The organism is Gilliamella apicola, assembly GCF_003202655.1.
GTDB lineage: Bacteria > Pseudomonadota > Gammaproteobacteria > Enterobacterales > Orbaceae > Gilliamella > Gilliamella apicola_R.
This window is the reverse complement of record NZ_QGLR01000008.1, coordinates 1-57,671: the sequence shown is the minus strand read 5'-3', so window position 1 is coordinate 57,671 and position 57,671 is coordinate 1. Positions and strand designations below refer to the sequence as shown.

Below are 57,671 nucleotides of genomic sequence, written 5' to 3'. Positions count from 1 at the left end.
CAACATAAACATTACCTTCTTGTGCCATGCCATTGACTGTTGGATAAATGATTTGTTGCATAACTTTATTGAAGACCTCATCGGTTACTACCGGTGCGGGGGAGTAAGCACCCATTCCTCCGGTATTAAGACCGGTATCGCCATCACCTACCCGCTTATGATCTTGACTAGTTGCCATTGGTTCGACATGCTTACCATCGACCATCACGATAAAGCTAGCTTCTTCGCCATCAAGAAACTCTTCTATTACTACTCTATGACCTGCATCACCAAAGGCGTTACCCGCTAACATATCGCGCACCGCCTCTTCTGCTTCTTGAAGTGTCATGGCAACAATCACGCCTTTCCCGGCAGCTAAACCATCAGCTTTAATTACAATTGGCGCCCCTTTTTGCTGAATATAAGCAATAGCTGGCTCAATTTCGGTAAAGTTTTGATATTCAGCAGTTGGAATATGGTGACGAGCTAAAAAATCTTTAGTGAAAGCCTTCGAACCTTCAAGTTGTGCTGCGGCTTTTGAGGGGCCAAAAATAGTTAATCCTGCCTTTTGGAAACTATCCACAATACCAATCACTAATGGAGCTTCTGGTCCTACAATAGTTAAGTCTATTTCTTGCGCTTGAGCAAAATTGAGTAGACCAGCAATGTCGGTTGCTTTAATGTTGATGTTTTCTAAATTAGGTTCCAGCGCGGTACCGGCATTGCCCGGCGCAACGAACACTTTAGAAACTAATGGCGATTGTGCTGCTTTCCATGCCAAAGCATGTTCACGTCCACCATTGCCGATAACTAATACTTTCATACAAGGTCCTTTCAATACTTTTAAAATTAATGCCTAAAATGCCGCATATTGGTGAAGATCATGGCAATATTATGCTCATTTGCAGCTTGTATCACTTCATCATCGCGAATTGAACCACCGGGCTGAATAACACAAGTAACTCCCACAGCAGCCGCTGCATCAACACCGTCTCTAAACGGAAAGAAGGCATCAGATGCCACAACTGAACCAGCGACTTCTAGATTTTCATCTTGCGCTTTTATTCCGGCAATTTTTGCCGAATACACCCGGCTCATTTGCCCGGCGCCAATTCCAATAGTCATGTTATCTTTAGCATAAACAATGGCATTAGATTTTACAAATTTAGCTACTTTCCAACAAAATAGTGCATCGGATAACTCTTTTTCGGTCGGTTGTCGTTTGGTAACCACAGTTAGTTGTTCTTGGGTTACCATACCTAAATCTCGGTCTTGTACAAGAAGTCCACCATTAACTCGTTTAAAGTCTAAACTGGCAACTGCGCTTCCTGACCATTGACCACACTCCAATACCCGGACATTTTTTTTAGTTTGGGTGATCGCCAATGCGTCTTGATCAACGGATGGCGCAATAATCACTTCAACGAATTGCTTATCAACGATAGTTTGGGCAGTCTTAGCATCCAAAGGGCGATTAAAAGCAATGATGCCACCAAAGGCAGAAGTTGGATCGGTTTTAAAAGCATTAAGGTAGGCATTTAAGATGTTATCACTTACCGCAACACCACAAGGATTGGCGTGTTTAACAATCACGCAAGCCGGCTCTGCAAATGATTTTACGCATTCTAATGCGGCATCGGTATCAGCAATATTGTTATAAGATAATTCTTTACCTTGTACCTGTTTAGCGGTAGCAATAGAGCCTTGCTCTAAATGTTCTTCAACATAGAAAGCCGCTTGTTGATGAGAGTTTTCACCATAGCGCATATCTTGTTTTTTAATAAATTGTAAATTTAAAGTGCGAGGAAACTCACCTGCTGGTTTATCTGTATCACCATAATATGGTGGCACAAGTTTACCAAAGTAGTTGGCAATCATACCATCATATTGAGCAGTATGTTCAAATGCCTTTATTGCTAAACTAAATCGATATTTGAACGAAAGGCAATTTTGCTGTTGATCTAGCATATCGATGATGGTGCTATAATCCCGGCAATCAACGACGATAGCAACATCTTTGTTATTTTTAGCCGCTGACCGTACCATGGTTGGTCCACCAATATCAATATTTTCTATCGCATCTTCTAGACTGCATTTTGGGTCAGCAACCGTTTTCGCAAAAGGATATAAGTTCACAACTACCATATCAATTGGTGCGATTTGATGTTGTTGCATCACCTCATCATCAATTCCTCGACGCCCCAATATGCCACCATGTATTTTAGGATGTAAAGTTTTGACTCGACCATCCATCATCTCAGGAAATCCCGTGTAATCCGCTACTTCGGTAACAGGAATATGGTTGTCAATTAGAAGTTTGGCGGTTCCGCCAGTGGAAAGAAGTTCTATATTACGAACGGATAAAGCTTTGGCAAATTCAATGATTCCGGTTTTATCAGAAACACTAAGTAAAGCACGACGGATAGGACGAAACTGCTGCATGAAAAAAGCTCCGAAATTGATTTTCTAAATCCAAGTCTGTGGCTGGCTATTATATATAAAACACGCAGCGATGTTTAGTATTAACTTTTTAAAATTAAATCGAAAAATTTTTTACCTCAATAATTTGATATTGATCACAGAATTAACATTTTCCGGTTAATCATGGTGTTTTAGGCTTTCTTTTTTAGATTTTTTGCTCTAATGTTATGCGTAACTGTTACGCATAACATTTTTAAAAAAAAGGGAGAAAGTCATGCAGTCTTTATTTGAATTGAAAGGAAAACGCGCACTCATCACCGGTTCTGCTCAAGGAATTGGTAATCTTTTAGCAAATGGTTTAGGTCAATATGGCGCTAGTATTATCATCAATGATATTACTCAAGAAAGAGCCGATAATGCTGCCAAGTTATTGCAGCAACAAGGTATTGATGCGGTTGGTGTAGGTTTTGATGTCACTAATTTAGCATCCGTAACGCAAGCAATTAATTATATTGAGAAAGAAATCGGTGCTATTGATATTTTAATTAATAATGCTGGGATTCAACGTCGTCATCCTTTTACAGAATTTCCTGAAGCAGATTGGGATGCTGTCATTAACGTTAATCAAAAAGCGGTGTTTTTAGTTTCACAACAAGTGGCTAAACATATGATTAACCGCCGTGAAGGAAAAATCATTCATATCTGTTCAATGCAAAGTGAATTAGGTCGAGACACTATCACGCCTTACGCCGCCTCGAAAGGAGCGGTAAAAATGTTAGTAAAAGGAATGTGTGTTGAACTTGCCCGCTACAACATTCAAGTCAATGGTATTGGTCCTGGTTATTTCGATACTGAGATGTGTAAAGCACTGGTGGAAAATAAAGAGTTCACCAGCTGGCTATGCCAAAGAACACCAGCAGCTCGTTGGGGAAAACCTGAAGAACTGATTGGTTCAGCGGTATTTTTATCCTCTAAAGCATCTAATTTTGTCAACGGACATATTCTTTATGTCGATGGCGGAATGCTAGCTGCGGTTTAATCACCCATCACAAATTACACAGATGTTTATGATTTAAAGCTAATGAGCGTTATTTGAGATGATTAGAACCATAAACATTTGTCGTAATTTATCTAGGATTTTATTTAGTTTATAAAGGGAATGAATATGAATATCACACAAAAATTAGCACCATCGAGATGGTGGCGATTAATGCCAATAATTTTTATCACTTACAGTCTAGCTTACTTAGATCGTGCAAATTATGGTTTTGCCGCTGCTGCCGGTATCAATGATGATTTAGGCATTACTAAAGGTACGTCATCATTAATTGGTGCATTGTTTTTTCTTGGCTACTTTTTCTTCCAAGTTCCAGGTTCTATTTACGCGGTTAGAAAAAGTGTTCGAAAACTGATTTTTGTTTGCCTTATTTTATGGGGAATGTGTGCCGCACTAACAGGAATGGTCAGTAATATACCTTCACTTATGGCGATACGCTTTGTTTTAGGTATTGTTGAAGCTGCTGTGATGCCGTCAATGTTAATTTATATTAGTACTTGGTTCACAAAAGCTGAACGCTCAAAAGCCAATACGTTTTTAATATTAGGAAATCCAGTAACAGTATTGTGGATGTCTATTGTTTCCGCTCATCTAATCGACCTTTACGGCTGGCGTGAAATGTTTGTTATTGAAGGTTTACCTGCCGTTTTATGGGCCGTAATTTGGTGGATTTTGGTCAGAGATAAACCATCAGAAGTGAAATGGTTAACCGACGCAGAAAAAGCTGAATTCCAAGCAGTAATGGATAAAGAGCAGCAAAATATCAAACCAATGCGTAATTATGGTGAAGCATTTCGTTCAGGTAATGTAATTAAACTTTGTGCAGTTCATGCTTTATGGAGCATTGGAGTATATGGTTTTATGATGTGGATGCCATCAATCATTAAAGCATCTGGTAATGTTGATATCGTTTCAGTTGGTTGGTTAGCGGCTATCCCTTACTTTGTTGCGATTGCAATGATGTTAATTGTCTCTTTTTATTCTGATAAACTTCAAAACAGAAAATTATTTGTTTGGCCATTATTGTTAATTGCGACTATTGCTTTCTTTACCGCTTATTTACTTGGTGCCGAACATTTCTGGATCTGCTTCATCTTATTATCTATCGCAGCAGGATGTATGTATGCACCATATGGACCGTTTTTTGCCTTAATTCCTGAACTATTACCTAGTAATGTTTCGGGTGTTTCGATTGGTTTAATTAATAGTTTTGGCGCGCTTGGTGCATTCATTGGCGCATGGTTAGTTGGTGTTATCAATGCTGCAACCGGTAGTGCTGGAGCATCTTATATTTTTATGGGCGCAGCTTTAGTATTATCCGTTGTTCTTATGGCTAACGTTAAAGCACCTAAAAAATAATCTCCATTTTCAATAAAAAGGTAATAGTGACTATTACCTTTTTCATTTAATTAAAGATAACTAATGTTATTTATTTTGCTATTTTACTGATAAAATAGCCGCTTTCTTTTGAATAATTCCTTTAAATAACGATTTATGAAAGATAAACGCATTAGTTTACAAGATATTGCCGATTTAACTGGTGTGACTAAAATGACAATTAGTCGCTATTTAAAAAATCCTAAGCAAATATCAGAAAAAAATAGAGAAAAAATCGCCAAGGTACTAAAAGAAATTAATTATATACCTAATCTTGCCCCACAAATCATGTTAGGTTCTCGTAGCCGTTGTATCGGTATCGCCATTCCATCATTTAAAAATCAGATATTTTTAGAAGTTCTAGCTGGTATTGAATCAGTCGCGTCAACCCATCACTATCAAACCATTATTACTAATTACAATTATGATAAGCAAATTGAGGAAGAGAAAATTATCAATTTACTATCTTATAATATTGATGCATTAGTTTTGATGGAAAAACAACATACAACAACTACGCTTGAATATTTAAAGACAGCTAAGATTCCTGTTATTGAGTTAATGGATATTACCAATACGTTTTTTGATATCCAAGTTGGATTTGATAACCAAAAAGCTGCATATGACATGACAATGAAGATGATTGCCTCTGGTAAAAAAAATATTATCTATTTTAACTCAATTGCTAGCGTGCGAGATAGTCAGCGTTATCAGGGTTATGAGCAAGCAATGCAGCAATCAGGATTGGTTCCCCATCAAATTTTACCAAATTCGATTTCATCTATCGATTTAGGCAAACATCTTTTTCATAAAGCAATACAAGAATATCCGAATATGGACGGTGTATTTTGCACTAACGATGATATGGCTATTGGTGTTTTACTTGAATGCCAAAATTATAGTATCCCTGTTCCGGAACAAATCGCTATTTCAGGATTCCATGGATTAGAAATTGGTCGAGCCAATAAACAAAATATTGCTACTGTTATTACGCCACGATTCGAAATAGGTAAAGTCGCCATTGAATTACTGTTAAAAAGGCTTGACGGAGAGATAATTCCTAATAGCGTCTGTCTGCCTTATCAAATTGAAAAAGGGCAAACCATTTAAAATAAAATCAAACTAGTAACAGGTTGAATTTAGATTGTATCATTAGTAAAACCTGAGCTAAATGGTTAGCTCAATTCATTCAACAATAGAATCACTTTGTCTATCATAAAAATAAAGCGAATTGACACTTTGAATTTTCCTTTCATTCTGTTCTTGGGTACTATTGCGATATTTTTGCGGACTCAAACCTATTCTCTTTTTGAAGATCCGCGAAAAATAGAGTTGATCATCAAAACCAATTGAACGACTAATTTCGGCAATACTCATGGTCGTGGTTTGCAATAACAGTTTCGCCCGATTTACTCGTTGCTCTTGTCGCCATTCGCCAATCGACATACCAATTTGATCTTTAAACATATGGGCGATCCTTGATGTCGACAAACACACTCTTTGTGACACAATATCCAGGGTAAAATTATTTTCATCAAGAGTATCAATTAAATAGTTACAAACTTGCAATACGCGAGTATCGATTTTAGGGGGATTAGTAGCAGAGGTCTCTTGTGCACAGCGTATTAAGAATTGCTCTAACATACTCATGGCTAAATTTTCCGAATAAATTATATTTGATTGCCCTACCTCGACAATTTTTATAAATAATTGTTCTAGCTCGTCTTTTACTTGAGTATTAGGGCGATAAAACCCGGTTTCTTTTAAGCGATTTTCCCAACTTAATAAATATTTCCATGTTGATTTAGGTCTAAAATAAACCCAAAAGTGAAACCAATTATTTTCATCTTCTTTACGACCATATAAATGGGGCTCTTTGGGAGGAAAAAGCACAAAATCACCTGGATAACAATTGAATGACTCATTATCACGATAAATAGTCCCCTGCCCTGCATAAGTTAAGTTGATAATGTAACCATTTAACCCTTTAGGGCGATCGATGAAAAAATCAAATTTGCCTTCTTTTTCGATCGGAGTTAAACCAGATACAAGATGGACATTAAATGAATAACCCGGTAGTAACGGGTCATTTTGTTGTTCATTACTCATTTAGCATCCTCAATTCTTGGCAATTTTTTTTATTTTTACATAAAAAATTTTTTTGAATAGTGATAATTGTGAGATCTCCATCACAAAACAATTTAGGTGTGCAGAATCGTCTATATTTATAGCAACAACGTACCTATTTGTTTTATCGGATATTAATTATTCTTCCCCAAAATTCCATTTAATTAGTCTTTGAGGTATTAGCGGATGAATAAAAAAATAACCATTGGATTAGATTTTGGTAGCGATTCTGTCAGAGCTTTAGCTGTCGACTGCGAGAATGGCAAAGAATTAGCTACAGAAGTAATTTATTACCCACGATGGGCAAAAGGTCAGTTTTGTGATCCCCAAAAAAATCAATTCAGACATCATCCTCTCGATTATATTGAGTCAATGACGCAATCAATACAATCAGTTGTCAAACAACTAAAATCTGATGCACAAAACATAGTTGCCATTGGCGTTGATTCAACAGGCTCTACTCCAGCACCAATTGATGAAAATGGTAAAGTATTAGCGTTAAAAACAGAGTTTAACAACAATCCTAATGCTATGTTTATTCTATGGAAAGATCATACCTCGGTAAATGAAGCTGAAGAGATTAATAGCCTGTGCAAAACCGAACCTTATTGCCAATATTTGCAATATTGTGGTGGAGTTTATTCTTCCGAATGGTTTTGGGCGAAGATTATGCACATTTTTCGTCAAGACAGTGCGGTAAAAAATGCTTCAGCCTCTTGGATTGAACTGTGTGATTGGGTACCCGCTTTACTTTCTGGAACTACTGCACCAAATAAGATAAAACGTGGTCGCTGTGCTGCCGGTCACAAATGTTTTTGGAGTGAAGAGTGGCATGGTTTACCACCTTATGAGTTTTTTGAAAAACTCGATCCAGCTTTAGTAACTGCCTTACCTTATCCTTTATTTGAAGAGACTTATACGGCTAACCATAAAGTTGGCACAATTACTCAAGAGTGGGCTGAAAAATTAGGCTTGCCATCTTCGGTCATCATTTCTGGTGGTGCCTTTGATTGCCACATGGGAGCGGTAGGTGCTGGCGCCAAACCTTATACGTTAATAAAAGTAATTGGCACCTCTACTTGCGATATTTTATTAGCAGAACAGGCTGTCATTGATAATCGACCAATTAAAGGCATCTGTGGTCAAGTAGATGGCAGTGTGATGCCAAACTATATTGGTCTTGAGGCCGGTCAATCTGCCTTTGGTGATATTTATGCCTGGTACAAAAAACTTTTGTGTTGGCCACTGGAAAGGTTAATGGCAACTTCACCTGAATTGCAATCAACAATAAAGGATTTAAAACATAAATTATTAAGTGATATTGCCCAAGCTTGGGCAGAAAATCCAAATCTAGACACAATTCCTGTAACCCTTGATTGGTTTAATGGTCGTCGCACCCCTTACGCCAATCAACGAATAAAAGGCGTTATTAGTAATTTAACAATTGCAACTGATGCAGCAACCTTGTTCGGTAGTTTGGTTTTATCAACAGCCTTTGGTGCTAGGGCAATTATGGAGTGTTTTATTAATCAACATGTACCAGTTAAAGAGATTGTTGCATTAGGCGGAATTGCTAAAAAATCGCCAGTTATCATGCAGGCTTGTGCCGACGTAATGAATAGACCACTCACCGTGGTAAGTTCAGAACAATGTTGTGCGTTAGGTGCGGCAATATTTGCCGCTGTAGCCGCCAATGTTTATGCCGATATTCCCACCGCTCAAAATAGCATGTCCAGCAGACTCGAAACCACTTTTATCCCTAATAAAGATAAAGTCCATCAATATCAAGAATTATATAAAAAGTATTTAGTTTGGTCAGCATCTAGTGAGCCGAACTATAACGTTTAATTTTATTTGCAAAATATGAATAAATTCTAAAGGAGTCCATTATGTTTGTTTATAAAGAAGCTGAAATTTGGTTTGTCGCCGGTAGTCAACATTTATATGGTTCAGAAGCACTTGAACAAATTAAGAAAAATATTCAACAAGTCACCGATTATTTTAATCATGAAGCCAATTTACCGGTTAAAATTGTTCTTAAACCACTTGCAACCAAGCCTGACGATATATTTAACCTTTGTCAGGAGGTGAATTATTCTGCCAAATGCGTAGGCTTAATTACATGGCTACATACCTTTTCGCCAGCTAAGATGTGGATTAATGGATTAAGTCATCTACAAAAACCGCTACTACAACTTCATACCCAATTTAATGAAGTCGTTCCTTGGGATTCAATGGATATGGATTTTATGAATCTCAATCAAACTGCCCATGGTGGCCGTGAATTTGGTTTTATCGGTTCACGTATGCGTCAACCACATTCACTGGTAACCGGTTATTGGAAAGATAAAGAGGTCCATGAACAGATTGCAAAATGGATGCGAGTTTGTGTAGCAATTAATGCAGAAAAAACCATGAAAATCGTTAGGTTTGGGGACAACATGCGAGAGGTTGCGGTAACTGAAGGGAATAAAGTTTCAGCACAAATTAAATTTGGCTATTCAGTCAATACTCATGCCGTTGGTGATTTGGTGTCGGTAATTAATGCTATTACTGAGGGGGATATTGCGCAGTTGATTGATGAATATGAATCACTTTATCACCTCACTCCTGTTGCGCAAATTAATGGTGAGAAAAGACCAAACTTAATCGATGCTGCAAGAATCGAATTAGGTATTGAGCAATTCCTTAAGCAGGGTAATTATTGCGGGTTTACCACCACATTTGAAGATTTATACGGTATGACACAACTACCGGGGCTTGCCGTTCAGCGATTAATGGCCAAAGGCTATGGCTTTGCTGGTGAAGGTGATTGGAAAACTGCTGCGTTACTTAGCACTATGAAATTAATGGCCAAAGGACTTTCTGGCGGTACGGCTTTTATGGAGGATTATACCTATGATTTTACCAAAGGGAATGAATTAGTTGTTGGTTCGCATATGTTAGAAGTTTGTCCCTCTATTATAGATGATGGAATCAAACCTTTACTTGATATCCAACATCTGGGAATTGGCGGTAAAGCTGATCCTGCTCGACTTATTTTTCCATCAAAACCCGGGGCGGCAATTAATGTCAGTCTGATCGATATTGGTAATCGCTTCCGATTAGTGGCTAATGAACTCGAAACAATCAAACAACCTTACGCACTACCTAAACTACCGGTAGCATGCGCGGTTTGGAAACCAAAACCATCATTGAAGGTATCAGCTGAAGCTTGGATTCTTGCTGGGGCTGCACATCACTCGGTTTATAGCCAAGCACTTTCTATGGATTATTTGCGGCTTTATGCACAACTGCATAATATCGAGCTATTAGTTATTGATGAAGATACCCGAATTAACGATTTTAGAAATGCGTTACGTTGGAATGAGATTGCGTATTGTAATCCTTATGCTGGATAAATTTTATTTAGTTTAATAATTGGAAATATTCTTTCCAATTATTCTCAGAATTAAAGAATAGAAGGAATAATAAGATGGATATGAATACGCCTTTAACGACGAATAAAATGGCAAAAGATTCTGCCAAAAGAATGACTTTTCTAATCGGTTTCTCAGCTGCAATGGCCGGATTATTATTTGGTTTGGATATCGGTGTTATTGCAGGAGCTTTACCGTTTATCACCATTGAGTTTGAACTCACGACTCAATTGCAAGAATGGGTAGTGAGTTCCATGATGCTTGGGGCTGCTTTCGGGGCCTTATCCAATGGTTGGTTATCTTTTTATTTAGGAAGAAAATATAGTTTATTAGCCGGTGCCCTATTTTTTATTATAAGTTGCTTTGGATCAGCTTTGGCAGCTAACGTAGAAATTCTTCTAGTTTGGCGAGTTATTTTGGGCTTTGCCGTAGGTATCGCATCGTATACCGCACCACTCTATCTTTCTGAAATGGCTCCAGAAAATATTCGCGGTAAGATGATTGCCGCTTACCAACTTTTAGTCACCATTGGTATTTTAGTAGCATTTCTCTCTGATACCTACTTTAGTTATACCGGCGATTGGCGGATGATGTTGGGGATAATCTCTGTTCCGGCAATCATTTTATTTATAGTTGTCATCTTCCTTCCAAATAGTCCTAGGTGGTTAGCCTCAAAAGGACGACTAAATGAAACACAGAAAGTTTTAGCGTCAATCCGTAGCGATCCGCAAAAAATTCAACAAGAATTTAATGATATCAAGGATAGTTTGCAAGAAAAACAACAGGGATGGACACTATTTAAAGCAAACAAAAATGTCCGCCGAACGGTTTACCTAGGTATGGCATTACAAGCCATGCAACAATTTACCGGTATGAACATTATTATGTATTACGCACCGAAAATCTTTAGTCTTGCCGGATTTGAGAGTACCCAACAACAAATGGTTGCAACCATAATTGTTGGTCTTACCTTTGTATTAGCGACATTTATTGCAATTTTTACGGTTGATAAATTAGGTCGCAAACCGATTCTCAAAGTCGGCTTCGGTATTATGGCATTAGGTACATTGATATTGGGTGTTTGTTTACAACTAATTGAAAATGGCAATCCATCGTCAATCACATCGTATGCTGCAGTGGGTATGGCTATTATGTGTATTGGTGGTTATGCAATGAGTGCCGCACCGGTAGTGTGGATTTTATGTTCTGAAATTCAACCACTCAAAAGTCGTGATTTTGGTGTGACTTGTTCAACTGCGACTAACTGGATATCAAATATGATCATTGGTGCTACATTCCTCACATTATTGAGTCATATAGGTGTTGCTCAAACATTTTGGTTATATACCGGCATGAATGTTCTGTTTATTTTCATTGTGATTTTCTTTGTACCGGAAACAAAAAATATTTCATTGGAGCGTATTGAAAAAAATCTGATGCTAGGCAAAAAGCTTCGTCATATCGGCGATGTTGACTAACGGTGAAGTTTAAGTATAGGACGATATCCGTTGATATGGTCCTCTGCTTATTACTGATATTTGATTTATTATAAAACAGGATTTTTGGTATGTTTACTGAATTAAAAGAACGCGTTTTAGCTGCAAATTTGTTATTGCCTTATTATCAACTAGTAACATTTACTTGGGGAAATGTATCTGAAATTGACAGAAATAATGGTGTTATCGCTATCAAACCTTCAGGTGTGGCTTACGATAAGTTACAACTGGACGATATGGTTATTGTTGATCTTGAAGGAAAAAAAATTGAAGGGAAACTTAATCCTTCAAGCGATACCCAAACGCATATTGAACTTTATAAGGCTTTTGCTCAAATTGGCGGTGTTATACACACTCATTCAAGAAATGCGACAATTTGGTCGCAAGCAGGATTAGATATTCCAGCTTTAGGCACTACTCATGCAGATTATTTTTATGGTGATATTCCCTGCACTCGCAGACTAACCACTAATGAAATAGCCAACGATTATGAACGCAATACTGGTAAAGTTATTATTGAAGAGTTCATTAAACGTTCCATTGATATATTAGCAATACCTAGTGTGCTAGTATCCGGGCATGGTCCTTTTGGTTGGGGAAAAAATGCTAATGATGCCGTACATAATGCAGTGGTACTAGAAGAGATTGCCGCTATGGCATTAGCAACTCGCAATCTGAATGTTGGCATAAAAATCCAACAAGAGTTATTGGATAAACACTATTTTCGTAAGCATGGTAAAAATGCTTATTACGGGCAATTATAGATGCTAACTATTTTTTAATATTCGAAATTTAATTTAACTAGCTTTCCAAAGTAGGATGTTGGCTTTAATAACTAAAATTTTTAAAGGAAGCAATATTGGACTATTTAAAAGTCATAATCGTGACTTTTAACTGGAGATGATAAAAAATCAGGCAAACTTTTTGCCTGATTTTTTAGAGGTACAGATTAATCGTCACTATAACCTAAGCTACGCAGCGCTCTTTCATCATCAGCCCAACCCGCTTTGACTTTTACCCATAATTCGAGATGGACTTTGTTATCAAAAAAGAGTTGCATATCTTTGCGAGCTTCAATGCCGATTTTTTTGATTTTTTCACCTTTGTTACCAATAACCATTTTCTTTTGCCCATCGCGTTCAACTAGGATTAAACCGTTGATGCGATACATGCCGGTACGTTCGTCAACTTTGAATTGCTCAATTTCAACCGTGACAGAGTAAGGTAATTCATCGCCTAAAAAGCGCATTAATTTTTCACGGATGATCTCTGATGCCATAAAGCGTTGTGAGCGATCAGTAATATAATCTTCTGGAAAATGGTGTTGACCAACCGGTAAATGTTTTTTAACAATATCTTTGATAATGTCAACGCCTTCCCCTTTTTCGGCACTAATTGGCACCACATCTAGGAAATTAATTTTTTGACTAATTTCTTGGATGTGAGGTAGTAGTTGGGTTTTATCAGTTACATTGTCAATTTTGTTGATCACTAATAATATAGGTGCTTTACAATCCTTAAGTTTACCTGCAACCATCTCATCATCTTCATTCCAGTGCGTACCTTCGACAACAAAGATAACCAATTCAACATCACCAATTGAACTGCTAGCAGCACGGTTCATTAAGCGATTGATAGCTCTTTTTTCTTCAATATGTAAGCCTGGTGTATCAATGTAGATAATTTGATCGTCACCTTGGGTATCAATCCCGACAATACGATGACGAGTGGTTTGTGCCTTACGTGAAGTGATAGATACTTTTTGCCCAAGTAATTGGTTTAATAATGTTGATTTGCCGACATTTGGTCTGCCAACTATCGCAACAAATCCACAATGTTGTTTTGATTCTGTCATTTTATACCTAATTGGTTTAATGCTTCTTGAGCTGCGGCTTGTTCAGCCTTACGACGGCTTAAACCTCGCCCTAAATATTGGTGATCGTCGTTTTCAATTTTACATTGAATCAAAAACTCTTGTTCATGATTATCACCCGTTACTTCAAGGATTAAATAACAAGGTCTTTCATGTCGTATACCTTGTAAATATTCTTGTAACCGCGTTTTGGCATCTTTTTGCTTAATACCTGGTTGAATTTGCTTTAGGCGAGTTTGATACCAAGATAAGATTAAGCGACGAATGTTTTCAATATTACTGTCCAGATAAATAGCGCCAATGATGGCTTCTACCGCATCGGAGATAATTGACTCCCGACGAAAACCACCACTTTTCAATTCACCTTGACCTAATATTAAATAATCTCCGAGTTTGAATTCTTTACCCATTTCGGCAAGGGTCTGACCACAAACTAGACTGGCTCGCATTTGGCTAAGGTCACCTTCATCTTGCTTGAGGAATCGATGATAAAGTTCATCAGCAATAACAAAACTTAAAATCGAGTCCCCTAAAAATTCAAGACGTTCATTATGCATCTTATTAGCACTGCGATGTGTCAGAGCTAATTGAAGTAAAGTTATATCTTTAAATTGATAACCAATAGCTTTTTGTAGTTGATTCAAATTTTTCATAGTCATCGCAGTTAGTGGATTCCACCTATTCGGCTAAATCGAACCCCTGTTGGCCATTCATCAGGTTGTTTTTCAAAGCTAACCCAAATAGCTGTTGCTCGACCAACAAAGTTTTCTTCAGGTACAAAACCAAAATATCGACTATCACCACTATTATCACGATTATCACCCATCATAAAGTAGTTACCTTCTGGTACTACCCAAGTTGCTACTGGTTGACCCTTTTGATGATAAAAGTAAGTTGGATCTTCGGTTATACCTTGCGTTGTTAAGATGTCGTGCGGTTTATCACCAAGTGTCTCTTGTTGGATTTTTATATCTAACGTAATTCTATTTTGCGAATCTACAATACCTTTATCTTTATATTGTTCAAGCGTATAGAAAATCGGCGCAGATTTATCTTTTTCGTGTACTTGTTTCCAATTGCTTGGCTGCGGTTGTGTGTAGTGCAAATCTAATTGTTCAGTTCGTTGACCAACACAATTACTATCAGTTGTTTTACACGCAGGATAAATAACTATTTTCTTTTCATTAACCAAATAAACAATCTTATCACCAGGCAAACCAACCACACGTTTAATTAAATCCATTTGCGGTATGTTAGGGTGTTTAAAAACAGCAACATCACCTCTCTTTGGTGTACCGGTTGCAATTAATACTTTATTATTAATAGGGTTTCTTAAGCCATAAGCAAATTTTTCCACAGCAATAAAATCACCAATTAATAAGGTTTGCATCATTGACCCTGATGGAATTTGAAATGGTTCATAAATAAATGAACGAATAACAAATACCACAAATAAAACAGGAAAGAATGATGATATGCTCTCTACCCAACCTTTTGGTTTTCCAACCTCAGCAAGTATTCGACCATCTACCTCACCATTATGGGCTTTACGCACTTCTTCAACTTTACGTTGTCTAGCTGGTTTCCAGCGGAATTTTTCCAGAAACCAGAAGATAGCCGTAATAAATGTTGCAAATGTTAATATGATGGCAAACATTCCAGCCATTTTTTTTCCTCTTTAACGAATTAATCTTTACCTACATGCAAAATAGCTAAAAACGCTTCTTGAGGTAATTCAACATTACCTACTTGCTTCATACGTTTTTTACCCTCTTTTTGCTTCTGTAAAAGTTTCTTTTTACGACTAACATCACCGCCATAACATTTGGCTAAGACGTTTTTACGCAGTTGTTTTACGGTTGAACGCGCTATAATATGATTGCCAATTGCGGCTTGAATAGCGATATCAAACTGCTGACGCGGAATAAGATCTTTCATCTTATCAACCAGCTCTCGACCACGATAAGGTGCATTATCTCTATGGGTGATAAGCGCTAACGCATCAACCCGCTCACCGTTAATTAATACATCCAATCTGACCATGTCAGCAACTTGGAAACGTTTAAAACTGTAATCTAGTGAAGCATATCCGCGCGAAGTTGATTTTAGTTTATCGAAGAAGTCCAAAACAACTTCAGTCATTGGAATCTCATAAGTTAATGCTACTTGATTGCCATGATAAACCATATTAATTTGCACACCGCGTTTTTCAGCACATAAAGTAATTACATTACCTAAATAGGTTTGTGGGACCAATATGTTACATTCAGCAATTGGTTCACGCAGTTCTTGAATGTTATTGACTGCCGGTAATTTTGCTGGGCTATCAACATAGATAATTTCATTTTGTGTAGTTAAAACTTCATAAACTACCGTTGGTGCAGTAGTAATTAGATCAAGATCATACTCTCTTTCTAATCGCTCTTGGATGATTTCCATATGCAATAAGCCAAGAAAACCACAACGGAAACCAAATCCTAATGCACCAGAATTCTCAGGCTCATAAAAGAGAGAAGCGTCATTAAGGCTTAATTTACCTAATGCATCACGAAATGCTTCATAATCATCAGAACTAGTTGGAAATAATCCAGCATAGACTTGTGGTTTCACTTTTTTAAAGCCAGGTAAGGCTTTATCTGCAGGCGTTCTAGCTGATGTTAATGTATCACCTACAGGTGCACCTAAAATATCTTTAATTGCACAAACCACCCAACCTACTTCACCACAATGTAAACAATCTTTATCAACTTGCTTTGGCGTAAAGATGCCTAAACGATCAACATTATAAGTCATGCCGGTACTCATAACTTTGATTTTGTCACCTTTATTTAACTCACCATTTTTGATACGAATTAGTGATACCACGCCTAAATAGTTATCAAACCATGAATCAATAATTAGTGCTTGCAGTGGTGCATTAGAATCCCCTTCTGGTGCAGGGATATCATGAACCAGTTGTTCAAGTACATCAACCACGCCAACCCCAGTTTTAGCCGAGCATCTTACTGCATTGCTAGCATCTATCCCAACAATGTCTTCAATCTCTTCGGCCACTCTTTCCGGTTCAGCTGCCGGTAAGTCTATTTTATTAAGTACCGGTACGACTTCAAGATCCATATCAAGTGCGGTATAACAGTTAGCAAGGGTTTGTGCTTCAACACCTTGTCCGGCATCAACCACCAGTAACGCACCTTCACATGCGGCAAGTGAGCGAGATACTTCATAGGAAAAGTCAACATGCCCAGGTGTATCAATGAAATTAAGCTGATATGTTTGGCCATCTTTAGCATGATAATCTAAAGTAACACTTTGTGCTTTAATTGTAATACCACGTTCACGTTCTAGATCCATTGAGTCTAGAACTTGTGCTTCCATTTCGCGATCAGAAAGTCCACCACAGATTTGGATAATACGATCAGAAAGCGTTGATTTACCATGGTCAATATGGGCAATAATTGAAAAATTGCGAATATTTTTATTCATATCAATAAGTTATATTTTAGTTATGTACTGTTAATTATCGTTAATGTTATTGGCTATAAATAACAAGTCAAATAATCACGAAAATAGAAGCAAACATTCTACACATTAATAGTCAGTAAGCATAGTGTTATCGAGAGGTTTCCGGTGATTTCTCAACAATATTTTGCGCAATTCTTTCAATCGTGGCTTCGGGTAAATTACCAATAATGATAATGTTTTTGTTACCCAGATTAGTCGAAAATATTGTGCGTCCACCTTGCTGAATAAGTTGATTTGATTGGCTTGCCTGCTCTAAAGAGACATTTACCGTAAAAGAAAATACACCATCAGAAAACAGTTTGGTCGCTATATCAGAACTATAAAAATTGACATTATAGGCGGCAATCTCTTTAAATCCTTTTGGCAACCATGCTAAACGCCAAGCATCAAGTAAATTATTCTGTTTCTCGATTGATAATAGAATTGGATAGGTTCGATTATCAATATAATTTTTAAATTTTTTGGCATCAAAACTAGCATCAATATCTAACACTTTTAATTGATTAACAATATCATTATCATCATCAACTAAATCTATTCGCAATGGTAGGAAATTTTCATCGTCGATCCAGATAACATAACTATAACGATCTCTATCTTTAGCTAGTACTTTAACTAATTGGACACTACGATTGGCTGTCCTAGTTTTACCTAATAAAATAAAGTCATAAATACTTGCTAACGAGTTAAAATCATTATAGACAACGTCAGGAAAAGCCTCAGTTATACGAGAACTCGCAATTGAAAATGAAGGGCTATCCGGTTGAAAATAACTGGTAGTATTGTTATGTAATATGATCTCTTTTGCCGGTCCTTCAAGATAAAGCAGTTGTGCATTAATATTTTCTTTTTTGGCGGCGCCTAGGTGATTATATTCGAAAGTTGTAGCAAATTGGTCTCTATCTTGAGATAGAAAGTGAATTTGATAATCACTGGTTTGCACTGCTTTACCCATTTTATTTAATAAATTTAATGCTTCATTTGTTTCAGCCGCTATCGCTGATGTAGAAAACAATATAGAAAACAATATAAAAAACAGAGTAATAATAAAATTGTTACTCTGTTTTGACTTATAATTTATTAAAGAAAATAAAAAATTCATATTTATTTAACGGGCATTCAACCTTTTTTGTAATTCATAATCTTGAACCAGCAATCGAATTTTATCATATTGTCTTTTTTCAAGTAATTGCTGATCGTTATGTTGTTGTATTCCACCAACAGGGGCAACATTAACCCCCATAGGTACAGTATTAAGTGTTGGAACCCCACTAGCATCATCAGATTGACCTTGATGATATTGAACCCCAGCAATAATGGCTAAAGTGACACAAGCAGCAAGTCCAACTTGGCTAACTTTAGCCATAACGTCTTTAGCTCGCAGCCAAAACAGATTTTCAGCTTTGGGAATTGAAATCTCTTCTTGTGATGGTTGCTCGGTTAGTTGTGGATACAAATCATCATCCGCGATTGCCATAGCAACTTGATTACTAATATCTAATGTTAATGAACTAGCGTGCAATTCTCCCCGCATTGCTTCTCTCACGATGTGATATCGATGCCAGCAGGATTGCAAACTTTCATCATGGCTAACCATATCAATGAAGTGATCATTAGTAGACTCACCATCCATTAATAATGAAAGTTGCTGTTTCTGTTCTATTTGCATAGTAGATACCTTAATTTTTTGCTACTTATTTTAATTTATTCAGAGCGTTAATTGATTAATGGTTTTATTTTTTCATCAATAGCATCACGGGCTCTAAAAATCCGTGATCTCACTGTTCCAACTGGTGTACCCATAATTTCGGCTATTTCCTCATAACTTAGGCCATCAATTTCGCGTAAGGTGATGGCCGTTCTTAAATCATCAGGTAATGCTTCAATTGCGTCAAATACCACTTTTTCAACTTCTTTAGAAAGTACTAAACTTTCTGGATTATCAACATCTCTTAATGAGTCAGCACCTTCGTAACCTTCAGCCTCACTGGCATCTATATCTGAAGAAGGTGGTCGTCTACCTTGCGAAGTTAAATAATTCTTTGCTGTATTAACCGCTATTCGATACAACCAAGTATAAAAAATACTTTCACCTTTGAAAGAGCTTAATGAGCGATAAGCTTTTATAAAGGTTTCTTGCACAACATCTGGGATTTCAGAAGGTAAAACATAACGTGATACCAAATGAGCGAGCTTATTTTGATAACGAACCACTAATAAATTAAACGCATTTTTATCTCCGTTTAAAACGCGTTCAACTAAAACTTGGTCTGTTATTTGCTCCCCCATTAAAGGCCATTCCTCATTATGTTAACACTATTAGTGTGGCCCAAAATTGTGCACTCTAATAGTTAGATTCATAAATTTAAAAAAAGTTCCCATTATTTTAATAGAAAATTTATTTTTTAAGCTAATTATTTAATTTTTTATTACGTTATATACTAAAAAGCTCGTTTCTCAATTTTTTAATAAGCCTGTTAATTAACCTAATTGAGTAAAAATATTTCGCGTTTACCCGAATCATTATAAGTGATTTGATAGAATTGTGGTAAATTAAAATTAACAGAACTACTGGTAGTAAAGGTAAAGCGGTCATCAGATAATACATAGAAGTCATTAATATCTTTGACCATGTTTTCTTTGGTGCCGTTACAATTACGGTAAATTTCGATCTGATTATGCTCGTTTAAAATATATAAATCAAATCCATTTACCGTGTCTTCAAAAAAGAATTGAATAATACCTTCATAAGCGACACTATCTATTTCTTTAGGTAATTCATTACTTTCATCTAAAATATTAAGAGGTCTACCTTGAACTTTATTATTGGATACTGCACCATAAAAATCAATGGCACTCTCAAACTGATGGTATGAAACGCCAAATCGCTCAAAAAATAGATACCATGACGCCCCATCAATTCTTAATGGTTTAACTTGGGTAAAATTATTTTTTGTCGTAGATAAGCGTAAATCTACACAATCATACATCAGCTTCTTCATCTGGCTTTTAATTTCATTGCTGAGCTGATTACTATAACAAAAAATCTCAACCGAATTGGGTAAATCAGCATCTTTATGCATGCGATTAAGTAAAGCTTTTATGGCTTCGAGTACACATAGGCTACCACTAAAATGTAACACTCGAATTTCATTCCATGAATTACGGTAAAGCAAATCAATTGAACTAACTAAGCTTAATTCTTGTTTACCATAATTTAAGACATTGGTGCTGATCTCATCTTCTAATTCTAAATTGATTGTTGGATCATTTTCTAAATTCAATATGATAGCTAAATGACGTATTTCACATGGCCCATATAACTGCTCTTCAGTAGCTGAAGGAACTTCAATTGGAAAATAATCTTTAAGATCTTTAATCAATTTAGTGATTTTTTGATTATCTCGGTCATCACCATCATAATAATGAAATTGGGTTGAATCGGAAATCAACCCATTAAAGTAACACCATCCAACTAATTTGACTAAATATTTACTGTATTCTAAATATTGATGCCCAACGATCGAATTTAATGTAGGACTCTGGTTATAAACATACCAACCAGCTCGATTAATTCGATCTTCTTTAACATGAATAAAGGTCAAGACATCTTCTTGTAAATTATCGGAAATACTCAATTTTAATGTGGAGATTTTACCCGGTAAAACTTCAAAAGATGCATATAATTTGCGAGTTAATATCGCTAAATCTTGCGGACTAATGAGGGAATCTAGATTGTTGCGCCGTCCAAAATTAAGTAGATTACGATAGCCTGTCATCATGGTATGAAGCAATATTTCGTGTATTTCACGAACTTGCTCTATTTTCCAAGTTTTACTAGCATCTAATTTTGCTAATAATGATTCATGCCATCCCCATTGTTGCACAAATTCATTTAACACTGCACGTCGCCATGATGGTGAATCACAGTTGTGAGATAATTTTTCATTCACTTTTAAGTAAAAGCAATGTCTGACCAATTCGAGGCGCTGAAAATCTCTAATCTCTATCAAATAATTCGAAATTCGATCTAATAACATCGAGTAAGAATCGAGATAATTATGCGCATGTATTTCACCTTTTTGAATACATTCTCGCATCTCAAATGCAATAGGCCTATTCTTTGGATAGATCGAAGAATAAGCTTCAAGTAATAGTGTTTTTAATACAGCTTTGAATGGTGAATCAATACTTTTATAGAGTTGCCACAGACTTGCGCCAAAATACTCTTCGGCAGATAAGCCGGTTAACGGTCCAAAATCGATCCATTCTTCACGTTTGATGATATTAGATACCACTAATGCTTGGACACATTTTTCATAGGTTGGATAAGTGACATTATTGACCGTAAAATCAGAGGGAACAGCAAACCATAATAATCGTTTACCAGCTAAAAGATTGGCTGAACGATAAAATTCTTCAAGCAGTAATATGTGTTGAGCAGAGCCACAGTTTTCACCCATTAAACATTCATGGTGTTGATTGATGAATCGGTCGACATCAACAACAAATAACGTCAGTTTTACCCCTAATTCTTCAGCCCAAACTTCAATCAATCGGCACTTTTTGATTAATGCTTGTTTTTGAGTTGTAGATAAATTATTTTCAATACAGATCCATATATCAAGATCCGATGTGGTAGATTGCCCAATCGAACAAGTACTCCCCATAGAATATAAAGCAGAAATATCCGCGTAATTTATGTTATTTGAGTGATTAAAATCAAAGTCTTTTTTTAATTGATCAATAATTTCTTTGGGTGGTTGATAATATGCAATACCTAATGGCGTATCTTCACTAACATAACCTGGTAGAGCAGGATGATGAAAATGAAATAAAACTGGCAATAATGAAAAAACACGATGAAATGCCGAAGACATACCACTTTGAGCTCGATCGTGTTTTAATACTGCAAGATCATCAAGTTCTTTTTTTATGTTATTAATATCGTATTGCATAGCATAATTCAGGTGAAAAAGGTGTACTATTGACGAACAATTTCTCCAATAATTTTTTATTATAACGTAAAAAGAATGTAAATTTAAAAATAAAACGAAATAAATATTATGATCACTGTAGAAAAAATATCACAATCTTTGAAAAATACCAAAAACCAATTTCAATTGATAAATAAAGCTGCTGTTTTAATACCTATTATCGAGGTTGAAAAACAATTACACCTGCTTTTTCAAATACGTTCGAAAAAACTTAAATGGCAACCAGGTGATATATGTTTTCCTGGAGGACGAGTTGAACCATCTGATATCAGTCCCGAATATACCGCTAAACGTGAAACTTTCGAAGAATTAGGAATCGCGATTGATCAAATAACCATTTTAGGACAATTACCTAAATTTATTGCGTCATTTGCTATGAAAATTTATCCTTTTGTAGCAAAAATTGATCAATTAGATAAATTGGATAATTTGCTAATCAACCATGACGAAGTTGAATCGGTATTTACCGTACCGATTGCCTGGTTTATTAAGCATCCACCCAAACAAGCAACTATGTTTGTTGGGTTTAAACCTGATAATGATTTTCCCTTTGATCTAGTGCCAAATCGAACAGCAAATTGGCAAAAAAGATCGGAACATAAGATCCATTTTTATCACTATAATGATTTTGTTATTTGGGGATTAACTGCGCAAATTATTAACAACTTTATCAGCACAATTAATGATGATATTTAGCGTTAATGCATGAATTTATTGAAAAAAACTTTGATAATTTTGAAAGATTTTTTAGCATAAAATGCTTAAATATATTTTTTTAACAAAAAAGCAGATCGATATCTACACAAATATTTTGATTAATATATACTATTAAACAGTTATTTTTCATTTCCACCTTTTCCACACTGTTTTATTTAGCTGTTTGAAAAAATTAGTAACAGATTGATATCGAGAGCGTTTTTCGTTTTCTCTACTCTCATGCAAACCCTCACAGTATAAGCATTACAAACTTAGTTTAAGCGTTACAAATTGTTTTTTAATTTTTATAACATAAATACAAAGGACATTATTATGAAACGTTTTAATAAATCATCTATTGCATTAGCTTTACTATTATCTTTACCTGTTGCCAATATTTATGCAGCACTACCTTTAACCGCTGACGAAAGTCAATACTTAATCCCTTTTAAAGAAATTTCTGTAACTGGTAGCTACTTGCAAGCACAAAATGCAGAAGATGATATATCTAAAGCTGCCGATGAAGCTGGAGCTAAATATTATCATATAACTGGTATTCAACAGCCAGCTACAGGTACGACAACTGATCGGGCCGTTGTTTATGCTGATATCTATAAATCAAATGCACCTATTGCTGTAAGCAAAAAAGAAGTGACCCATAACGGTATTGTGCTTTATCCGCGTTCTAAAGCGCTTTATTATTTACCATTTGCGGTCGTTAAATTCCGAGGTGATTACAATAACACTTCTGAAATTATGGATGCAGCGAGCAAAATCGCTACCGAAAAAAATGCCTATGCATTTTATGTTTATTCAATTATGCCTAATGATGTAAAAAATCGTGAGCAAGATATTGACGTTGCTTTATACCAAAAAGATGCACCGGTTCGTGATGTTATTATTTCCAAAGCAATAGCCGGCCAAGATGCTTATGAAATCACCGACGATGCTTTCAAAATAATGCAACCTTATGAAACTATCGTGTTCCATGGCACATTTAACAACACTAGCGAAATTAGCGCTGCTGCACAAAAATATGCTATCGCTAACGATGCCCATTTCTACTATGTAAAAGAAGTATCAGCTAATCCTGCCGATACTATTCAAACCGTTTATGTAAATTTATATAAATAACGCTCCATTACATAATTATCCATGTGTTAAATATCATATTTTTACACATGGATTTTTACGAAAATAAACTTTTAGTTTCAAGATCTACCTAACAATGCAATTCATAAAAAAGATTTTTATCCCCAAATTAGGCATTTCACGATTTAAGTTTGTAGTAATAAGTATCAGCATAATTTAAACACAATAAATGTATCTTTTTTATTTAAATTTAAGAATTAAAAGGTAAGGTAAGATGATGTTATTGAAAGGATTTAAATTTATACTGTTTTTTCAATTTCCATGGTTAACACGATTAATCATGTTTTTTTTAATTTCAGTGTTTTTAATGAACAATATAGCTTTGGCTTTGGATGCCAAAACAGTAGAAGTTATTCATGGTTCCGCCCCCTATTTTATTAATCCAGATGCGATAGGCATAAATGGATCTCGAGAATATAATCAACAAAACTTTCACTATTTTGGAGTAAAATTACAAACTACAATAAACTCTGAATTAAATAGTTTAAACGACACAATAAAGTCGATAAATTTTCCTCAGGTTGATCCTAATACAACCACACCAAATCAATTGTTAACTATGTTAAAGTCTGATTATGGTTTTGAACCTATAATAATGCCATTTTCACCTACTAATCCAATTGATAGCCAGAACGTCTCTGATGATGATGGCGATGATATAGCTAAAATAAACCCACCTGATGGCGGTTTTAAAATAGATTGGTTCTATCGAGCAGCCAATATATCCTATTTATTATTGGAATCAGATAGAGATAGAACCTTTTGTGAGCTAGCACGGTTGGGGTGGAATCCATATATCAGAATTTCAGGCACTATCGCTTTAGTTTCTGAATATGGCATACCAAATTATACAATTTATCCTACGCCTAAAAGTGACTTTTTGATTTACAATGCGATCAAACCTACCGTTTGTGCCAATCGACCATCAATTGTAAATTCATTCTCTTTCGAAAATCGAGATTACACTGGTGACTGGGCACATTTAACTTGGGGCGATAACAATCAATACATAGTTGATTCTGGCTTCGTCAATAAAGTCAGTACTGGTGGTTTTCCTACTACTGGATTTGATCAGGCACGATTTCTCATGTTTATAGCCGGCGCACCGTTTGATTTATCGACAATAGCATCATCCAACAGTTCAAAAGGAGTAAATGTAGAGATAAAAAAAATTAGTGACACTGATGTAGATAGCCATCTAGCTAACACGGCTGTTCAAGTCAAATTGCTAGGAGAAGCCACTGAAGCAAATCCTACATTTTCTATAAAATCCAATGGTGAAGATATTTATTCTTTTACTATTAAGAAATGGTTCTCGGCACCCAGCCAAGATTTTTATCCTTATAATCAACATACAAGTATTTGTCAGGGGAACTATGTCGTTCCATCTATTGAAGATTTAACCAACAGTGACCAAAGTCTTATAACTAGCGGTGGTGCTTGCCAATCTGATAATAGGTCAGATAACTGTCTAGCCATTACAACTAATCACTATTATCGTCGGGTTGGAAGCAATCTTTTAGCTGAATGGGGTGATGTAACTAACGAAGAGAATTATTATCATCACGCGTATCCAGGTAACCATTTCCCTAAAGGGCGTTTATATTGGACTTCGGACGAAAGAGATAGTAACAACCAATACGCAGTAGGTTCATCAAAAGGCGCTATTGAATGGCAGTTGAAAGATAATGAATTATATTTTGTTTGTGTGCTGAAATAGAAAATATATTCATAAATTGCGTTATAAGAGGATATAGCGCAATTTTTATTCTTATTGGTTAAAAAATTTTAATTTAGCTTTTAAAAAGTAATTAATTAACTTCAGTATTTGCTATTAGAAGCAAATTATCATTTATATACTAAATAAACTAAATAAACTAAATAAACTAAATAAACTAAATAAACTAAATAAACTTAATCAAAAAAATAAATAGTGACTAATTTTACAAAGACTATTATCAATTAAAATTAATCAAATCACTCAACAAAATAATGCATAGATAATGTCTGAAAATTGAATGGCTGGGGTACAAGGATTCGAACCTTGGAGTGGCGGAATCAGAATCCGCTGCCTTACCGCTTGGCTATACCCCAATATGTATTGAAATGAGAGATTTGGTACGGGTAGTGAGATTTGAACTCGCACACCTTTCGGAACTAGAACCTGAATCTAGCGCGTCTACCAATTCCGCCATACCCGTATAGATATGATTATAAAGGTAAAATGAAAAAATAAAAATAGTTTAAGTAAGCAGATATCAAAAAATAAATATCCTGAAATAGCAAGGTAACAAAAATTAAAACCTGAGGCTCGCGAGATCAAAACCCGCAGTCTTACCGCTTGACTATACCCCAATATGTGTTGAAATGAGAGATTTGGTACGGGTAGTGAGATTTGAACTCGCACACCTTTCGGAACTAGAACCTGAATCTAGCGTGTCTACCAATTCCGCTATACCCATATAGATGTGATTATAAAGGTAAAATGAAAAATGATAATAGACTTAATAATCAGATATCAAAAATAAACACCTTGAAATGGCTGGGGTACCAGGATTCGAACCTGGGCGTGGCGGGATCAAAACCCGCTGCCTTACCGCTTGGCTATACCCCAATATAGGCTGAGATGATATATCTGATACGGGTTGTGAGATTCAAACTCGCACACCTTTCAAAACTAGAATCTGAGTCTAGCGTGTCTACCAATTCCGCTATACCCATATAGATGTGATTATAAAGGTAAAATGAAAAATGATAATAGACTTAATAATCAGATATCAAAAATAAACACCTTGAAATGGCTGGGGTACCAGGATTCGAACCTGGGCGTGGCGGGATCAAAACCCGCTGCCTTACCGCTTGGCTATACCCCAATAAAGGATAGATATTAAAATTAAATGGTGCGGGTGAAGGGACTTGAACCCCCACGCCTTGCGGCGCCAGAACCTAAATCTGGTGCGTCTACCAATTTCGCCACACCCGCATTATATACTCTCGGTAAAAGTACAACTTAATCTTAATGGTGGCTACGACGGGATTCGAACCTGTGACCCCATCATTATGAGTGATGTGCTCTAACCAGCTGAGCTACGTAGCCATTTCATTCGCAACGTCGTAAGCAACACTGCGACGCGCATTATGCTTGTGTTACAGCAAATCGTCAACCCTTTTTTTTAGATATTTTGAAAAAAAGTGATGATTGATTAAGATACAATCAATTACCGTTTAATAACGCTTCAATTCGCCTTTTTTGTAACTCTTCATGAATTAACTTTCCGCTATAACCGTCGGCAATAATATTTTGCACATTGACACCAAGTGCTAATTTATATGCCTTTTCAAGGTATCGTGCTTGAAGAAAAGGTTCGGTTTTAGCATAAGAGTGGCTAGCAATGATTAATTGCTCAAGATGACAAGGATTACGCCAAACATCTATTCGATTGAATAACCCAATAAGTTGTGCGGCGGTTAATTGTGTCACTTTTTCAACATCATGATGGTATTGCTGCACCATAATCGCCAATTTTGAATACTCATTTGGCGCTTTAATGCGTAAACATAGTTTTTCAAGCTCTGCTTTTGATGGAAATTCACCGCATAATACCGCAAAACGAATTGTTACATCATCAGTTAACAAAGTTGATTTCTTTAATGCATCTATAATAGTGTTAGAAAGTAAAAGAGATGGAAATAATAGCGATAAAGCGCCACATTGTTCCAGCACTTGAAAATAAACTTGCGGATCTGCGCTTGCTAATGCTTTTTCGGTCTCTTTCCATACGCGTTCTGCAGTAAGCGTATTTATTTCACCAGCTGAAACCATCTCTTTCATCAACTTCTTAGTTTCCGATGCAATAGTAAAGCCTAAATGATGATAACGCGCAGCAAAACGAGCAACGCGTAAAACCCGTAAGGGATCTTCTCTAAAAGCAGGTGAAACGTGGCGTAATAATTTTAGTTTGAGGTCTTCAATGCCATGATAAGGATCAACAATATTACCATCTTCATCCATGGCAATAGCATTAATAGTGAGATCTCGACGGATTAGATCTTGTTCTAAGGTAATATCCTGACTAAAGTCACAAATAAACCCTCGATAGCCTTGCCCCGATTTTCGTTCGGTTCGAGCCAATGCATACTCTTCTTTAGTTGTGGGGTGTAAAAAAACAGGAAAGTCTTTACCAACCTGTTGAAAGCCTAAAGCCAAAAGCTCATCAGGTGTCGCACCAACCACCACCCAATCACGATCAATAATAGGGAGATGCAATAATCTATCTCGAACTGATCCACCAACAAGATAGATTTTGCTCATTTAATTCATCCAACGATCTTTTTTACGACGACCAGGCATAATAGCCGGCAAAATAAGACCTAAAAGAAAACCGCCACCAGCAACTAATCCGCCATAAGTAAACCAAGTTACAATAAGATCTCGGCGTTTATCATCCATTTGATTTAACATTGATTCAAGCTTAATTCCTTGCGTGCTGTTAAGTTGTTCTAATTCATTATTCTTATTTTGCAAGCTTTCAATGGTTTGTTCTGCATTTTGTAATTTCTCTACATACTCTTTGACTGCTTGATCTTTATACTTTTCGGCGTTTTCAACTTTATCTTTGTATTCTTCAAGTTTTGCTTCTAATGTCGGTAACAGTGCTCTGAGACTAAGCTGATCTTTCAATTTTGTTGATTCAATCCAAGCGGAACGTCCATTAGCGAGTTTTATTAAGCTATATTTACCGTCAGCACTTTTTTCGAGTTCGGTGACCTTATCACCTGCTTTAACCGAAGTTGAATAAGCATATTGTGTTCCTGGACCACGACGCAGATAAATATCATCCTCTTCTGTCACATATTTATCTGTAGCATTGACATAAAAAACCAATGTAATAAAAGAAAGTAAAGTAATAATAATCTGTTTTTTCATGATATTTTATATTTTTCATCCATAATAAAAACATAATAACACAAAAAATTAGCTTTTCGCACAACCATTTACAATTAAATTTAATTAATTCCTTAACTCAAAAAGCACAAAATGAAAGCGATTACATTTATTGAGATCTTAATCACAAAATTAAAGATTAATGATATAAATTAATATAAATTCTGATTATTCTACTACCGCAAATGATTAATATTTGGAGAGAATATGAACTGCCATCTTACAAACCATGATATAGACATTATCTTACGCACTCAACCCTATGCTGAACTCTGTTATTTTGGTAAGCGATTACAAAAAATAACTACTGATGCTATCGATATGCTCATACCGGCAGTACCTAATGCACGTATAGATATTGATGTACCTTTCACCCTTTGCCCAGAAGAAGGCGTAGGAAATTTTAGCACCCCAGGGCTTGAAGGTCACCGAAATGGTAAAGATTGGTCACCGGTATTTGTTACCCAAAAAGTAACCAAGAAAAAAAATGATATAACCATAATCAGTGAAGATAACATTGCGCAACTTCGTTTGACCAGTAAACTTATTTTAGATGAAACGGGAGTTTTACAATGCCAAAATAGCCTGACTAATTTAGGTGATGAACCATATCAAGTTAACCGTTTATCCGTTACATTACCCATTCCTGAACGAGCGTTAGAATTAATGGCGTTCAGTGGTCGTTGGATTAAAGAGTTCTTCCCTCACAGAACAAAAATACAACATTGTGGATACCTACAAGAAAATCGTCGCGGTCGTACTTCCCACGAATACTTTCCCGGTATGGTAGTTGGTACCGAGGGATTTAAAGAACAAACAGGCGAAGTGTGGGGCGTTCACTTAGGATGGAGTGGTAATCACCGTTTTCAAGTTGCAGTAAAAAGTAATGGTAAACGCTTTATCCAAGCCGAAGCCCTTTATCTTGCCGGTGAAGTATCATTAGCTAAAGGTGAAACATTAAGTACACCTTGGTTATATGCAACTTACAGTGATGAAGGTTTAAATAAAATGAGTCAACATTTTCATCAATTTTTACGCAAAAATATTATTCATTTTGCGAGTGATAAACCTCGTCCAGTTCATCTAAATACTTGGGAAGGTATCTTTTTCGATCACAATCCTGATTACATCATGAAAATGGCGACGAAAGCAGCGCAAATGGGTGTTGAACGTTTTATTATTGATGATGGTTGGTTTGGTAAACGTGATGATGATTATCAAGCATTAGGAGACTGGTATTTAGATAAACGCAAATATCCAAACGGTCTTGAACCGGTTATTGAACATGTCAAAAAACAAGGGATGGAATTTGGTATTTGGGTTGAACCTGAGATGATCAGTAAAAATTCGGATCTCTATCGAGCTCATCCAGACTGGTTACTTGAATTACCTGGCTATAATCAACCCGAAGGCCGCCATCAATACCTACTTGATTTACAAAATCCAGCAGTCTTTAACTATCTTCTCGAAAGATTAACATGGTTACTTAGCAGTTATGATATTGACTATATCAAATGGGACATGAATAGAGAGATTGTTCAAGCAGGCCATGAAGGTCAACCAGCGGTAGTTGGACAAACTAACGCGGTATATCGTTTGATGGATATTCTGCAACAAAAATACCCTAACGTTGAAATAGAATCATGTTCCTCTGGTGGTGGTCGTATTGATTTTGAAGTTTTAAAACGTACTCAACGTTTTTGGGCATCCGATTCGAATGATGCATTAGATAGACAAATCATACAACGCGGCATGAGCTACTTCTTCCCTCCTGAGGTAATGGGTGCACATATCGGTGGCAAAACCTGTCATACCACCTACCGTGAATTAGATATGAATCTACGCGGATTAACCGCATTATTTGGACATATGGGCGTCGAGCTTGATCCAGTAAAAGAGTCCACGGAAGAGCAAAAAGGCTTTACACACTATATTCGTTTACATAAACAACTACGTTCATTATTACATAGTGGTAACAGTGTTCGTTTAGATGTTGATGATAGCGCCGCTATGCAAAGTTATGGTGTAGTAAGTCAAGATAAAAAAGAGGCGGTATTCGTCATAGCACAATTAGCATTACCAACTTATGCATTAAGTGGTAATTTACGCTTAACTGGATTATTGGCTGATAAAGAGTATAGCATCGAAATTCTCGATCTACCTAATCACATCGATCCACAAGTAAATGGTCACGCCATGAAGTCATTTCCAAAATGGATGACAACTGATACCACTCTTTCAGGCGATTGGTTAATGAATATTGGCTTACCATTACCGGTACTTGATCCAGCTACAGCAATGTTGATAAAAATAACAGCTAACTAACGGTATCTGTTTAAATTTTAGTTAAATTGAGGGGAATTTAAGCTATTAATCATTCCCCTAATTAATAAATCTAAACTGAAACGATTCAGGTACTAATGGTTTGTTGGCAAAGCCATATTTTTGCATTATTATCTTTTGCTAAGTTATAAACTTAACAGGTTACGTATCTGTTTAAATTATTTAAGATAAATAAAGATGTTTTAAGTTACGCTTCTCGCTCTCACTACAAACCCTTTATTGACTTAATAGTTAATAGTTGTGAATAACTTTATATCAAAAAATAATTGAGTATAAAGTTTACAAAAGTTTCATTGGTAGTAATAATTTTAAAGGTTTTTTATGGCGACAATAAAAGATGTTGCAAATTTAGCTAAAGTTTCCGTTGCAACAGTATCACGGGTGATCAATAACGCTGAAAATGTGAGTGATAAAACTCGTGAAACAGTAAAAAAGGCCATGGAAAAGTTAAATTACTACCCTGATGCAAATGCTCGTGCTTTATCGCAACAAAACTCTAAAACGATTGGGATTGTTGTCGCTGATGTATCCGATCCTTTTTTTGGCGCAATGGTCAGCACAGTCGAAAAAGTTGCCTCTAAAACTGGACATTTTTTGTTAATTGGTAATGGTTACCATAACGAACAACAAGAATATAATGCGATTACTCACTTAATAGAACATCGCTGTTCATCTCTGGTTGTTCATGCAAAAATGTTACCGGATAACAAACTGGTGAGACTTATGGAGCAAGTACCGGGCATGGTATTAATCAATCGTTCACTTAAAAATTTTGAAAAACGTTGTATTTCACTTGATGATCGTTATGGCTCATACCTAGCAGTTAAACATTTAATTCAGCATGGACATACTAAGATTGGATACTTATGCTCCAATCATGAAATCTCAGATTCATCCGATCGACTACAAGGTTATAAAGATGCATTAAAGGAATATAACCTTGAAATTAATAGTAATTATATTGCCTTTTCCTCACCAAATGAACAAGGTGGAGAACAAGCAATGATGGCATTACTTGAACGTAACCGAGAAATCACCGCAATTGCTTGTTATAATGATTCAATGGCCGCGGGTGCAATGTCAGTTTTATATGATAATGACATAAAAATTCCTACAGATGTCTCTATTATTGGATTTGATGACCTGTTAATTGCTCGATATTTACATCCGAAATTAACCACCATTCGTTACCCACTACATACCATGGCGGAACAAGCTGCGGAACTTGCATTGCGACTGGCAAAAGGTGAAGAACCGCCATCAAACTTAATCAATATTTTTACTCCAACATTAACAAAACGATATTCTGTTAACAAAATAGGATAATCAATATTAAATTGGAAAATAGTAATAGAAAAATGTCAAAAAATTAATATTAATGGTTTTCGACATTTTTCTATTTTATGCCCATAAAATTATTTAAAACCAAACTTCGGTTTGCACACCAAAACTAATTTGATTGTCCTTACCATTAAAATCAAATTTACTGATATCATTTTGCAAAGACTCTATATATGAAATATAGAAACGGATATCAGGTCTTGAAGTCAAAATACTCTCACCCACTTTAAATGAATGGAAAAGCGTAGTTTTAAAACCTTCTTCATGATAACTTTTACCCTTAACTTTATTTTTTTGGCTAAAATAACCGACTTCTATACCACTTTGATTATAAATGTCCCATATATAAGCTGGTCTTATAGCTGATTTGAAACTGGAAAAATCAGTATGGGCTAAATTGAGATCATATGAGTAAACATCCGTCCCAGTGGTAAGTGCAAGTGCATGAGCCACTATCACATTATCGGCTAAATAAGCTTCACCTTCCGAAACCAGACGATAGGCTTTTCCTCCAGTATGAGTACCAATATAGTCATTATCAGAATTAGCTGCAAATTCAGGGTTATTTGTATTAATGTTAGCCAACTGTGAGGCAACTGAATTGGTTGCAGTTTGTAAGGTTAATTGATTAAATCCACCAAAGAAATTATTTTGTCTAAGAACAAAGCTCCCTAGCCAAGCATTTTTTACACTAACACTATCTTGAATTTTTGACTTATTAGGTGCCGAATAACGGCCATTAATTGCCAGTGTAGCGTCTTGCCATAACGGTATATCTCGATAACGAAACTCTAATTCATTTAGATCAACTTCTTCACGCTTAGTGACCTCTTTTGTTTCAGTTTGACCGTTCTCAACGACCTCGACTTTTTTAGTTGGTTTGACATTAACATCGGCTCTGACTAAGGCTAAATCAAGTTTACCTGCACCAATATCTAAACCTTCAAGACCTATTCCACCACCCGCTGGCGTTTTTTGTGTTTTCCAATCCAACATTTGAATTTCATTATATGGTAGTGAATGTTTACCTACCCATAAATTTGCATCAGGAAATGCAGGAATAAATCCTTTTGTCGATAAATAAATATCCGAAAATTGCATAATATTATCATCTTGGGTATTAAACAAACCAGCAGCCTTATTAGTAGCCACATTACCATCAATCATAACAATGGCATCCACCCTATGACCATCTTCATCATACACCTTCTGTTTGAATACCAGATCATACCAACCACCATACTCATTACCAAATCGACCTAAGGCTCCTTCTGCATAATTTTTAGGTTTACCATTTTTTGAAGTAGACCAACCACCACGGAAATAACCATTGAATGCAAAACCTATTTCATCTTTGATGTAATCTTTAAATTCTGAAAGAGTAAATGAATTCTTAAGTAGATTTGTTTGCAATGTTGGATCAGTATTATCACTTGGTTTAGTATCGTTAACTATAACGATCTGATTGACGACTGCCGGTTGCTGTTGAATCACAGAATTAGATTGAATATGGGTTGAGGTATGGATCGGTTTTGATGCTGGAGGTTGAGTTGAAGTTTGCGCGATAGCAATATTTTGATTTTTCAATGCTTGCTGTTGATGATTAATAACAATTTGTTGTTGTTGAATGTTTTTATTTAATTGTGCAATTTGTTCATTTGATTCAATCACTTGTTTTTTCAAATCTATAGATTCTTGAGTAAGTGCTAATAATTTTTGTTCTAACATTGATAATCTTGCTTCTAATTCATCTTGCGTTGCCGCAAATGAGGTTGGAACATAACACAAGCCAAGTAACGTGATTAAAACAATGCGTTTAGGTTTTACTTTTAATACTGCCTTAGTTAAATATTTCATTTTTCTCTACTCTTTTTATAGAAATTAAAGAAGTCTCTTAAATTTGAGACAAAAAAAAACCTAAAAAATAGCTATGGCTATTCTTTAGGTTTTGCCCATACAACTTCGGTAGCAATCCACTGCTTAATAAATAAGCTTTTTTAATATAACTAATTTAATTTATGATTTAAAAATTAAATCCCGGTAATGTGACACATGTCACATTAAAATTTAATTACTACTGACATTTGCTATTTTTCCAGCAAATTTTAACCATTTAAATGTAAACGATTACATAAATGTTAACTCGATCACTGTTTTTACAAATTGATTCTTTATAATAAAAAAATAACTAACAAAATTCAGTTATCAATTATCCAATTGAGATACAACTATTTGAACCAATGGAGAAACATATGAATCCGTCTTTCGATGAAATTATTAGCAGACAAGATTGGAATAATCTATCTGTATTAAGTCTGAATAAACTTGATACCCACCCTAAATTTCATAGTTGGCGGGACAAGCTCAGTGCGAAAAGCAATCTTGATTCCAGCGCTATGGTTTCACTTAATGGCGACTGGTTTTTTAGTTATTACCAAAATCCTCAACAAGTACCGGCATCATGGTTAAAAAAAGAGCCCTCTCAAAACACTATTCCTGTACCATCAAATTGGCAATTTCATGGTTATGATGCGCCAGTTTATACCAATATCCGTTATCCATTCCCTTATAATCCACCCTTTGTGCCCGAAAATAACCCAACAGGTTGTTATTCACGCTATTTTGACATTGATAAAACTTGGATAAATAAAGGAGACACCAGAATTATATTCGATGGCGTTAGCTCTGCATTCCATCTTTGGTGTAATGGAAACTGGGTTGGTTATTCACAAGACAGTCGCATTGCAGCTGAATTTGATTTAACACCTTTTTTAAAAGAAGGTGAAAACCGAATTGCGGTATTAGTCTTAAAGTGGTGTGATGGTAGTTATTTAGAAGATCAAGATATGTGGCGATTAAGCGGCATATTCCGAAGTGTATGGTTACTTAATAAACCAAAATCATATTTAAGTGATATTCATATTCAAACGGTGCTTGATGCTTGTTATCAAAATGCCACATTAATATTAGAAGTTGACGTAAAACATCAAGGCGAGCTCGATACACTAAATGTCGGTATTGAATTATGGCACAAAGATAAGCTTGTTCTTGAACAAACACAACCAATCGGCACACCTTTTGTTGATGAAAAAGGCGGCTATAATGATCGAATGACATGCTATATTCCTGTCACTAAACCACAATTATGGAGTGCCGAAACGCCAAATCTATACCGTCTTGTTATCAGTTTAAATCATAATAAAACGGGGTTAATTGAATCCGAAGCTTATAATATCGGCTTTCGCACTATTGAAATCAAGCATGGTCAGCTCTGTTTAAATGGTCAACCTCTTCTCATTAAAGGAACTAACCGTCACGAATTCTATCCTGATATGGGCTATGCCGTTACCGAACAAGCCATGCTGCATGATATTAAACTTATCAAACAACACAACTTCAATGCCGTGCGTTGCAGCCATTATCCAAATGATCCGCGTTGGTATGAACTGTGTGATGAATATGGTCTATATTTAGTTGATGAAGCAAATATTGAATCACACGGCATGTTCCCAATGTCGCGCTTGTCTGACGATCCTCGCTGGTTAGCGGCTTACAGTGAACGAGTTACCCGCATGGTGCAACGCGATCGTAACCATCCATCGATTATTATTTGGTCATTAGGAAATGAATCAGGACATGGGGCAAATCACGACGCACTTTATGCTTGGATAAAAAGCAATGATCCAACTCGACCGGTACAATATGAAGGTGGTGGAGCGAACAGTAAAGCGACTGATATTATTTGTCCTATGTATGCCCGTGTTGAACAAGACCAGTTCCACCCTAATGTACCTAAATGGGCGATAAAAAAATGGATATCCATGCCGGATGAAAACCGACCACTTATTTTATGTGAATATGCTCATGCAATGGGAAATAGCTTAGGTGCATTCTATAAATATTGGCAAGCCTTTAGGCAATATCCTCGATTGCAAGGCGGATTTATTTGGGAATGGGCCGATCATGGCATTCGCTGCCAAACGAAATCTGGTGAAAGTTATTGGGCTTATGGTGGTGATTTTGGCGAAGCGTTTCACGACAGACAATTTTGTTTAGATGGATTAGTCTTTCCTGACCGCCAACCACATCCAAGTTTAATTGAAGCCAAAAAAGTACAACAACCGTTTCAATTCAAACTTATTAGCCAAAAACCATTGGTTATCGAAGTAAAAAGTGAATATTTGTTCCACACTACCCTCAATGAAACGTTAGAATGGCAATTACAACTTGATGGCAAAAAACGACTAGGCGGTAAAGTTAAACTCACTCTTGCACCTAACAGCACCATCGAACTCAAATTAATGGACGATATTGCTAATCAACTTGATGGTGAAGAGTTACACTTATCACTCGAAGTTATACAAAATAGAGCTACGCCATGGTCACCAGCCAAACATGTTGTGGCTTGGGAACAATTTAAATTAACCAACAGTTTTATTCCACAATTAGCTTTCAATAATAACAGAAAATTACTCAAATTAACGGAAAACAACCGCGAATTTATTGTCAATTGGCAAAACCAATGTTGGCAAATCAACAAAAAAACGGGGCAACTAAGTCAATGGAGTAAAGATAAAAAACCGCTGTTAGCTAGTGCGATTACTGATCAGTTTATACGAGCACCTATCGATAATGATATCGGTATTAGCGGCGATTTTGACAGTAATAACAACCCATACGCATGGATAGAACAGTGGAAAGCAGCAGGTTACTTTGATTTGAGCCATCAATGTTTAGCAATTAAAGCATCACAAACCGATGATTATATAATTATTGAAGCTTTACATAGCTATTGGGTAAAAAAACGCAAAGTCATCCAAAGTAAATGGTTACATCAGTTTGATCAAGAAGGTAACTTAACTCTCTGCGTCGAAGTAGATATTGCTAATGACATGCCAGCCCCTGCGCGTATTGGTTTGACGTATCAACTTAAAGAGATACCCAAACAGGTTAAATGGCTAGGCTTAGGACCACATGAAAACTATCCAGATCGAAAAACTTCAGCCATGTTTGCTCAGTGGTCATTGCCATTTGCTGACCTTTATACACCTTATATCTATCCCTGTGAAAACGGCTTACGTTGCGATGTTAAACAATTAACCCTTAATGACATGACCATTACCGGTCATCAATTTCAATTTAACATCAACCAATATGGTACTAAACAGTTGATGGAAAAAACACATCGACACTTATTAGAACCAATGCCAGAAGCGTATGTCAGCATTGATGCTTATCATATGGGAATTGGCGGTGATGACTCTTGGACCCCAAATGTTCATAGTGAATATTTACTGACCGATAAACATTATTGCTATCAACTGAAATTCAAGTGCTAAATTAAATATTATCTTTAATAAATTAAAGGCACAAATAATTGTGCCTTTTTATTTAAGTTAACTCATCACCATCAAACAGCTTATCAAGTTTTTCAATAAATTCTGGTTTCGGTAGATGATAAAAAATCCCTTGTTCAGGAAGCCCCCGTAAAAACAGATAATAAACCCCACCAAAATGTGTCTCATATTGATAATTGGTTAAACGGCTTCGCAAAAATCGGTGCAGAGCTAAACAATAAAGTTGATACTGCAACTCATAACGATGCTCACACATTACTTGGTTTAAAGCTTGCTCGGTATAGGCTGCAACCCCATCACCTAACCAATTTGACTTATAATCAACAATATAATATTTACCCTGATACTCAAATACTAAATCGATAAATCCTTTTAGCATGCCTTGCACCGTTTCAAAGTCTAATGGCGGACATTGCTTGGATAACACATCATACTGCTTACATAAACCATCTAATTGCGAACTGGTCACCGCATGGCGAATAGGAAAATAAAACTGCAATTCATTAATACATTGGCTAGTTAAAATATCTGCTAACAGTGGACCATGTTGATGGTCGTTTGGATTTAGTCTAGTTGCTAAAACTTGTTGAAGCCAATCACTTAGCACCGTTAACCAAGGTTGCTCTAAACTCAATTTTTTAATGGTGTTAGCACATAACTCATTGGCATTATTTGGCGTTAAATTTTCCATGATCGAATGAAGCAATGTACCAACATAAGCGCCTTTAGGAAAATGATGGATATCATATTGCGCCTCAAGTGATAAAGAATCTTCAGACGGTGCACTATTCTCATGCCAATCACTAATCATAGCGGAATTAATACCCACTACACCGTGGTGTTTTTGTAATTCGGTATAACTAGTCACTCGCCAACTATTAGATAATTTACGTTTAAACACATTAGCGGTAAGTGAAAGATTGGCAGCTACTGCCGCATTATACTGATCACCTAAAATCGGTAATTGCAGTTCAACCAAATCAGCAAATTTAGCGATCGAACGTAATTCGCCTTTTAATAGATAATTAATCGCTGATTGGCTTTTTTTTAAGGATGCTAAACCAACACTGCAATGATAAATTGAACGGGTCATGGCGACATAAAGTAAACGCAAATCTTCTGCTAAACGTTCATCTTCAATCTGTTGTTTGATTTCATCGGTTAATAGCCAAGCATAGGTAGGTTGATAATCATTATTTTTATCATGATAAAACTGACTATCAGCATTACGAAATTGCGCAGCAAAAGGTAACCAAACAATAGGAAACTCTAAACCTTTCGATTTATGAATCGTAATAATTTTTACTAAATTTTCATCACTTTCTAAGCGTTGCTCATGATTTTCTAAATTAGAGTCAGGACTGACAATTTGTCTTGATAACCAACGAACTAAAGCATGTGGACTATCTAGCTCATCCGCCGCTTCTTGCAGTAGTTCGCCTAAATGCATCAAATTGGTTAACGTCCGCTCACCATTTGGGCTTGCTAAGATATTTTCTGCCAACTTGCGTTTTTTCATCATCCGTCGCAACATGACTAACACACCGTAATATTGCCAGATAATCTGATACTGTTTGAACTCTTCTATCAAACCTTCCCATTTATCCTGATCATCAGTAATTTGTTCTAACTCGCTCATGGTTTGCCCTAGTAGGCTCGTCATCAACGCTAAACGCAAAGCTGATTCATTTTCAGGCATAAGTACAGCTTGTAATAAACAGAGCACCTCTTGTGCTTCTTTAGCTAAAAATACACTATTACGATTAGATAAATAGACGCTTTTAACGCCAACCGCGGCCAATTTTTGTTGGATAATTTCAGCTTCATGCCCGGTACGAACCAAAATCGCAATATCAGCAGTAGTAATTGGTCGCTGACCATCTTTATCTTGGATTAAAATTGTCGGATCGGTCAACCAAGTCACAATCTGCTTAGCACAACAGTTAGCGATATGCTCTTGATAATCTGTTTTTGTGCTAACCTCATCAGGCAATAAATAGGCTGCTAACGCATTGACTTCTTGCTGATTGACCACCATCCCTTTGTGCTGATTACGCTCTGCACTTTCCATTGGTAAAAAAGGAATATTTTCAAAAATAAAAGGATTTTCATGGTGATTAAATAATGCATTAACCGCATTGACCATTGACGCCGAGGAGCGATGGTTAACCTGCATAGTAAAGTTATTTTCACCGGTTGATAACTTCGCCTTTAGATAAGTAAAAATATCTGCACCACGGAAACTATAGATCGCTTGCTTAGGATCACCTATAAACAGTAATCCGGTCTCTTTGGGATAACGGCGATAAATACGATCGAAGATCTTATATTGCACTGGGTCGGTATCTTGAAACTCATCGATTAATGCCACGCAATATTTTTGTGCAATATTTTGCGCTAATCTTTTACCATTCGTAGCACGTAAAGCACGATTTAACTGGCTTAACAAATCATCAAAACTCATTTCGCCACGTTTAATCTTCTGCACATAAATCCGTTTTTGAATGATACTAACCACATCCATTAAAATTTCGCTACGCAAATCTATAGCGCTATTGCATAACGTATCGATCTGCTGAAAAACAGCATGAACAGGCGGCTTTTTATCTTGCTTGGTTTTTTCGTTTAAAATCGATTGACTAAATTTAGTTAACTCACTCGGTAATTTAAACGATCGCGTTGGCAACTGAGCCCAAGCGGTAACTTTAGCCAACCAATTCGGTAAATACCGGCTACTATAAGATTGTTTATTAATACCTGATTGTGCAATGATCTCTGGAAGATCGCTAGCAGCATCTAACCACTGTTTTTTAACCTGAGCGATCTGCTCAACATGTTTTTGATGGAATTGCCGGATTTTTTCGGTGATATCAACACGCTCTTCTGGTTTCTCATCAAATTCGAAATTTAAATAAGGTTTGATATCGGCTAATAATGTTTCTGGATCTTGCCAATAATCGAGAATCAAATAGACTAGCGCTTTATCAAGCGGAACAAAATAATGACGCCAAAAATCTTGGACAACCTGTAATTTAAGCTCTTGCTCATCGGTAATTAACGTTTGCTCAAACAGCACACCAGATTCAAAAGCATGACTCGTTAAAATACGCTGACAAAAGCCATGAATTGTATAAATCGCCGCATCATCCATTGATTGTTGCGCTTGGGTTAATCTTTGGATGGCATCATTGCTATCCTCAACTAAGTCGATTAGCTGTTGATAAATTGGATCATCATGGTGACCTTGCAACAATCCTAAACGCAGCTCTTGAATATTTTGTCTTATCCGCGATCGCAATTCTTGGGTTGCGGCTTTGGTGAAAGTCACAACTAAAATTTGATTAACATCAAGAGGTTTAGGGTAGTTATTTTCACCAATTCCAAGTAACAACCGCAGATAAATAAAGGCGAGCGAATAGGTTTTACCAGTCCCAGCTGACGCTTCAATAAGCGTTCGACCTGTTAATGGTAAATCAAAAAGATTAAGTTTTTTTATTCCACTACATGAAACCATTCTAGCTTTCCTGCCGCATTGGGTGGTAACTCAACACAAGCAATAGCAGCTGTAGGGAACATTGGTGGTGAAACCTCTGGGCACAACTCATTAACTAAATAACCCACTAAAGGAAGATGTGAAACAATAATCACATTTTCAATACCGCGAGCGGGAAGTGTCATTAATAAATCGGCAATATGGGAAGGACTGCCACCTGGCACCAAAAAATTATCAGTTTCAACTTTAGGCACAGGGCAGTATGCAGATAATTCAGAGAAAGTCTGCTGTGCCCTTAAATAAGGACTTACTAACCCTAAATCAAATTTATAATCTTGCTGATTGAGCCATAAACCAGCTTGACTTGCTTGTTTTCTGCCAAAATCAGTCAATGATCGACTAGCATCTGATGAAGCAGAAAAACCTGCCTCACCATGTCTCATAATACAAACTTTCATAAAATAACGGTTAACGTAATTTCAATTGGAAAATCATGCATTCAGCACCGCAACAAAAAGTGAATTTAGCCATTAATTTAAAACCATTTTCAACTTTATCGATGCTACTACTGATTTCGCAAGGTTCCGTTTCAACATCTTTTGCTGCTTGAGTCAATGATGCTAATTTAGATTTTGCTTCTGATTCAGTTGCAAAAACATTTTCATATTCTGCACTACAATCTTCATTGTCAATAATAGTACCAACATCCACACAACAACAAGCTGGGGTTTCGTTAGCTTTACATTTGTTTAAAGAATCTGTCATCCTGTACCTCTGTTTTACCGATTAAATTGTTATTAGTATACTCTCAATCACCACTAAGGGCAAAATGTTAAAAAGCTTTACCATAACGCAAATTTTTGGCGTATATTAAAAACTTTAATTTAAGATTTATATATTAATTAGACAATATCATGCAACAATATAATCACGTTCGAAAAATGGCGATTTTAGTTGCCGCAACGTTCTTTATGGAGAACTTGGACGCGACGGTGATCACCACCGCCATTCCGGCAATGGCAAAATCATTTCTTACAAGCCCTCAAGATTTATCTGTCGGAATTAGTGCTTATATGTTAGCACTCACCATTGGTTTACCCGCAAGTGGCTGGATCGCCAATCGTTTCACCGCTTATCGGGTCTTCTCAATTTCAATTATATTATTTATGTTAGCGTCGGTATTGTGTGCCTTATCGACCAATTTAACCATGTTTACTATCGCAAGATTAATTCAAGGTTTAGGCGGATCATTGATGGTACCGGTAGGCAGAACGGTGGTTTTAAGTCGAACAGAAAAACAGCATCTGGTTAGTACAATTTCAATTCTAGTGTGGCCGGGTTTAATTGCGCCATTAATGGGGCCACTTATTGGTGGATTCTGCGCACAATATCTCAGTTGGCATTGGATATTTATTCTCAATATTCCGCTAGGTTTTATTGCCCTATTTTTTGCTCATCGACTGTTGCCCAAAGAGCTACCAGAAAAGCGCTCATTTGATATTATCGGATTTATTGCCTGCGGTTTAGGATTATTAATGTTCGTTTATGGGCTAGAAATGGTCTCGCACTCAAATCACAGCCTATGGTTAGGTCTGGCAGTTTCTTTTGCTGGAAGCCTCGTATTAACTTTTGCTTATTATCATCTTACCCATACTAAGCATCCACTAATAAGCTTATACGCGTTTTCTAAACGTACTTTTAGAATGAGCTTCTTGGGCGGTTCATTAATACGAATTGGTTTAAATAGTGCACCATTTATCTTACCACTTATGTTTCAAGTCGGTTTTGGTTGGTCCCCTATAACTGCGGGTTCGTTACTGCTTTCACTATTCGCCGGCAATATCCTACTCAAAACGGTTAATACGTCATTAATTCACAAGTTTGGCTTTCGCAATATACTGATTGTCAATGGTCTATTGTTATCATTCAGTTTCGTCTTATGTGCGCTCTTCACGCCAGACACATCAATCATCTGGATTATAGTAGTGCTATTTTTTGCCGGTGGCGCGCGTTCAATTCAATTTACCACTATTACCACCCTCAGTTTTGCAGAAATAGATAAAACGGAAATACAAAGCGCCAATATTTTATCAACCATTTTTCAACAACTAAATAACGTGCTAGGTATTGTATTAAGTGCCTTATTCTTATTTATTGCCTCCAGTTATCATGGCCATAAGCAATTAATGGTTGCAGACTTTCGCTTGGCACTATTTATGGTGGCTGGAATGACTTTATTGGCGATGATTGACTTTATCACCTTGCCGAAAAATGCGGGAAACAATCTAAATAAAAAATAATAAAAAAACCTCTGTTTTATAACAGAGGTTTGAAAAGTCAAAACTTAAAAGTATTAAAACTTAGGTGCGGTTGGGCGACCACGTTTTTTCGCAAAACCTTTATCATCAGATTCAGGCTGATTACTTTTACGTCCGCGCTTACCTTCAGATGATTTACCTGCGACTAGGCTCATTTTCATTGGTTGATTAAGCACTCTAACACGCTCAAAATGCTTAAGGATATCTTTAGGCATCCCTTTTGGTAATTCTACGGTTGAATAAGTCTCATAAAGTTTGATATTACCAATATAACGACTACTAATATCAGCTTCATTGGCAATTGCACCGACAATATGGCGTACTTCAACGCCGTTTTCTTTACCAATTTCGATACGATACATATCCATCTCACCAACATCACGACGTTCGCGACGTTTTGGTGATTCACGATTATCACCACGTAAGCGACGCTCACCATTACGACCATCACGATCACGATATTCTCTTGCCGGTTTAAAGACCGGATCAGGCGGAAGAATTAACGGACGATCACGCTGTGCTAAACGTAGCAACGCTGTGGCAATCGTTTCAAGATCTGTGCCACTCTCAGCCTGAATTTGTTCGAGTAATGTTTGATATTGTTCTAAATCGGCACTCTCAAGTTGTTGCTGAACTTGCTGAGTAAATTTAGCTAAACGACGTTTTTCAAGCAACTCTTTAGAAGGTAATGCCACTTCTGGAATTGGTTTCTTGATAGTTTGCTCAATATTTTTAAGCAAACGACGTTCACGGCTATCAACAAATAAAATAGCACGTCCTGCTCGACCAGCACGACCAGTTCGCCCAATACGGTGAACATAAGATTCTGAATCTAGCGTAATATCATAATTAATCACTAAACTGATACGTTCAACATCTAAACCGCGCGCTGCCACATCTGTCGCAATCAAAATATCTAAGCGACCATTACGTAAACGATCAAGTGTTTGCTCACGAAGCTGTTGCGTCATATCACCATTTAAGGCTGCGCAACTATAACCATGTTTTTCTAATACTTCAGCGACTTCTAAGGTAGCGGTTTTGGTGCGCACAAAAATAATTGCCGCATCAAAGTCTTCTGCTTCAAGGAAACGTACAATCGCTTCATTCTTACGCATGCCGCGCACTAACCAATAACTCTGATCGATATCTGGTGCAGTTTGCTTAGTCCCTTTGATTTGCACTTCTTTTGGATTATGCATAAAACGTTTAGTAATTCGACGAATTGGCGCCGGCATCGTCGCTGAAAATAGCGCAGTTTGATGCTCTTCAGGAATTGTCGCCATAATGCTTTCAACATCATCAATAAAGCCCATTCGTAGCATCTCATCGGCTTCATCTAAAACTAACCCTTTGAGATTAGAAAGATCTAACGTTTTACGATTTAAATGATCTAATAAACGACCTGGCGTTCCTACCACGATTTGTGGACCTTGTTTTAATGCGCGCAATTGCACATCATAACGTTGACCACCATAAAGCGCTAATACTTTTACCCCTTTCACATATTTAGAATACTCAGCACACGCATCAGCAACTTGAATAGCTAGTTCACGTGTTGGCGCTAATACTAATAATTGTGGTGCTTTTAGATTAACGTCAATATTCATTAAAAAAGGGATTGAGAAAGCGGCAGTTTTACCACTACCGGTTTGCGCCATACCCAGCACATCATTACCTTCTAAGAGTAAAGGAATACATTCGGCTTGGATGGGTGATGGTTTAGTAAAACCAAGATCATTTAATGCGTTAAGGATTTCCTCAGATAAACCAAGGTCAATAAAAGATATTTCTTTTGTCATGTAAACTCGCTTGTAAATTTGACTATATATGCTCAATATTTGGATAGCCACCTAAGTTGATCGCTATTAAGTAAAATAATTCATGAGGATTACTGCAGGTATCACAAATTATTACGGTACCAAAATAAAACAGCCTATATGCATTTATGCCAGCTCACTAAATTGAAAATTTACAACTCACCCCAATAACTAACTGCCAATACTTACTCAATTAGATTACTTTAATGCAATTAATATTTAAACAATACAATTGATAAAAAGTATGTAAAGAATCGAGAATATTTTACGGGCAAATCAGAACTACGCTATAACAATATTTTCACTTTTAAACTGGCATGACCCTCGTTACTTTTCGTCAAGTAACTTAATTTCGTAGAGTGCCTGTTGATGTTCAACAAAGTTATAAATATTATTAGCTAAAGCATATTTAAATAACATTTTGGCACGCTCATTATTACCTTTACTTTGGTAATATTTACCTAAATAAAAGTAAGCTTCACAAAGGCGCTCAGCTAATTGCCGATCATTTTCAACACCTTGTTGAAGGTTTTGCATTAACTTGGATTCATTCATTTTACCCAAATAAAATGCAATAATATCACTGCTATAACTCGATTTATCGCTAAGTAGATCATAACGTTTTTTTAGTTGAGTTAAGGCAGTTTTTGTATCTAATTCTTTTTCGATCAAATAGAGCCATAAAATACGAATCGGCTCATTAACATCATATTGATAGAATTTTTCTGCATCAAGTTGTGCTACTTGATAATGTCCAGTACGATACAGGGTTATCGCACGATTAAAGTAGGCAAATGCGTAATTAGGATCCAGCTCTAATGTAGTATTAAACGCCATTATCGCATTATCAAAATCACCATCTCTTAACGCATAATTACCTAGAAGATTATAAATATCTGGAATTTCTGGATTAAAACTTAAAAGATGGTTGAAATCACTCTGTGCAAATGCTTTAAAACCTAGCGAATCGTATACCATTCCCCGTTCGAAAATAAGCTGCATCTTAGAGGCAGCATCAAGATCACGTCTTGATAACTGCTGACTAATCTGCGCTATTTTTAATTCATCATCATACGAAACTTGTAAAGGAACAACAGGTAACGGTTGAGAGAGACGAGAGCAACCTGACAAAATAAGGGCTGCAAGCATACAGCTCAACATGTTCAGGTTGAATAATCTCATTTGTATCTCCTAGCGAATAATAGTTTATTCAGCTACTGGCTCGACATTAGAGTTTTGCTCAGCAGCATCTTTCATACTTAAACGAATGCGACCTTGACGATCAATTTCAAGCACTTTAACATTCACTTCTTGTCCTACTTTTAAGTAGTCTGCAACTTTTTCTACTCGGTGATCAGCGATTTGTGAAACATGTACTAGTCCCTCTTTACCACCGATAATTGAAACAAATGCACCGAAATCCACAATACGAGTAACTTTGCCTGAATAGATTTTTCCAATTTCAACATCAGCCACTAAATTGTTAATCCGCGCAATTGCATCTTTTGCTTTATTACCGTCGGTCGCTGCGATCTTAACTACACCATCATCAGTGATCTCAATGGTAGTACCTGTCTCTTCGGTTAATGCACGAATGGTTGCACCACCTTTACCGATAATATCGCGGATCTTATCTGGATTAACATTCATTGTATAGATACGTGGAGCAAATTCGGAAATCTCTTGACGAGGTTTATTAATGGCTTGTTCCATCACACCTAAAATGTGTAAACGAGCACCTTTAGCTTGGTTTAAGGCAACTTGCATAATTTCTTTAGTGATACCTTCAATCTTGATATCCATTTGCAATGCACTTACACCTTCACGGGTACCGGCTACTTTAAAGTCCATATCACCAAGATGGTCTTCGTCACCTAAAATATCAGACAATACCACAAAGTTATCGCCTTCTTTAACCAGACCCATGGCGATCCCCGCAACCGAAGACTTAATTGGAACACCAGCATCCATTAATGCTAATGACGCACCACAAACTGAAGCCATTGAAGAAGAACCATTAGATTCAGTAATTTCAGAAACTACACGTACAGTATATGGAAACTCTTCTTTGCTTGGCATTACGGCAGCAACACCACGTTTGGCTAAACGACCATGACCAATTTCACGACGTTTTGGTGAACCAACCATACCTGTTTCACCCACTGAATATGGAGGGAAGTTATAATGTAAAAGAAAACGTTCGGTATATTCACCAGTTAACTCATCAATGATCTGCGCATCACGTTCAGTACCTAAAGTTGCGGTAACTAGTGCTTGCGTTTCACCACGAGTGAATAATGCGCTACCATGAGTTCTTGGTAATACATTGGTACGAATATCCAGAGCACGAATCATATCTTTCTCGCGACCATCGATACGTGGCTCACCAGCGATAACACGTTGACGAACGATTTGGCTTTCTAAATCAACAATCATGTTGATAACTTCATTTTCGTCAAGTTCTTCATTTTTTTCTTTAAGTGCTGCTAAGACTTCTTCTTTAATTAAATCGATTTGCGCATAACGAGCTTGTTTTTCAGTAATACGATAAGCTTCACCTAAACGATCTTTAGCTAACTGAGAAACCGCATTAAATAGCTCTTCATTTTTAGCTGGCGCAACCCAATCCCATTTTTCATAGTTCGCTTTAGCCACAAACTCATTGATATTATCAATAACAACTTGTTGTTGATCGTGACCAAAAACCACGGCGGCTAACATTTGATCTTCAGTTAACAAATCAGCTTCTGATTCAACCATTAACACCGCACTTTTTGTACCGGCAACAACTAAATCTAAACGGCTTGATGCTAACTCTTTAACTGATGGATTTAACACAAACTCATCGTTAATAAAACCAACTCGTGCAGCACCAATTGGCCCATGGAAAGGCACGCCAGACAAACAAAGTGCGGCTGAAGCACCAATCATCGCAACCAAATCAGGGCTAACATCAGGGTTAACCGACACCACTGTTGCAATGATCTGAATCTCATTAACAAAACCTTCTGGGAATAATGGACGAAGTGGACGGTCAATTAAACGAGCAATTAATGTTTCGCCTTCGCTAGGACGACCTTCACGTTTAAAAAAGCCACCAGGGATACGACCAGCTGCATAAGTACGTTCTTGATAATTAACTGTTAAAGGGAAGAAGTCTTGCCCTTCTTTCACTTTTTTATCGGCAACTACAGTAACAAAAACCGCGGTATCGTCCATATTAACCATCACCGCAGCCGTTGCTTGGCGCGCCATAATACCGGTTTCTAAAGTAACTGTATGGCGACCATATTGAAATTTTTGATATATCGGATTGAACAAAATAAAGTCCTCTTGTTATAAATCATGTTGAAGTTTGATATTTCGACAGGATGCAGCATACGCTGGAACATATTGATACACACTTCAACCATGTGGGGGATACTAAACAAAAGATTATTTCACTGTCACGACTAATGACAAATCTATAAATTATAGAACTCTCATTAGTCGCGCGAAACATGAGATATAATCTTCCATTCAATTAATTTCTTTTTTACAGAGCATTTAATTATGCTTTTTGAGCTCAGCATTATATCAAAGCCCTGAATTTATACAACGAAAAAGAGGCCTAAGCCTCTTTTCAAGTAGATAATAATTAGCGACGTAAACCTAGTCTTTGAATCAATTGGTTATAACGATCAAAGTCTGTACGACGTAAATAATCTAATAATTTACGACGGCTAGATACCATACGTAATAAACCACGACGACTGTGGTGATCTTTTTTATGCTCAGAAAAATGACCTTGTAAATCATTAATACGTGCAGTTAAAAGAGCAACTTGAACTTCAGTTGAACCAGTGTCGTTAGCTCCACGGCCATATTCAGCAACGATTTTCGCTTTTGCTTCTACAGTTAGAGACATAATAAACCTCTTAAAATAAATAAAAAAATGGAATGACCGATCTCTAATTCAGACATCCCTCGGCATTCATATAATAAATATACGAATAGTCCGCAATTATACTGATATTTATTAAAATAGCAATTTCATTTAGTAATTCTATACACTTATTTAAGCTTAAAACCATACTCTTCTTGGATAAGTTTTTTTAATGCTTCAATATAATTCTGCGCAGATACACTTAATTGTGCTTTTTGCGAGGTAATCCAACCGATTAAAATCTTCTCATTTACCGCTAAAGGAATCGACAAAATATCCGAACCGTTCAAATCAGTACTGAGTACGCCGGTACTAATTGTATAACCATTTAAACCATGCAACAAATTAAACAACGTCGCTCTATCACTCACATGAATACTTTTCTTATGGTAGACAGTACTTAAAATCTCTTCGGAAAAATAAAAAGAGTTATATTCACCCTGCTCAAAAGAGAGATAAGGAAAATCCTCTAAATCCTCGAGCGTTAACGACTTCATCGCAGCTAGAGGATGATGAGTACTGATAAATACATGCGGATCGGCTTCAAATAAAGGATTAAACGTGAGACGATGCTCTTTAAGCAAACGTAAAATCACCTTTTGATTAAAATCGGTGAGATATAAAATGCCCACTTCACTACGCAAATTGGCCACATCAGTTATTATGTCGTAAGTTCGAGTTTCGCGAAGGGTAAACTCATATTCATCAGTGTGATTCTTCTTGATTAAATTAACAAAGGCGTTGACCGCAAACGCATAGTGTTGCGTTGAAATACTACATAACTGCTTAGATGGTTCTTTTTTGGAAAAATGTTGCTCCAACAATTGAGCTTGATCTAGAACCTGCTTAGCATAACCCAAAAATTCCACACCATCAGCCGAAAGCGAAACACCTTTCGATGTTCGTACAAAAATCTCAATCCCAAATTCTGCTTCAAGATCCTTAACCGCCGTTGAAAGGCTAGGTTGGGTAATATAGAGATTCTTTGCGGCCTCATTAATCGAACCTGAACGGGCAATTTCTAAAATATAACGTAGTTGTTGAAGCTTCATAATAATTTAAGTGATTAAAATCATGTTAATGCAGAATATAAGTCACTATAAACATTGTATCGTGGATTGTACAGAAAAAGGCAAATACGATTTCTTGGTGAAGGTTGTCGATTACTAACTTAACTACTCTCTAACATCGATAAATGGTGTTTTTTTTTCTAAAAAAATTGAAGCATCTATACCATTTACTGATAGTTTTTAAGATGAATGAAAATTAGTATAGTTTGACTGGAAATCGAAACAAAATTCACCGATGATCTTTTAATGAATACGCTTGACATAAATAACAACACCTTGCATTTGTTTGCTGTGTCTGATTTTCACTTTATGTTTTTTTGTGTTATTAGTTAATTTATCCGTTAAAAAATTACTCAAATAGTCGAGTTTTTTATTGATTGGAAAAGGGTTTACGCTAAAAGTTGGCTTATCAAAAAACAGGGAACTTCAATCATTTGGATTGTGACGTGTTAATAATATTTTTTTTAAGCTCTGGATAAATTTTGTATCAATCTCGCTTGGGTAATAACCTTGTTGCCAATTTGAAAGATAATTGACTTGTTTTTGATTTAATTTTAGAAAGACACCATCTGAGCACTTTATCGCTCGGCAACTATTAACCGATTTTTCTGATAGATGCTGTTCATCCACTTCTAGTGATACTGGCGTTGCGTGGTTTTCATTATGACAATATTGCGCAAACCATCGGCTATAATCTTTAATATCATAAGCATAATTATAACGACTACCAAATTCTGTCAACTCAGCATTCGGTAGTCGTACATTTAATTTATTTAATGGAAAAGCACACGTCACCACCCAACGATAATTATATTTTTTTAATTGCATTGCGTTAACTTTAAAATTATAACCGAGAAGTTCAGTTAAAATATAAACGCCTTCATTATAGGCGCGTAAAAATACGCCATCGTTGAATAATAATACACCTTTAAATTTTGATTGGGCGGCTAATTTTTCACTAAAATTCATTTGGATATCTTGTTATTAATCATACGTACTATTCAATGCATACCGCTGGCAATTTTGATCCAGTTATCCATGGTCCAATTTGCCCTATCCAAGAGTCAACGGAAAATCTATTTTCATAACCAGCAGCTATACCAACAGGATCTGAAAATACATCTCTGGAGTAAAACCAAAGCAAATTATTAGACCAATTAGAATCGGGATAAGTTAACTTGGAGGTCATACCCCATTCACTCAAAAGTCCGTTACCTATATCGCGAGTAAAAGCATCCCATGAGTAAGGTATTGCTGTCCATGATAACGGGGCATTGGGTGAATTTGACATTTCTGCACGAGAAGGTACTTTCGATTCGCCGCCACACAGATTAGTAACTTGTTGATAGCTGTATAATTGGTTTCCTCGTGGATTAGCCCAAATACCAGTTAAACTAAAAGTATAAAGTTTTTCTGCAATTTGATTATCATGTTTGAAAGTTGCTTTGATCGTTACTGGGCCTGTCGGTTTATTAACCAATGTGACAAAACCTTGGTTATCAATAGTTACACTATTATTGGGATTTTGAGTTAAACCGTAATTAAAATCGTTCTGATTACCTGTCATTACTAATTGAAATTTAGCACCAGAAAATCCTGTGGTTGGAAAATGCGGCACCGCAGAAGCCTTAAATCCATTTATTGGATCAAAAACCTGAGCATTATAACCACCACCACAAATACTATTTCTATTTCTAGAATTATCGAAATTCCATCCATTGACTAAATGCATACGATAATCGTCGAGTGATTCAATTAATTGATCATCTCTATAGCCTGATAAAATACATTCTTGACGACCTTGATATAGGATTGCTCTTACACTCCCCCAAACATAATTAGGAAACAATGTCATTTGATAAGGTTTGGCATAACAAATTTCTGGTTCAGCCATAATTTTATATTTTTGGGTAATATCAGCATATTCACTTTCATTGGGAATACCATATTCGGAATAGGTCTTTACTTTAGTGGAAATAGTTAAATAGAGCGGCATTGAGAAACCACTACTACAACCAATTATTCGCGCTCGGTCGTTACCCTCAATTGTTACACCATTATTATCAACCCAGCTATAAGTCGTTGGTTCTACAGAAAAGGGGGTACGATAGCTGATGCCATCTTCATCGCTATCATCATAATTAGTGGTCATATCTAAATCATTTATAGTATAGTTTTTAATGATAAAATCATTAATTTTCAAATTACCATCAAATTGGTTGATTTGGATATCGTTTAGATTATTGGTGTTGGCACTATAAAAAACACCATTTATAGTAAAACCCTGTTTTTTCGCAGCGGCTTCTATATTGACAACCTTCGGCTGATTACCATGAATAATATTTACCGTATGTGTTATTAACGCCAGACTTTTTGAACTAATACTTAAAGAGCATAAACTTAATAAAATCAGTATGATTGAATTGATTTGTATTGTACTAATCGAAAACAATAAAGCATTTTTTAATCTTTTCATAAATTTTATTTTTTAATGGTTCTTATTTTATACCGTCGCGCATTTTTTAATCAATAACTCCGACGTCCGCCACTCGCCGTTTGCAACGTCTCACTGCGGACTATAGCCATTGCGTTCGTTTCTCTCACTTCATGGCAACTTCGCCTAAGTTACTTACACTGACTACATAGATTAAAATAGCGACTATCAGGTTATTCACTAACATCACGACTTACATTCGAATCAACAAACTCATTTTGTTACAACCGTGATCCAATACTCGATATTTTTCTTTTATATAATAGGTCCACACATTAATCAGAATTTTTGCTCTGAAATTTTTTGTGCACTTAAATTCAGCATATGTTCATATTTCCTCCTTTGTTATCAACCTAAAGCTATCTATGTCACACAACAAACTGTTGTTGAATTATGTCCGATAACAACTGTTGTTATTTGCAGAGTTATTAACTCAATAAAGTGCTGCATGGCTAAAAAAGCTTGCAACGCAATAATTGCACCGCCAGCATTAAGCCATTTATACCTTTCTGGACTATTACAAGAAGTAACATCAAAACGGGATAATTTAGGGATATACATTAATGAGGGTAAAACACCATTAGCTAGATTAATATTATGAGCATGATCTGCGATTATTCTTTTTATAATAATTCTGAGAGAAATTAATGCATTGCCATGATTTATAATAAGAAAACTACAGAAATAAATGACAACTAATTGAATAAGTCGAACTGAACAGCATGTTATTGCTTCTATTTGTTGGCTAATTTTAGTGGTGTTAACAATCGTTATGAGTTTTACGCGGTGATTTGTCGTGGTACAGAACGATAATATTGTTCGAAAATTTAATTGACAGAATTTATTGGCAAATAAAACTAATAGTCTATTAAAACTAGATAAGTCTAAACTATATATGAGCTGGCTGGCTGGCTGGCTGGCTGGCTGGCTGGCTGGCTGGCTGGCTGGCTGGCTGGCTGGCTGGCTGGCTGGCTGGCTGGCTGGCTGGCTGGCTGGCTGGCTGGCTGGCTGGCTGGCTGGCTGGCTGGCCACTAAACAACTGTATTTTAACATTTTTTCAGCTTTTTGTCTTGTATATTCTTGTTTTATATTAAAGATTTCAAAAAATTTGCGGTTTGATTATAAGGAAATTAGATAATCCTGGCAAACGTTGCATAAAATAAAGTTGTTAAGATATGTAAACTTTCAAGTAAAAGTAATAGCGGTTTATTGGTGAAGGTTGTCGATTACTAAATTAACTACTCTCTAATATCGATTAATGGCGGTTTTTTCTAAAAATAATTGAACCGTCTATACCATCTAACGAAGATTTTAAAGATGAAAGAAAAATTACAACAGTTATACTGATAACCGAAACAAAATTCACCGATGACCTTTTAATGAATACGCTTGATATAAATAGCAATACCTTGCACTTGTTATCCCTATCTGATTTTCACTCTATTATTTTTTTGATATTAATTAATTTATCCGTTAAAAAATGGCTCAAATAGACGAGCTTTTTTATTGATTAGAAAAAGGAATTTACGTTTAAAATTGGGCATCAAAAAACAGGGAACTTCAATCGGTTGGATTGTGATGTGTTAATAATATTTTTTTTAAGCTCTGGATAAATTTTGTATCAATCTCGCTTGGATAATAACCTTGTTGCCAATTTGAAAGATAATTGACTTGTTTTTGATTTAATTTTAGAAAGACACCATCTGAGCACTTTATCGCTCGGCAACTATTAACCGATTTTTCTGATAGATGCTGTTCATCCACTTCTAGTGATACTGGCGTTGCGTGGTTTTCATTATGACAATATTGCGCAAACCATCGGCTATAATCTTTAATATCATAAGCATAATTATAACGACTACCAAATTCTGTCAACTCAGCATTCGGTAGTCGTACATTTAATTTATTTAATGGAAAAGCACACGTCACCACCCAACGATAATTATATTTTTTTAATTGCATTGCGTTAACTTTAAAATCATAACCGAGAAGTTCAGTTAAAATATAAACGCCTTCATTATAAGCGCGTAAAAATACACCATCGTTGAATAATAATATACCTTTAAATTTTGATTGGGCGGCTAATTTTTCACTAAAATTCATTTGGATATCTTGTTATTAATCATACGTACTATTGTAAGCATACCGCTCGTAAATTGGCTTCTTTTGCCCACACTGCTATTTGCCCTATCCAAGCATCAATAGCGAACCTATCGGATAAATGGTTATTGATTCCATAAGGACCAAGAAACTTATCTCTGGAATAAAACCAATAATATTCTTTAAACCAATTCGATTCTGGATAATTCTCTTTCATTGTCATGCCCCACTCACTTAAAAGTCCACTACCAATATCACGAGTGAAAGCATCCCAAGTATAAGGCATTGCGGTCCATGATAACGGGGCATTGGGTGAATTTGACATTTCTGCACGAGAAGGTATTTTCGATTCACCACCACACAGATTCGTGATTTGCTGATAAGTGTAGAATCCGTCTCCTTGTGGATTAGCCCAAATACCGGTTAAATTAAAGGAATACAGTTTCTCTGCAATTTGATTATCATGTTTAAAGGTTGCTTTGATCGTTACCGGCCCAGTCGGTTTATTAACTAATGTGACATAACCTTGATTATCAATAGTTACGCTATTATTGGGATTTTGAGTTAATTCATAATTAAAATCGTTCTGATTACCTGTCATTATTAATTGAAATTTGGCACCAGAAAATCCTGTGGTTGGAAAATGCGGCACCGCAGAAGCCTTAAATCCATTTATTGGATCAAAAACCTGAGCATTATAACCACCACCACAGGAAGGATCTCTTATTCTGCCATTATTGTTGTTCCACCCTGTAATTGAACCAGAACCACCATCAGCTTCCATTAAACTACAGTCTATGGCGCCATTATCACTTTTTTGTTTAACACTACCCCAAACCATTTTCGGAGAAACCTCCATTTGATAAGGTTTGGCATAACAGATTTCTGGTTTAGCCATAATTTTATATTTTTGGGTAATATCAGCATATTCACTTTCATTGGGAATACCATATCCTGAATAGGTTTTTACTTTAGTGGAAATAGTTAAATAGAGCGGCATTGAGAAACCACTACTACAACCAATTATCCGCGCTCGGTCGTTACCCTCAATTGTTACACCATTATTATCAACCCAGCTATAAGTCGTTGGTTCTACAGAAAAGGGGGCTCGATAGTTGATGCCATCTTCATCGCTATCATCATAATTAGTGGTCATATCTAAATCATTTATAGTATAGTTTTTAATGATAAAATCATTAATTTTCAAATTACCATCAAATTGGTTGATTTGGATATCGTTTAGATTATTGGTGTTGGCACTATAAAAAACACCATTTATAGTAAAACCCTGTTTTTTCGCAGCGGCTTCTATATTGACAACCTTCGGCTGATTACCATGAATAATATTTACCGTATGTGTTATTAACGCCAGACTTTTTGAACTAATACTTAAAGAGCATAAACTTAATAAAATCAGTATGATTGAATTGATTTGTATTGTACTAACCGAAAACAATAAAGCATTTTTTAATCTTTTCATAAATTTTATTTTTTAATGGTTCTTATTTTATACCGTCGCGCATTTTTTAATCAATAACTCCGACGTCCGCCACTCGCCGTTTGCAACGTCTCACTGCGGACTATAGCCTTGCATTTGCTTATTTCATTTCATGACAACTTTACTTAAGTCGTTAACACTGGCTAGTTTGATTAAAATAGTGACAATCAGGTTATTTACTAACATCACGACTTACATCCGAATCAACAAACTCATTTTGTTACAACCGTGATCCAATACTCGATATTTTTCTTTTACATAATAGGTTCACACATTAATCAAGTTGTTATCCCTGAAATTTTTTGTGCACTTAAATTTACCGTATATCCATACATCCTCCTTTGTTATCAACCTAAAGCTATCTATGTCACACAACAAACTATTATTGAATTATGTCCGATAACAACTGTTGTTATTTGCAAAGTTATTAACTCAATAAAGTGTTGCATGGCTAAAAAAGCTAGCAACGCAATAATTACACCACCAGTATTAAGCCACTTATACTTTTCTGGACTATTACGAGAAGTAACATCAAAACTGATTAATTTAGGGATATACATTAATGAGGGTAAAACATCATTAGCTAGATTAATATTATGAGCATGATCTGCGATTATTCTTTTTATAATAATTCTGAGAGAAATTAACACATTGCCATGATTTATAATAAGAAAACCACAGAAATAAATGACAACTAATTGAATAAGTCGAACTGAACAGCATATTATTGCTTCTATTTGTTGGCTAATTTTAGTGGTGTTAACAATCGTTATGAGTTTTACGCGGTGATTTGTCGTGGTACAGAACGATAATATTGTTCGAAAATTTAATTGACAGAATTTATTGGCAAA

General features: G+C 36.1%; 42 protein-coding genes and 7 tRNA genes (1 of these 49 running past the window's edge). 14 read left to right on the top strand and 35 right to left on the bottom strand.

The window, feature by feature from the left end:
* On the bottom strand, positions 1–802 hold the 5' portion of the coding sequence (purD, locus tag DKK70_RS04275) for a phosphoribosylamine--glycine ligase (RefSeq protein ID WP_110432877.1). It extends 491 nt beyond the left edge of the window; only the first 802 of its 1,293 coding nucleotides appear in the window; it begins with the start codon at positions 800–802; its stop codon lies beyond the left edge, outside the window.
* A 26-nt stretch (positions 803–828) separates the two neighbouring features.
* Positions 829–2,421, bottom strand: a complete 1,593-nt coding sequence (purH, locus tag DKK70_RS04270) for a bifunctional phosphoribosylaminoimidazolecarboxamide formyltransferase/IMP cyclohydrolase (RefSeq protein ID WP_110432876.1) — start codon at positions 2,419–2,421, stop codon at positions 829–831.
* A 253-nt stretch (positions 2,422–2,674) separates the two neighbouring features.
* On the opposite strand from purH, the gene idnO reads away from it, so the two are divergent.
* The 3 genes from idnO to idnR all read left to right on the top strand — a co-directional run bounded on the left by idnO (position 2,675) and on the right by idnR (position 5,944).
* Positions 2,675–3,439 (top strand): gluconate 5-dehydrogenase, encoded by a 765-nt coding sequence (gene idnO / locus DKK70_RS04265; protein WP_086359370.1) that lies wholly within the window; start codon positions 2,675–2,677, stop codon positions 3,437–3,439.
* A gap of 126 nt (positions 3,440–3,565) precedes the next feature.
* Positions 3,566–4,816, top strand: coding sequence for an MFS transporter (locus DKK70_RS04260; RefSeq protein WP_110432875.1), 1,251 nt, complete (start codon positions 3,566–3,568; stop codon positions 4,814–4,816).
* Positions 4,817–4,951: 135 nt separating this feature from the next.
* Positions 4,952–5,944: a DNA-binding transcriptional regulator IdnR gene (idnR, locus tag DKK70_RS04255; protein ID WP_110432874.1), complete on the top strand. Its 993-nt coding sequence runs from the start codon at positions 4,952–4,954 to the stop codon at positions 5,942–5,944.
* Between the two features lie 75 nt (positions 5,945–6,019).
* On the opposite strand, the gene araC is transcribed toward idnR, so the two are convergent.
* Positions 6,020–6,943, bottom strand: coding sequence for an arabinose operon transcriptional regulator AraC (araC, locus tag DKK70_RS04250; protein ID WP_110432873.1), 924 nt, complete (start codon positions 6,941–6,943; stop codon positions 6,020–6,022).
* A gap of 204 nt (positions 6,944–7,147) precedes the next feature.
* On the opposite strand from araC, the gene DKK70_RS04245 reads away from it, so the two are divergent.
* The 4 genes from DKK70_RS04245 (at position 7,148) to DKK70_RS04230 (ending at position 12,640) form a co-directional block, all read left to right on the top strand.
* Positions 7,148–8,809 carry a ribulokinase gene (locus tag DKK70_RS04245; RefSeq protein WP_110432872.1) on the top strand — a complete coding sequence of 554 codons (1,662 nt, stop codon included), beginning with the start codon at positions 7,148–7,150 and terminating at the stop codon, positions 8,807–8,809.
* A 41-nt stretch (positions 8,810–8,850) separates the two neighbouring features.
* The gene (araA, locus tag DKK70_RS04240; RefSeq protein WP_110432871.1) at positions 8,851–10,362 is read left to right on the top strand and encodes an L-arabinose isomerase; all 1,512 of its coding nucleotides are present in this window, start codon (positions 8,851–8,853) and stop codon (positions 10,360–10,362) included.
* A 74-nt stretch (positions 10,363–10,436) separates the two neighbouring features.
* Positions 10,437–11,858 (top strand): sugar porter family MFS transporter, encoded by a 1,422-nt coding sequence (locus DKK70_RS04235; RefSeq protein WP_110432870.1) that lies wholly within the window; start codon positions 10,437–10,439, stop codon positions 11,856–11,858.
* Positions 11,859–11,947: 89 nt separating this feature from the next.
* Positions 11,948–12,640, top strand: coding sequence for an L-ribulose-5-phosphate 4-epimerase (locus DKK70_RS04230; protein ID WP_110432869.1), 693 nt, complete (start codon positions 11,948–11,950; stop codon positions 12,638–12,640).
* Between the two features lie 185 nt (positions 12,641–12,825).
* On the opposite strand, the gene era is transcribed toward DKK70_RS04230, so the two are convergent.
* From era to DKK70_RS04190, 8 genes are all read right to left on the bottom strand, one after another.
* Positions 12,826–13,731: a GTPase Era gene (gene era / locus DKK70_RS04225; protein WP_110432868.1), complete on the bottom strand. Its 906-nt coding sequence runs from the start codon at positions 13,729–13,731 to the stop codon at positions 12,826–12,828.
* Positions 13,728–14,402: a ribonuclease III gene (gene rnc / locus DKK70_RS04220; protein WP_110432867.1), complete on the bottom strand. Its 675-nt coding sequence runs from the start codon at positions 14,400–14,402 to the stop codon at positions 13,728–13,730. The genes era and rnc overlap by 4 nt, the downstream gene beginning before the upstream one ends.
* A gap of 11 nt (positions 14,403–14,413) precedes the next feature.
* A complete protein-coding gene (gene lepB / locus DKK70_RS04215; protein WP_110432866.1) occupies positions 14,414–15,415 on the bottom strand; it encodes a signal peptidase I in 1,002 nt (333 codons plus the stop codon).
* A 20-nt stretch (positions 15,416–15,435) separates the two neighbouring features.
* Entirely contained in the window at positions 15,436–17,232 is a 1,797-nt protein-coding gene (lepA, locus tag DKK70_RS04210; RefSeq protein WP_110432865.1) for a translation elongation factor 4, read from the bottom strand.
* 127 nt (positions 17,233–17,359) lie between these two features.
* Positions 17,360–18,298, bottom strand: coding sequence for a MucB/RseB C-terminal domain-containing protein (locus DKK70_RS04205; RefSeq protein ID WP_181415905.1), 939 nt, complete (start codon positions 18,296–18,298; stop codon positions 17,360–17,362).
* Positions 18,299–18,379: 81 nt separating this feature from the next.
* Positions 18,380–18,940 carry an RseA family anti-sigma factor gene (locus DKK70_RS04200; protein WP_110432863.1) on the bottom strand — a complete coding sequence of 187 codons (561 nt, stop codon included), beginning with the start codon at positions 18,938–18,940 and terminating at the stop codon, positions 18,380–18,382.
* A gap of 47 nt (positions 18,941–18,987) precedes the next feature.
* Positions 18,988–19,560 carry an RNA polymerase sigma factor RpoE gene (rpoE, locus tag DKK70_RS04195; protein WP_110432862.1) on the bottom strand — a complete coding sequence of 191 codons (573 nt, stop codon included), beginning with the start codon at positions 19,558–19,560 and terminating at the stop codon, positions 18,988–18,990.
* A 197-nt stretch (positions 19,561–19,757) separates the two neighbouring features.
* Positions 19,758–22,229, bottom strand: a complete 2,472-nt coding sequence (locus DKK70_RS04190) for a class I adenylate cyclase (RefSeq protein ID WP_110432861.1) — start codon at positions 22,227–22,229, stop codon at positions 19,758–19,760.
* Positions 22,230–22,337: 108 nt separating this feature from the next.
* Between DKK70_RS04190 and DKK70_RS04185 the strand changes: the two genes are divergently transcribed.
* The 3 genes from DKK70_RS04185 (at position 22,338) to DKK70_RS04175 (ending at position 25,836) form a co-directional block, all read left to right on the top strand.
* Positions 22,338–22,964, top strand: a complete 627-nt coding sequence (locus DKK70_RS04185) for an NUDIX hydrolase (protein ID WP_110432860.1) — start codon at positions 22,338–22,340, stop codon at positions 22,962–22,964.
* Between the two features lie 333 nt (positions 22,965–23,297).
* Positions 23,298–24,098, top strand: coding sequence for a YdgH/BhsA/McbA-like domain containing protein (locus DKK70_RS04180; protein WP_110432859.1), 801 nt, complete (start codon positions 23,298–23,300; stop codon positions 24,096–24,098).
* A gap of 232 nt (positions 24,099–24,330) precedes the next feature.
* Positions 24,331–25,836, top strand: a complete 1,506-nt coding sequence (locus tag DKK70_RS04175; protein WP_110432858.1) for a hypothetical protein — start codon at positions 24,331–24,333, stop codon at positions 25,834–25,836.
* A gap of 299 nt (positions 25,837–26,135) precedes the next feature.
* Here DKK70_RS04175 and DKK70_RS04170 read toward each other — a convergent pair.
* From DKK70_RS04170 to DKK70_RS04125, 9 genes are all read right to left on the bottom strand, one after another.
* Positions 26,136–26,210 (bottom strand) — tRNA-Gln (locus tag DKK70_RS04170).
* A gap of 22 nt (positions 26,211–26,232) precedes the next feature.
* A tRNA-Leu gene (locus DKK70_RS04165) sits at positions 26,233–26,317 on the bottom strand.
* A 176-nt stretch (positions 26,318–26,493) separates the two neighbouring features.
* Positions 26,494–26,578, bottom strand: a tRNA-Leu gene (locus DKK70_RS04160).
* A 77-nt stretch (positions 26,579–26,655) separates the two neighbouring features.
* Positions 26,656–26,730: transfer RNA gene (locus DKK70_RS04155), tRNA-Gln, on the bottom strand.
* A gap of 184 nt (positions 26,731–26,914) precedes the next feature.
* Positions 26,915–26,989: transfer RNA gene (locus tag DKK70_RS04145), tRNA-Gln, on the bottom strand.
* Between the two features lie 25 nt (positions 26,990–27,014).
* Positions 27,015–27,099, bottom strand: a tRNA-Leu gene (locus DKK70_RS04140).
* Positions 27,100–27,136: 37 nt separating this feature from the next.
* A tRNA-Met gene (locus tag DKK70_RS04135) sits at positions 27,137–27,213 on the bottom strand.
* Between the two features lie 117 nt (positions 27,214–27,330).
* On the bottom strand, positions 27,331–28,428 hold the full coding sequence (locus tag DKK70_RS04130) for a multifunctional CCA tRNA nucleotidyl transferase/2'3'-cyclic phosphodiesterase/2'nucleotidase/phosphatase (protein ID WP_110432857.1): 1,098 nt from the start codon (positions 28,426–28,428) through the stop codon (positions 27,331–27,333).
* Positions 28,429–29,043 carry a TIGR04211 family SH3 domain-containing protein gene (locus DKK70_RS04125; protein ID WP_110432856.1) on the bottom strand — a complete coding sequence of 205 codons (615 nt, stop codon included), beginning with the start codon at positions 29,041–29,043 and terminating at the stop codon, positions 28,429–28,431.
* Between the two features lie 225 nt (positions 29,044–29,268).
* Here DKK70_RS04125 and DKK70_RS04120 point away from each other — a divergent pair, with 225 nt between their 5' ends.
* On the top strand, positions 29,269–31,386 hold the full coding sequence (locus tag DKK70_RS04120) for an alpha-galactosidase (RefSeq protein WP_110432855.1): 2,118 nt from the start codon (positions 29,269–29,271) through the stop codon (positions 31,384–31,386).
* A gap of 339 nt (positions 31,387–31,725) precedes the next feature.
* A complete protein-coding gene (locus DKK70_RS04115) occupies positions 31,726–32,730 on the top strand; it encodes a substrate-binding domain-containing protein (protein WP_110432854.1) in 1,005 nt (334 codons plus the stop codon).
* 93 nt (positions 32,731–32,823) lie between these two features.
* Here the strand turns inward: DKK70_RS04115 and DKK70_RS04110 are convergent, their stop codons facing one another.
* Entirely contained in the window at positions 32,824–34,602 is a 1,779-nt protein-coding gene (locus DKK70_RS04110; protein WP_110432853.1) for a carbohydrate porin, read from the bottom strand.
* A 395-nt stretch (positions 34,603–34,997) separates the two neighbouring features.
* Here DKK70_RS04110 and DKK70_RS04105 point away from each other — a divergent pair, with 395 nt between their 5' ends.
* Complete coding sequence (locus DKK70_RS04105; RefSeq protein WP_110432852.1) at positions 34,998–38,084, top strand: beta-galactosidase; 3,087 nt, start codon at positions 34,998–35,000, stop codon at positions 38,082–38,084.
* A 52-nt stretch (positions 38,085–38,136) separates the two neighbouring features.
* On the opposite strand, the gene recB is transcribed toward DKK70_RS04105, so the two are convergent.
* The 3 genes from recB to DKK70_RS04090 are packed head-to-tail and all read right to left on the bottom strand — an operon-like array spanning position 38,137 to position 42,360.
* Complete coding sequence (gene recB, locus DKK70_RS04100) at positions 38,137–41,616, bottom strand: exodeoxyribonuclease V subunit beta (protein ID WP_110432851.1); 3,480 nt, start codon at positions 41,614–41,616, stop codon at positions 38,137–38,139.
* Positions 41,595–42,053, bottom strand: coding sequence for a phosphohistidine phosphatase SixA (gene sixA, locus DKK70_RS04095; RefSeq protein ID WP_110432850.1), 459 nt, complete (start codon positions 42,051–42,053; stop codon positions 41,595–41,597). The genes recB and sixA overlap by 22 nt, the downstream gene beginning before the upstream one ends.
* Before the next feature lie 10 nt (positions 42,054–42,063).
* Positions 42,064–42,360, bottom strand: coding sequence for a YfcZ/YiiS family protein (locus DKK70_RS04090; protein ID WP_110432849.1), 297 nt, complete (start codon positions 42,358–42,360; stop codon positions 42,064–42,066).
* A 149-nt stretch (positions 42,361–42,509) separates the two neighbouring features.
* Here DKK70_RS04090 and DKK70_RS04085 point away from each other — a divergent pair, with 149 nt between their 5' ends.
* Positions 42,510–43,895: an MFS transporter gene (locus tag DKK70_RS04085; RefSeq protein ID WP_110432848.1), complete on the top strand. Its 1,386-nt coding sequence runs from the start codon at positions 42,510–42,512 to the stop codon at positions 43,893–43,895.
* Between the two features lie 53 nt (positions 43,896–43,948).
* Here DKK70_RS04085 and DKK70_RS04080 read toward each other — a convergent pair whose 3' ends face one another.
* From DKK70_RS04080 to DKK70_RS16675, 11 genes are all read right to left on the bottom strand, one after another.
* A complete protein-coding gene (locus tag DKK70_RS04080; RefSeq protein WP_110432847.1) occupies positions 43,949–45,715 on the bottom strand; it encodes a DEAD/DEAH family ATP-dependent RNA helicase in 1,767 nt (588 codons plus the stop codon).
* A 345-nt stretch (positions 45,716–46,060) separates the two neighbouring features.
* Positions 46,061–46,915 carry a lipoprotein NlpI gene (gene nlpI / locus DKK70_RS04075; RefSeq protein WP_110432846.1) on the bottom strand — a complete coding sequence of 285 codons (855 nt, stop codon included), beginning with the start codon at positions 46,913–46,915 and terminating at the stop codon, positions 46,061–46,063.
* A gap of 24 nt (positions 46,916–46,939) precedes the next feature.
* Entirely contained in the window at positions 46,940–49,054 is a 2,115-nt protein-coding gene (pnp, locus tag DKK70_RS04070; RefSeq protein WP_110432845.1) for a polyribonucleotide nucleotidyltransferase, read from the bottom strand.
* A gap of 316 nt (positions 49,055–49,370) precedes the next feature.
* Positions 49,371–49,640 (bottom strand): 30S ribosomal protein S15, encoded by a 270-nt coding sequence (gene rpsO / locus DKK70_RS04065; protein WP_110422826.1) that lies wholly within the window; start codon positions 49,638–49,640, stop codon positions 49,371–49,373.
* Between the two features lie 146 nt (positions 49,641–49,786).
* Positions 49,787–50,710 carry a LysR family transcriptional regulator gene (locus tag DKK70_RS04060; RefSeq protein WP_110432844.1) on the bottom strand — a complete coding sequence of 308 codons (924 nt, stop codon included), beginning with the start codon at positions 50,708–50,710 and terminating at the stop codon, positions 49,787–49,789.
* 444 nt (positions 50,711–51,154) lie between these two features.
* Positions 51,155–51,697 (bottom strand): hypothetical protein, encoded by a 543-nt coding sequence (locus DKK70_RS04055; protein WP_110432843.1) that lies wholly within the window; start codon positions 51,695–51,697, stop codon positions 51,155–51,157.
* A 28-nt stretch (positions 51,698–51,725) separates the two neighbouring features.
* On the bottom strand, positions 51,726–53,204 hold the full coding sequence (locus DKK70_RS04050; protein ID WP_110432842.1) for a hypothetical protein: 1,479 nt from the start codon (positions 53,202–53,204) through the stop codon (positions 51,726–51,728).
* A gap of 381 nt (positions 53,205–53,585) precedes the next feature.
* Positions 53,586–54,275, bottom strand: coding sequence for a PT domain-containing protein (locus DKK70_RS04045; protein WP_110432841.1), 690 nt, complete (start codon positions 54,273–54,275; stop codon positions 53,586–53,588).
* A gap of 507 nt (positions 54,276–54,782) precedes the next feature.
* Positions 54,783–55,325, bottom strand: coding sequence for a hypothetical protein (locus DKK70_RS04040; protein WP_110432840.1), 543 nt, complete (start codon positions 55,323–55,325; stop codon positions 54,783–54,785).
* A 28-nt stretch (positions 55,326–55,353) separates the two neighbouring features.
* On the bottom strand, positions 55,354–56,802 hold the full coding sequence (locus DKK70_RS04035) for a hypothetical protein (RefSeq protein WP_110432839.1): 1,449 nt from the start codon (positions 56,800–56,802) through the stop codon (positions 55,354–55,356).
* A gap of 380 nt (positions 56,803–57,182) precedes the next feature.
* Positions 57,183–57,671 (bottom strand): hypothetical protein (locus tag DKK70_RS16675; RefSeq protein WP_181415904.1); only part of this gene is annotated, 489 nt, incomplete at its 5' end.

What these genes read in the sequence shown, in the direction of transcription:
- purH (WP_110432876.1), bottom strand. Translation starts at nt 2,421, where the DNA reads ATGCAGCAGTTTCGTCCTATCCGTCGTGCTTTACTTAGTGTTTCTGAT.
- idnO (WP_086359370.1), top strand. Translation starts at nt 2,675, where the DNA reads ATGCAGTCTTTATTTGAATTGAAAGGAAAACGCGCACTCATCACCGGT.
- DKK70_RS04260 (WP_110432875.1), top strand. Translation starts at nt 3,566, where the DNA reads ATGAATATCACACAAAAATTAGCACCATCGAGATGGTGGCGATTAATG.
- idnR (WP_110432874.1), top strand. Translation starts at nt 4,952, where the DNA reads ATGAAAGATAAACGCATTAGTTTACAAGATATTGCCGATTTAACTGGT.
- araC (WP_110432873.1), bottom strand. Translation starts at nt 6,943, where the DNA reads ATGAGTAATGAACAACAAAATGACCCGTTACTACCGGGTTATTCATTT.
- DKK70_RS04245 (WP_110432872.1), top strand. Translation starts at nt 7,148, where the DNA reads ATGAATAAAAAAATAACCATTGGATTAGATTTTGGTAGCGATTCTGTC.
- araA (WP_110432871.1), top strand. Translation starts at nt 8,851, where the DNA reads ATGTTTGTTTATAAAGAAGCTGAAATTTGGTTTGTCGCCGGTAGTCAA.
- DKK70_RS04235 (WP_110432870.1), top strand. Translation starts at nt 10,437, where the DNA reads ATGGATATGAATACGCCTTTAACGACGAATAAAATGGCAAAAGATTCT.
- DKK70_RS04230 (WP_110432869.1), top strand. Translation starts at nt 11,948, where the DNA reads ATGTTTACTGAATTAAAAGAACGCGTTTTAGCTGCAAATTTGTTATTG.
- era (WP_110432868.1), bottom strand. Translation starts at nt 13,731, where the DNA reads ATGACAGAATCAAAACAACATTGTGGATTTGTTGCGATAGTTGGCAGA.
- rnc (WP_110432867.1), bottom strand. Translation starts at nt 14,402, where the DNA reads ATGAAAAATTTGAATCAACTACAAAAAGCTATTGGTTATCAATTTAAA.
- lepB (WP_110432866.1), bottom strand. Translation starts at nt 15,415, where the DNA reads ATGGCTGGAATGTTTGCCATCATATTAACATTTGCAACATTTATTACG.
- lepA (WP_110432865.1), bottom strand. Translation starts at nt 17,232, where the DNA reads ATGAATAAAAATATTCGCAATTTTTCAATTATTGCCCATATTGACCAT.
- DKK70_RS04200 (WP_110432863.1), bottom strand. Translation starts at nt 18,940, where the DNA reads ATGCAAATAGAACAGAAACAGCAACTTTCATTATTAATGGATGGTGAG.
- rpoE (WP_110432862.1), bottom strand. Translation starts at nt 19,560, where the DNA reads ATGGGGGAGCAAATAACAGACCAAGTTTTAGTTGAACGCGTTTTAAAC.
- DKK70_RS04190 (WP_110432861.1), bottom strand. Translation starts at nt 22,229, where the DNA reads ATGCAATACGATATTAATAACATAAAAAAAGAACTTGATGATCTTGCA.
- DKK70_RS04185 (WP_110432860.1), top strand. Translation starts at nt 22,338, where the DNA reads ATGATCACTGTAGAAAAAATATCACAATCTTTGAAAAATACCAAAAAC.
- DKK70_RS04180 (WP_110432859.1), top strand. Translation starts at nt 23,298, where the DNA reads ATGAAACGTTTTAATAAATCATCTATTGCATTAGCTTTACTATTATCT.
- DKK70_RS04175 (WP_110432858.1), top strand. Translation starts at nt 24,331, where the DNA reads ATGATGTTATTGAAAGGATTTAAATTTATACTGTTTTTTCAATTTCCA.
- DKK70_RS04130 (WP_110432857.1), bottom strand. Translation starts at nt 28,428, where the DNA reads ATGAGCAAAATCTATCTTGTTGGTGGATCAGTTCGAGATAGATTATTG.
- DKK70_RS04125 (WP_110432856.1), bottom strand. Translation starts at nt 29,043, where the DNA reads ATGAAAAAACAGATTATTATTACTTTACTTTCTTTTATTACATTGGTT.
- DKK70_RS04120 (WP_110432855.1), top strand. Translation starts at nt 29,269, where the DNA reads ATGAACTGCCATCTTACAAACCATGATATAGACATTATCTTACGCACT.
- DKK70_RS04115 (WP_110432854.1), top strand. Translation starts at nt 31,726, where the DNA reads ATGGCGACAATAAAAGATGTTGCAAATTTAGCTAAAGTTTCCGTTGCA.
- DKK70_RS04110 (WP_110432853.1), bottom strand. Translation starts at nt 34,602, where the DNA reads ATGAAATATTTAACTAAGGCAGTATTAAAAGTAAAACCTAAACGCATT.
- DKK70_RS04105 (WP_110432852.1), top strand. Translation starts at nt 34,998, where the DNA reads ATGAATCCGTCTTTCGATGAAATTATTAGCAGACAAGATTGGAATAAT.
- recB (WP_110432851.1), bottom strand. Translation starts at nt 41,616, where the DNA reads ATGGTTTCATGTAGTGGAATAAAAAAACTTAATCTTTTTGATTTACCA.
- sixA (WP_110432850.1), bottom strand. Translation starts at nt 42,053, where the DNA reads ATGAAAGTTTGTATTATGAGACATGGTGAGGCAGGTTTTTCTGCTTCA.
- DKK70_RS04090 (WP_110432849.1), bottom strand. Translation starts at nt 42,360, where the DNA reads ATGACAGATTCTTTAAACAAATGTAAAGCTAACGAAACCCCAGCTTGT.
- DKK70_RS04085 (WP_110432848.1), top strand. Translation starts at nt 42,510, where the DNA reads ATGCAACAATATAATCACGTTCGAAAAATGGCGATTTTAGTTGCCGCA.
- DKK70_RS04080 (WP_110432847.1), bottom strand. Translation starts at nt 45,715, where the DNA reads ATGACAAAAGAAATATCTTTTATTGACCTTGGTTTATCTGAGGAAATC.
- nlpI (WP_110432846.1), bottom strand. Translation starts at nt 46,915, where the DNA reads ATGAGATTATTCAACCTGAACATGTTGAGCTGTATGCTTGCAGCCCTT.
- rpsO (WP_110422826.1), bottom strand. Translation starts at nt 49,640, where the DNA reads ATGTCTCTAACTGTAGAAGCAAAAGCGAAAATCGTTGCTGAATATGGC.
- DKK70_RS04060 (WP_110432844.1), bottom strand. Translation starts at nt 50,710, where the DNA reads ATGAAGCTTCAACAACTACGTTATATTTTAGAAATTGCCCGTTCAGGT.
- DKK70_RS04055 (WP_110432843.1), bottom strand. Translation starts at nt 51,697, where the DNA reads ATGAATTTTAGTGAAAAATTAGCCGCCCAATCAAAATTTAAAGGTGTA.
- DKK70_RS04050 (WP_110432842.1), bottom strand. Translation starts at nt 53,204, where the DNA reads ATGAAAAGATTAAAAAATGCTTTATTGTTTTCGATTAGTACAATACAA.
- DKK70_RS04045 (WP_110432841.1), bottom strand. Translation starts at nt 54,275, where the DNA reads ATGTTAAAATACAGTTGTTTAGTGGCCAGCCAGCCAGCCAGCCAGCCA.
- DKK70_RS04040 (WP_110432840.1), bottom strand. Translation starts at nt 55,325, where the DNA reads ATGAATTTTAGTGAAAAATTAGCCGCCCAATCAAAATTTAAAGGTATA.
- DKK70_RS04035 (WP_110432839.1), bottom strand. Translation starts at nt 56,802, where the DNA reads ATGAAAAGATTAAAAAATGCTTTATTGTTTTCGGTTAGTACAATACAA.